Genomic DNA, 57671 nt, shown 5'->3' with positions numbered 1-57671 from the left:
GTAGTTCTGGAACACCATGCCGACATCGCGCCGCTCGATGGGCAGGCGCGTCACGTCCTGATCGTTGAACAGCACCTGACCGACATCCGGACGCTCAAGCCCGGCGATCAGCCGCAGCGTCGTGGTTTTTCCGCAGCCGGACGGGCCGAGAATCGCCAGCGTTTCGCCGGGTTCAATCGTCAGGTGCAGATCCTGTACAGCAACGGTGCCGTCGGCGAATGCCTTGCGGCAGTTCTTCAGGCGAATAGTCGTGCCGCTCATCGGCTGTCTCCTCGGGCAAGACGGGCGCTGATGGCCTGCAACGCAATCAGCAGCGGCACAATCAGCAGAAGAAAAAGAAGGGTGTAGGCGCTGGCCACTTCCAGCCGCGCCGACGCATAACTGTCGGCCAGACCGACCGGCAGGGTTTTGGTCATGGGTGTATGCAGCATCCAGGTCAGGTTGAATTCACCCAGCGACAAGGTCACGACCATCAGCACCCCGGCCAGAATTCCGGCGCGGCAATTGGGCACTACCACGCTGAAAAATCGCTTGATCGGCCCGGCGCCCAGGCTTGCCGCAGCCTCTTCCAGCATCGGCAATTGCTGGCGCTGCATCACGGCCATCACCGGACGCACCAGAAACGGCAGGGTGAAGAGCACATGGCCGACCAGAATGAACAGCCAACTGCCGCGAAAGCTGCCGAACTGCCCATAGGTCAACAGCAACGCCAAGGCACTGGCCAGCCCCGGCATGGCGACCGGCAAAACCATCAGTTCTTCGAAGGCGCGGCTGAACCGGTTGTTCATGCGCACCAGCGCATAAGCGGCCGGCACGCCGATCAGGCAGACGCACACTGCACAGGCCACGGCCAGTTGCAGCGACAGCCAGACCGTCGGTGAATAGGCCTGCCAGACCTGCACCAGCCAGTCGAAAGTCAGCCCGCTCGACAGACCTTGAAAGTAGTTGCGCGTCAGACCGGCCAATAGCGAGAGCACCACTGGCACCAGCATGAACGCGCAGACCAACAGGGTGAACAGCAACTGCGCGGCAAACAGGGGAGAACGTTTCACAGGGCGATCCCCGAGTTTTTGACCAGACGACGTGCCAGTAACAGCGCCGCCCAGGTCACCAGACCAAGGATCACCGACAACGCAGCGGCGACCGTGAAGTTGGCGTAGTTGGTGAACACGTTGTAGATCGCTACCGGCGTGACATTCAGGCGCGTGCCCAGCGTGAACGCCGTGCCGAATGCGCCCATCGAAGTGGCAAAGCAGATCGCGCCGCAGGACACCAGCGCAGGCATCAGGCCCGGCACGATCACATCGCACACTACGCGCCAGTGCCCTGCACCCAGCGAATGCGCAGCGTCCTCAAGACTTCGGTCCAGGCTTTCGCAGGCTGCCATCACCGTGAGGATCACGCGCGGAATCGAGAAGTACAGATAGCCGATGAACAGGCCGGTCAGCGAATAGGCAAAGATCCACCGCTCACCCGCCAGTTCCAGGCCGAGCGCAGCGAAGATGCCTTGCCGACCCGCCAGCAGGATCACCAGAAAACCCACCACCACGCCTGGAAACGCCAGGGGAAAGGTCAGCAGCGCGACCAGCGCCGAACGTCCGAAGAACTGATTGCGGGCAAGAAAAACCCCACTTGTCCCGCCGACCAGCAAGGCTGCCAGTGTCACCACGGCAGCCAGCACACAGGTCTGCGCCAGACTGCCCATGTATTGGGCGCTGCTCAGCACTTGCCAGTAACCGCTGCCATCCACGTCGTTGCCCTGCGCACCGAGCACGATCAGGTGCGTCAGCGGCAGCAGCCAGAACGCAACCAGCACCGCCATCGCCGGGGCAAGCGCCACGGCAGCGGTAGGGCAAAGGCGCAGCCTGGACAATCCGCTCGAGCGCACAACAATGACGTCTCCCAGCGAGGCAGACATTACTTCACCTCACGCAGGTAGCGAGCCGCGAAAGCTTCCTGCACCGCCGCCATGTGCTGGTAATCCACCACACCGGCGCGGGCATAGTCGCTGTCCGGCAGAAACTGCGCGGCCACATCGGCAGGCATGGTCGAACGCACCGGGCGCAGATAAGCCTTGGCCCACAGCGCCTGACCTTCGTCGGACAGCACGAAATCCAGCACCTTCTCGGCGTTGGCGCGATGCGGCGCCCCTGCCACCAGACTCATCACATAAGGCACGCCGATGGTGCCTTCTTTGGGAATCACGAACGCGACGTTGGCCTTGTCCTTGTAGCGAGCGCGATAGGCGTTGAAGTCGTAGTCGACCAGGATCGGCAGCTCACCGGACAGCACGCGGGCATAGGCCGTTTGCTTGGGCACGATGGGCGAGTTTTTCGCCAGCTTCTGGAAGTAGTCGATGGCCGGCGCGAAGTTGTCCAGCGTGCCGCCCATCGCCTGGTTGATCGCCACAGCGGAGACGTAACCTACGAATGCGCTGGAAGGATCGAGGTAGCCGACCATGCCCTTGTACTCAGGCTTGAGCAGGTCGGCCCAGCTCTGCGGTACAGGCAGACCACCCAGCGCATCGACGTTGACCATGATGCCCAACGTGCCGGAATGAATGGCGAACCAGTGGCCCGCAGGGTCTTTCAGGCCGGCGGGAATGTCATCCCAATGCTTGGGCTTGTAGGTATCGACCACGCCGGCCTTCTGCGCCTGCAGGCCGAAGGTCACGCCGTAATACACCACGTCGGCAACCGGTGCAGCCTGTTCAGCGACGATCTGCGCCAGCGCCTGCCCGGAGTTCTTGTTGTCGAGCGGCACCTGCACGCCGGTGCTTTCGGCAATGGCCTTGAGCTGCGAACCCCAGTCCGCCCACTCGGGCGGGCAGTTGTAGCAAATCGCGGTTTCGGCGGCCTGAGCGAGGCTGGCCGCGCCACACAACAACAGTGCCGCGAGGGTTTTACTGAAGCTGAGCATGAAACGTCTCCTGATAGGACTGGGTACTTTCGCCGGGCCGGATATGGCACGGCAGGCAATGGGAAATCGGTGCAGATCCGGCGATCTGCGCCAGTAACTGATCAATAAGGGTGTGCGCCAGCTCGGCAATGGGCTGAACGACAGTGCACAAGGTCGGGTGCATCTGCGTGCCCAGGGCAATGCCATCGAAGCCCATCACCGACACGCGGCCGGGAACCTCCAGCCCGTTGCGCCGCAACTCGGCAATCAGGCTGATGGCCAGCAGGTCGTTGGAACAGACCAGCGCTGTCGGCGCGTCCGTACCGCTTAGTAGCGGTTCGATTGCGGCGAAGTCAGCCTGAGTGTGAGCCGGCATTTCAATGACAGGCAGTTGTTGAAGCCCATGCGCGAGCATCGCTTCGCCATAACCTGCATAACGCAGACGCGCACGGTCGGACTGCATGGCCGGGCCTGCCACCATGGCGATACGCGAGTGCCCGAGTTCGATCAGATGGCGTGTGGCCAAGGCCATACCTGCGCGGTTATCCACCGACACCGCGCTGTAATCCGGGTTGCTGGTCTGGTGATAGGCGAGCACGAAGGGCGTGTCTTCATTGATCAGGCTTTGCAGGACCTGATTGTGCTCGGCGTCGGTCACCGTCAGCACCAATCCGTCGACCCGCTGGCGCAGCAGCTCTTCCACCACCTCGCTCTCGCGCTCACTGGCGTAATCGGTGGTGACCAGCAACAGGTTGTAGCCGCGACGACGGGCGGCGCTTTCCATCGCCTGAAACTGTTCGGCGAAGACCGGGTTATGAAGATTGGGAACGACCACGCCGATCAGGTTGGTGGTCTGCAGGCGCAACTGACGGCCCAGCCGGTTCGGCCGGAAGCCCAGTTCGCGTGCGGCGACGAATATTTTCTCGCGAGTGTCGGCGCGCACCACATCGGGCGTTGCAAAGGCTCGGGCAGCGGTGGCCCGGGAAACCCCGGCCAACCGTGCAACCGCTTTCAGATCCGTCATTGTCGCCCCTTGGTGAGATCGATCTCATTGGCGGCGACTCTAGTGAGTCAAGATGGCTGAACAGAGAACGGACGATGAACGTTTGGTGACAATCGAACGCTTGCGCAGATAAACAGTGAGGGCTTTGACGAACAGGGACCGGTCTGCGTTAACATCAGCGGTCCGACGCGGCAACCTGCTGCGCGCAGGAGTAGTCATGGCTCATCCGTTCGCAACACTTACTCCCGACCTCGTCCTCGATGCCGTCGAAAGCATTGGTTTCCTCAGTGATGCGCGCATCCTGGCGCTCAACAGTTATGAAAACCGGGTGTATCAGGTCGGTATCGAAGACGGCCAGCCGCTGATCGCCAAGTTCTACCGCCCGCAACGCTGGACCAACGAGGCGATCCTCGAAGAACACAGTTTTACGCAGGAGCTCACCGCGGTCGAAGTGCCGGTGGTCGCTCCCATGGTGCACAACGGTGAAACCCTGTTCGAGCACGCAGGCTTTCGCTTCACCCTGTTTCCACGTCGTGGCGGGCGCGCGCCCGAGCCGGGCAATCTCGACCAGTTGTACCGCCTGGGTCAGTTGCTGGGCCGTATCCACGCCGTCGGTGCAACCAAACCGTTCGAGCACCGCGAAGCGCTGGGCGTAAAGAATTTCGGCAATGACTCGGTCAACTACCTGCTGGAAAACGACTGCATTCCGCGCAGCCTCTTGCCCGCCTACGAGTCCGTGGCGCGCGATCTACTCAAGCGGGTCGAGGACGTTTACGCCGCAACGCCGCACACCAACATCCGCATGCACGGCGACTGCCACCCCGGCAACATGATGTGCCGCGACGAGGTGTTCCACATCGTGGACCTGGACGACTGTCGCATGGGGCCTGCGGTGCAGGATGTCTGGATGATGCTGGCCGGTGACCGCCAGGAGCGTCTCGGCCAACTGTCCGAGTTGATGGACGGCTACAACGAATTCCACGATTTCGATCCGCGCGAACTGGCCCTGATCGAGCCGTTGCGCGCACTGCGTCTGATGCACTACAGCGCCTGGCTGGCGCGTCGCTGGGATGACCCGGCGTTCCCGCACAGCTTCCCCTGGTTCGGCACCGAGCGTTATTGGGGCGACCACATTCTGGCCCTGCGCGAGCAGATGTCGGCGTTGAACGAGGAGCCGTTGAAACTGTTTTGAACACTCAATGATCGTTCCCACGCTCAGTGCAATGAACAGGTCTTGCTGGAGGAATCCAAACCCTGTGGGAGGAGGCTTGCCAGCGAGGCGACTTCTCAATTAGCCCTTCATTGCCGGGCCTGACGCTATCGCCGGCAAGTTGGCTACCACGGGATGGTTATCCAGCCAGCGCGAGCCCGAGGCACGCTCAGCAACTCATTACTAAAAACCGCAACACCTGCTTTTAAGGGACGACCCATGCAAGCTGCCAATCCGCGTCGCGGATACATTCTCGGCCTGAGCGCTTACACCATCTGGGGCCTGTTCCCCATCTACTTCAAAGCCATCGCCGCCGTACCGGCCATCGAGATCATCATTCACCGGGTGCTGTGGTCGGCGCTGTTCGGCTCGATCGTGCTGATGTTCTGGAAGCACCCCGGCTGGTGGCGCGAACTGCGGGACAACCCGAAGCGCATTGGGGTGCTGGCGCTCAGCGGTTCGCTGATCGCAGCCAACTGGATTGTGTACGTGTGGGCAGTGAACAACGGGCGAATGGTCGAAGCCAGTCTCGGGTATTACATCAATCCGCTGGTCAACGTTCTGCTTGGCATGATGCTGCTGGGCGAACGGCTAAGGCGTTTGCAATGGCTGGCGGTGGGGCTTGCGGCAGCCGGTGTGGCGCAGCAGGTCTGGCAGGTCGGCAATCTGCCGTGGGTCTCGCTGCTGCTGCCGTTGACCTTTGGCTTCTACGGGCTGATTCGCAAGAAAGCCCCGGTCGCCGCCCTGCCCGGTCTGGTCGTGGAAACCTGGATGCTGGTACCGCTGGCGCTGATCTGGCTGGCGCTCAATCCAGGCGCCCTGAGTGCGCAGGCCGAGTTCTGGACCACCTCTCAGGCCATCTGGCTGGCAGCCGCAGGCCCGGTGACGCTGATCCCGCTGGTGTGCTTCAACGCCGCAGCCCGTCACCTGCCGTACACCACGCTGGGGTTTCTCCAGTATCTGGCGCCGACGCTGGTCCTGCTGCTGGCTGTGTTGCTCTATGACGAGCACATGAACGTCAGCACCGTCGTTACCTTCGCGTGTATCTGGGCCGGTCTTGCGATTTACAGCATCGACGCCTGGCTGAGCCTGCGCCGCCGACGCTGATCAAAAAACATACAGAACCTTGCAGACCACGTCCCGCGTGGCCTGCAAGGGGTTCTCCAACGGTTATCCACAGGCAGACTCACGCTATTTGTGCACAAGCCTTTGAAACTGCTGGATTTTTGATCAAATCCCGCAAAGCCTCGCCACACATGGCGTGCAACGCGATTCCCCCAGCTTATCCACAGGCAGGTGCAGGATAAGCGTGGATAAACTTCAGCGTGATTGCTCGTCCGAGCGCAACACCAACTCCACCATCAGATCATCCGCCAGTGTTTCCAGCAGGGCCTGCAGGTCGTCCAGCGAAAGCGTCAATGGCACGCCGAGCACAGCCTCGGCGTGAAACAGCAATTCGCTGCTCATGGGTGCAGGCGAGACATCGGTGATCAGCCGCTCGACATTGACACCCTGCTCCGCCAGCACACGAGTGATATCGCGCACGATACCCGCACGATCGTTGCCAACCAGCTCCATGCTGATCGGACGGGTCTGGCCGGTGGTCTCGACCACGCTTTCGGCGAGCAGCATGCGAATGCCATGAGCCGAAAGCGCATTCAGCGCGGCGATCAGGTCATCGTATTTTTCAGGTTCCACGCCCACTTTCAGAATGCCTGCGAACTGCCCGGCCATCCGGGACATACGGCTCTCCAGCCAGTTGCCGCCCTGCTCGGCGATGCATTGGGCGATGCGCTCGACCAGTCCGGGCTTGTCGGGGGCAACCAGCGTTACGACGAGATGATCCACGGTCAATTCCTCTTGTTGTTCACAATGCAAGGGTTGGATGAGTATAGGCAAGGTTGCGCAGCGGACCTCGAAAGGCAAATCGTGTACCGTTCAGCCTCACTTGTGGAACAATCCGGGCTGTTTCAAGCACAGCGCGAGGAAATCGTGACCGAATAAGTCGATCCAGTCGTTTTAGCGACATATTCACCAGCGTTTTCACAAGGCCGCCAGTCATGTAGTATTTCGCGGCGCGCACTACATAACACCAAAATCAATAACAGAGCGCTCCTTGAGTGAGCTCGACCCTGCTGAGCAGAGTGAGGCAAGTGCAATGACCGAGTACGTTCAAGTCGGTGACCTGCGGGTCGCCAAAGCCCTGTATGACTTCGTGCAAAACGAAGCCATTCCCGGAACCGGCCTCAGTGCCGATGCATTCTGGGCTGGTGCGGACCCACTGATCCACGACCTCGCTCCGAAAAACCGCGCTCTTCTCGAAAAACGTGACGACTTGCAGGCAAAAATCGATGCCTGGCATCAGTCCCGTGCCGGACAGGCGCACGACGCCTCGTCTTACAAGGCATTCCTTCAGGAAATCGGTTACCTGCTGCCCGAAGCGGCGGACTTCCAGATCACGACCCAAAACGTCGATGAGGAAATCGCCACCATGGCCGGCCCGCAACTGGTCGTACCGGTGATGAACGCGCGCTTTGCGCTCAACGCGTCCAACGCTCGTTGGGGCTCGCTGTACGACGCGCTTTATGGCACCGATGCCATCAGCGAAGCGGGCGGCGCCGAGAAAGGTAAGGGCTACAACAAGGTACGTGGCGACAAGGTCATTGCCTTCGCCCGCGCGTTTCTCGACGAAGCCGCGCCGCTGTCAGCGGGCTCGCACGTCGAATCGACCGCCTACAGAATGATCGACGGCAAGCTGGTGGTCAGTCTCAAGGGCGGCAGCAACACCGGGCTCAGGAACGACACACAATTGATCGGCTTTCAGGGCGATGCCTCGGCACCGATTGCCGTGCTGCTCGAACACAACGGCCTGCATTTCGAAATCCAGATCGATGCGTCCAGCCCTGTGGGGAAGACCGACCCTGCAGGTGTCAAAGACATCCTCATGGAAGCCGCGCTGACCACCATCATGGACTGCGAGGACTCCATCGCCGCGGTCGATGCCGACGACAAGGTCATCGTGTACAGAAACTGGCTGGGTCTGATGAAAGGCGATCTGGCCGAGTCGGTGTCCAAGGGCGGCGAAACCTTCACCCGCACCATGAACCCGGACCGCGTCTATACCACGCCTGCGGGCGGCGAAGTCACGCTTCACGGACGCTCGCTGCTGTTCATCCGCAATGTTGGTCACCTGATGACCATCGACGCGATTCTCGACAGGCACGGCAACGAAGTGCCGGAAGGCATTCTCGACGGCCTGCTGACCAGCCTGGCGGCGATGCACAACCTCAACGGCAACACCACACGCAGCAACAGCCGTCGGGGCTCGGTGTATATCGTCAAACCGAAAATGCACGGCCCGGAAGAGGCGGCGTTCACCAACGAGCTGTTCGGTCGCGTCGAGCAGGTATTGGGGCTGCCGCGCAACACGTTGAAAGTCGGGATCATGGACGAGGAGCGCCGTACCACGGTGAACCTCAAAGCCTGTATCCAGGCTGCCAGCGAGCGCGTGGTGTTCATCAACACCGGTTTCCTGGACCGCACGGGTGACGAGATTCATACCTCGATGGAAGCTGGTCCAGTGGTGCGCAAGGCTCAAATGAAGGCCGAAAAATGGATTGCGGCTTACGAGAACTCCAACGTCGATATCGGCCTGAAATGCGGCCTGCAGGGCAAGGCGCAGATCGGCAAGGGCATGTGGGCGATGCCGGACCTGATGGCTGCCATGCTGGAGCAGAAAATCGCTCACCCGCTGGCCGGAGCCAACACCGCGTGGGTGCCTTCGCCAACTGCCGCTGCTCTGCATGCGTTGCACTATCACAAGGTCGATGTGTTCGCCCGTCAGGCCGACCTGGCCCAGCGCGAGCCAGCCTCGGTAGACGACATTCTGACCATCCCGCTCGCGCCGAATACCGACTGGACGCCGGAAGAAATCCAGAACGAACTGGACAACAACGCGCAGGGCATTCTGGGTTACGTGGTGCGCTGGATCGATCAGGGCGTAGGCTGCTCGAAGGTGCCTGACATCAACGACATCGGCCTGATGGAAGACCGCGCAACGCTGCGCATTTCAAGTCAGCACATGGCCAACTGGCTGCGTCATGGCGTGGTCACCGAAGCGCAGGTGCTGGAAAGCCTCAAGCGCATGGCGCCGGTGGTGGATCGCCAGAACGCAGGCGATGCCCTGTATCGTCCACTGGCACCGGATTTCGACAGCAATATTGCCTTTCAGGCAGCGGTTGAACTGGTGATCCAGGGCACTCGCCAACCGAACGGCTACACCGAGCCGGTGCTGCATCGTCGTCGTCGCGAGTTCAAGGCCAGGAACGCTCAGTAACGCCGCAGGCAAAGCGCGCTTCAGGGCTCAGGCCCTGAGGCGCACTCGCTCATCGTAATGTCCTGAGTAGACGTCGTTTTTGTGGGAGCGGACAGGCGGAGCGCCTGTCCGGTCTGCTGCGGTCCAGCGTTTGCCACGGGACACCACAGTCGCAGAGATATGAAGGTATCTCTGACCGCCGTGTTTTACATTCCCAATTCCCGCCTGATCAGTTTCACCAGTTGCTTGGTATTCAGTGGCTTGAGCAGAAAATCCACGACGTTCAGGTGCATCGCATCAATGGCGTCACGCACGTTGGCATCGCCTGAAACGATGATGATGGGCAATTCGGCGCGGTCGGATTCTCGCACCTGACGTATCAGGTCCAGACCATCGGACGGCGCCATGCGCAGGTCGGTGATCAGCAGTCCTATGGACTCACGCGTTCTGATCAGCTCAAGCGCGCCGTCAACATCCGCCGCCGTCATGCAACTGATGTCATTGAGGCTCAGAATCTCGGCCAGCAGCTCGCGCGCATCATTGTCGTCATCGACGATCAATACACGTTGCGGCGCATCACGGTTGGGTTCCAGCATGACCTCAGAGAGGGCATTGCGCTCTTCGTCGCTCAATATGTCGTGGTCAATCATCGCAATCTCATCATTCCCTGAACCTATCCGACAGCAGATAACGGTCAACCTGCACTGTATTTCGTCGGCTTCCCGGCCAATGATCGTTCGCGCTCCGGTGCGTTCGTTCACCATTCTCTGGCAACAGCGTGCCCCATTACGTTCAGTCCCGGCGTAAGACTTACGTCCAATGGGCACTGTGCTGCAAGCGGCCGACCATGAGCGTCAATAAAAAGAACGCGGAACAGCTCATGAGTAAAGCAGACGCTTTCACCCAGGCAGGCAAGACAGCGGTGCTGCAGAACATTCACGGCACCATGCAGTTCCTGCAACGATTCCCGCCTTTCAACCAGATGGAAAATGCCCATCTGGCGTACCTCGTCGAACAATGTCAGCTCAGGTTTTACGCTGCCGATGAGAGCATCATCAAGCCTGGCGATGGGCCAGTAGAGCACTTTTATATCGTCAAACAGGGCCGAGTGGTAGGTGAACGTCCGCATTCTGCCAAGGGCGGTACGGAAACCACCTTTGAAATCACCACTGGCGAATGCTTCCCGCTGGCGGCATTGCTGGGCGAACGGGCCACGCGTACCGAGCATCTGGCCGCCGAGGATACCTTTTGCCTGCAACTGAACAAGCAGGCCTTCATCAAGCTGTTCGCACTGTCCACGACCTTTCGCGACTTTGCCCTGCGCGGCGTCAGCAGTCTGCTGGATCAGGTCAATCAGCAGGTCCAGCAGCGTGCCGCCGAAACCCTGGGTACGCAGTATTCCCTGAACACAAGGCTGGGCGAGCTTGCCATGCGACACCCGGTCATGTGCAGCCCCGAAATGCCAATGCGTGAAGCCGTGAAGCTGATGCATGAACAGCAGGTGGGCAGCATCGTCATCGTCGATGAGCGTCAGGCGCCGTTGGGGATTTTTACCCTGCGTGACCTGCGCGAAGCGGTCGCCGATGTCACCACCGACTTCGGCGCCGAGATCCGGCACAGCATGAGCCTGGCGCCCTTCCACCTGAGCCCCGACGCAAGCGCATTCGATGCGGCCATCGCGATGACCGGACGACACATCGCCCATGTGTGTCTGGTCAGGGATGGACGCCTGTGCGGTGTTGTTTCCGAGCGGGATCTGTTCTCACTGCAACGGGTCGACCTGGTGCATCTGGCGCGGACCATTCGCAATGCGCCACGCATCGAAGCGCTGACCGGATTACGCGGCGATATCGTCCAACTGGTCGACCGCATGCTGGCCCACGGCGCGTCTTCGACCCAGATCACGCAGATCATCACGCTGCTCAACGACCATACCGTCTGCAGGGTCATCGAACTGACGCTGGAAGAAAAAGGCGATCCCGGCGTGCCGTTCAGCTGGCTGTGTTTCGGCAGCGAAGGTCGGCGCGAGCAGACGCTGCATACCGATCAGGATAACGGCATTCTGTTCGAAGCCGCCGACGCCGCAGAAGCCACTCGCATCCGCGCGCTGCTGTTACCGATTGCCGAGCGGATCAACCAGAGTCTGGCGCAGTGCGGCTTCACGCTGTGCAAAGGCAACATCATGGCCAGTAACCCGGAGCTGTGCCTGTCGCGCGCCGAATGGTCCCGACGGTTCGCGTCGTTCATTCGGGAAGCCACGCCCGAGAACCTGCTGGCCTCGAGTATCTATTTCGACCTGCGCGTGGTCTGGGGCGATGAAAGCGGCTGCGAGCAATTGCGTCGCGGCATTCTGGAGCAGGTCGCGGACAACAAACTGTTCCAGCGCATGATGGCTGAAAACGCGCTGCGCCAACGTCCGCCCGTGGGTCGCTTCAAGGATTTCGTGCTGGCGCGCAGAGGCAGCGAAAAAGACACGCTGGACCTGAAAACCGAAGGCCTGACGCCGTTCGTGGATGGTGCACGGCTGCTGGCGCTGGCCAACGGCATCGGCGCCAACAACACCCTTGAACGCCTGAGGCAACTGGTCGAACGCGAGGCCATCGACCCTCTGGACGGCGCGGCCTACGAAGAGGCCTATCACTTCATCCAGCAGACGCGCATGCAGCAACACCAGTTGCAGAGCCGCCAGAACCTTGCGTACTCCAACCGCATCGATCCGGACACTCTGAACCATCTGGACCGGCGCATCCTGCGTGAATCGTTCCGTCAGGCGCAGCGGCTGCAAACCAGCCTGACGCTGCGTTACCAACTGTGAATATCGACGCCCTATGAATCTGTTCGACTGGCTGAAGCCTCGCCCCAAGACAGCACCGATGGAAAGCCACCAGTTGCAGCGGCTCAAGGCACTGCCGAGTTGCGCGAAGTTGAGCGAAAAGCCGTTGCGCCAGCAGCGCTGGGTGGTGCTGGATCTGGAAACCAGCGGCCTTAACATGAACCGCGACCAAGTGCTGTCCATCGGCGCTGTGGTGATCGAGGACGGTGCCATCGATCTGGGTCAGCAATTCGAGCGCACGTTACTGCGCGTCGATCACAAGGTCAGCCCCGCGGTATTGATTCACGGTCTGGCACCCAGCGCGATTGCCGCGGGCAGTGAGCCGGTCGAGGCGCTGCTGGATTTCATGGAGTTTCTGGGTGACAGCCCGGTGCTGGGGTTTCATGCGCCGTTCGACCAGCACATGCTGTCGCGCGCCTTGAAAGACAGCCTGAATTACCGCCTGCAGCATCCGTTCTTCGACGTCGCGGAAATCGCCCCGATGCTCTGCGAGCAGGCCAACCTGCGCCACGCCGGTCTGGATGACTGGACCCGTTTCTTCGGCCTGCACGCCGAAGAGCGCCACAACGCCAGCGCCGATGCCCTGGTCACCGCCGAGCTGGCCCTGATCCTGTTCAGCCACGCACGCCGTCAACAGATCGACAGCTCTGTCCGTCTGGAGGAATGTCTGGGCCAGTGGCGCAGGCGCAAGCAGTCGCATTCGTTCTGATGGCGTGAATCTGATACGCCTGTACAACCCGCGGGGCTGCATTCCCATGCTGGAGCACAGGGAAGATCGGACGTCATCGTCTGCCCCAACCGACAGACGCCAATTGCCACTACCCACGCGCCCTGTCACAATCGCGAATGATTCTCTTTAGTCAGATTCTTCTCATCGAGGCCGTTCGTGTCGTCAGTCCCAAGCCCTCATAGCGAGATCGTTGGAGCCTTGTATCGCGATCACCGCAGCTGGCTGCTGGCCTGGCTTCGGCGCAACATCGCCTGCCCGCAGCGCGCTCAGGATCTGAGTCAGGACACCTTCGTGCGCTTGCTGGGGCGTGACGAACTGGAGTCGCCCAGAGAACCGCGGGCGTTTCTGGCGACCGTTGCCAAGGGCCTGATGTTCGATCATTTCCGGCGTGCGGCGCTGGAACAGGCGTATCTCTGCGAACTGATGCAAGTCCCTGAAGCCGAACAGCCCTCCCCTGAAGAGCAGTTACTGATCCTGGAGGACCTGAAAACGATTGATCGTCTGCTGTCCACCTTGTCGAGCAAGGCGCGCACGGCCTTTCTGTATAACCGTCTGGACGGCATGAGCCACGGAGAAATTGCCGAACGGCTCGGTGTCTCCGTATCGCGGGTCAGGCAGTATCTGGCTCAGGCGATGCGGCAATGCTACGTGGCACTGTATGGCACGCCGACATGAACGCCAGACCGGTATCGGCACGTGTGCTGGATGCGGCCATCGAATGGCAGCTGAATCTGGATTCGGCCAGCGGTAACGATGCCGAGCGGGCCGAGTTTGCCCGTTGGCTGGCGGCCGATGAAGAACACGCCCGTGCCTGGAGCCAACTGGGCATGCTCAATCAGCGCTTTGCCGTACCGTCAGGTCCGGCGCGTAAGGCTTTGCAGCAGGCGCCCGGCACCTTGCGACGCAGTATGCGCAAGCTCGGCGGCGGTCTGGCCGGGGTATTTCTGGCCTGCGCACTGGCGCTGTTCACCGCTGACCGTTACCTCGCACTGGATTACTGGCTCGCCGATCAGCGCACTGCGACCGGCGAGCAGCGCGACGTGCGGCTGGCCGACAACACCGTCGTTCGCCTCAACACCCACAGCGCAATCGATGTGCGCTTCGATGCGCACCAGCGCCGGGTGATCCTGCAGGACGGCGAGATACTGGTACAGACCGGCGATCATGACGATCCCCGGCCCTTCATCGTGGAAACCCCGGACGGCAAGATGCGCGCGCTCGGCACGCGTTTTCTGGTCAGGCGCGACGCCGACGGTACGCTGCTCAGCGTGCTGCAATCGGCTGTCGCCGCCAACGCCCGTGATCTTCCTCAGGAACAGATCCTGCGCGAAGGCCAGCAAGTTCGCCTGACCCGAGAAGGCCTGGGGCCGCTGCTCGCGCTGCCAATGGGGGCAGACGCCTGGACCCGCGGCATGCTGGTGGTGGACAACGCTCGCCTGCAGGACATGCTGGCGGAGCTGGGCCGTTATCGACAGGGACATCTGGGCGTCGATCCGCTGATAGCCGACCTGCGCATCACCGGCAGTTTTCCGCTGACCGATACCGACCTGGCGCTCAAGGCGTTGCTACCTGCGCTGCCTGTACGGATCGAACAGCATACGCCCTGGTGGGTCACGGTCCTGCCAAGGAATGACACCGCTGCGGCAAAATTCTGAAACACAGCGGCGAGCCCCAACCGTGCCCTGTGCTGACACTTTTCAGGTTTCATGCGGCTCAGCCTTAACGAGCCCTGCCCTTTCGCCTGTGGATACCCCATGAAAAGCCAAACCGTGCGTCGCTGGTCTGTCGTCCATACCTGGAGCAGCCTGATCTGCACACTGTTTCTGTTGATGCTGGCCATCACCGGTCTGCCGCTGATCTTTCACCACGAGATCGATCACCTGCTGGGCGATGCGCCGCATTACAGGGAAATGCCCGCCGACACGCCTCACTTGAACCTGGAGCAGTTGGCGAAGGCTGCTGAAGCGCATCGTCCCGGTGAGGTGATGCAGTATTTCGGCTGGGACGATGAAGATCCCAATGGTGTCATGGCGATTACTGCGGCAACGGCCGGAACCGAACCCAACTCGTCCCACACCTTCGCACTGGACGCGCGCACTGGCGAAGCGCTGGAAATGCCTTCGGCCAACGGCGGTTTCATGATGGTCATGCTGCGCCTGCACGTGGACATGTATGCCGAGTTGCCGGGCAAGCTGCTGCTGGCCTTCATGGGCGTGCTGTTCGTGGTGGCTATTGTGTCCGGGACGGTGCTGTACTCACCGTTCATGCGCAAGCTGGAATTCGGCACGGTGCGGGCCAGCAAATCCACCCGGACACGCTGGCTGGACCTGCATAACCTCATCGGTGTGGTGACGCTGACCTGGGCATTGGTGGTGGGCGTCACAGGCGTGATCAGTGCCTGTGCCGACCTGTTGATTGCTTCGTGGCGCAATGACGCGTTGGCAACCATGGTCGCGCCCTATCGCGACGCACCGCCGCTGACGCAACGCGCCCCGGCCACACGCTTGCTGGAAATCGCCGAATCCGCCGCGCCCGGTATGCAGGCCGATTTCATCGCCTTCCCCGGCACGCGCTTCTCCAGCGAGCATCACTACGCCGTGTTTCTGAAGGGCAACACGCACCTCACCGCGCACCTGGCGACACCGGTACTGATCGATGCCCGGACGCTGCAAGTCACCGCCGTGGTCGAACGCCCCTGGTACATGGACGCACTGGGCATGTCGCAACCCTTGCACTTCGGTGACTACGGCGGCATGCCGATGAAGATCCTCTGGGCCGCTCTGGATGTGCTGACCATCATCGTACTCGGCAGCGGTGTTTACCTGTGGTGGACAAGGCGACGCGCCACCCGAACAGTGAGCGAGCAACCGGCGCAGGTGGTGCAATGAGTGGCAAGCCGTCCCGGTTCTGGAAAACCTTCGCCAAACCCGCATGGATCGCGCTGCTGACCGGCACCGGCCTGTTTGCCGCATTACTGGGCGACGGCTGGTGGGACACGCTGGCGTGGGCCGGCATGGGGATAGCTGCCGGTCTGAGTGTCCGAGGGTTGCTGGCGCGACGCGGATAGAGCGGGCGCGGCCTTGAAATCGAACGCGCTCACGGCCAATCCATTCACCCCGATTGCAGTCCCGCCACTCGCTGACTAGTCTATGGACCTGTCTCAGTCGAGGAACACCCATGTCTGCCCCCCAGATGACGTTGTATTTCAATGCGGCCTCTCCTTTCGCCCGCAAGGTGGTGGTGCTGCTCCATGAAACCGGTCAGGTTGACCGCGTGCAGTTGCATACCACCGTGTTGACACCGGTCAATCCGTCTGAGGAACTCAACGGCGACAACCCGGCAGGCAAGCTCCCGGCCCTGCGCCTGGCCGACGGTAATGTGATCCACGACAGCCGGGTCATCCTCGATTATCTGGACCACCAGCATGTCGGCAATCCGCTGATCCCGCGCGACGGCTCGGCACGCTGGAGACGTCTGACTCTCGCGTCGCTGGCTGATGCCATACTCGATGCTGCCATCCTGATCCGTTATGAGACTGCCCTGCGCCCTGCCGAGAAGCACTGGGATCTGTGGCTGGAAAACCAGCAGGCAAAGATCGAGCGCACGCTCAGCTATCTGGAGCAGGACGCCATCACCGAACTCAGCTCATCATTCGATGTGGCGTCCATCAGCGTCGCGGCCGCGCTGGGGTATCTGGATTTCCGCCAGCCTGATCTGCACTGGCGCGGTGCCTATCCGCGCCTGGCCAACTGGTATCTGGAAGTCAGCCAGCGACCTTCGATGCTGGCAACTCAGCCACCGGCCTGAGGCTGCGTGATCGGTTGCCGTGGCCTGCACGGGATCGTGGCGGCTCCGGTAACTGACTGACGATGATGGAGATCAGGCAGCGCGCTCGTGCCTGATCCTCGCGCAAACCGAGCCACTTACTCATGACGCACCTCCAGACCGGTATCGAGCGGCCGGCCTGGGCGACTGATCGCAATGCCGTACCAGTCCAGCTTGCGGGTCAGGACCATGAACACACTCAACAGGCCGAACAGCAGCAATGCGCCCATCAGCAACGCGTAATCCTCGGCACTGAGCAGTCCGTAGAGCAACCCGTACAACGCGCTCAGACCCGCTGCAAACCCCGCCCCGTGAAGCACGCTGCGCAGCACGTGACTGACATAGAAACCGATCAGACACACACAGGCGCTCGCCGACAGCAGGTAGGCCATGGCAAACCCCAGATGCTCGGACAGCGACAGCAGCATCAGGTAGAACAACGCCAGCGCCGCACCTACCAGTGCGTATTGAACCGGGTGCACGGCCATGCTTTTCAGCACTTCGAACAGGAAAAACCCGGCGAAAGTCAGCGCGATGAACAACAGTGCGTATTTGATCGCCCGGTCACTCTTGAGGTACTGATCCACCGGATCGACAAAGCTCACGCCGAAACTGCGGCTTTTGAAGTCTTCGCAGGTCTGCGCTGTCAGGCAGCGCCTTAGCGCCTCTTCCAGATTGGTGGAAAAGAACGAGGCCTGCCACGCGGCACTGAAACCTTTATCGGTGATCTCGCGCTGGGTCGGCAGGTAATTGCCGATGAAGCTCGGGTGTGGCCAGTCGGCACTCAACTGCACACGACTGGACTTGCCCACCGGCACGACCTCGTACTGGCCGGTGCCCTGCAGACGCAGGTCGAACGCGAAATCCAGCGTGACCTGCTCGCGACCTTCCAGCATCGGCAAGTTGGCGCTGACGCCTTCGCCCAGCCACTCGACTCGCGATCCCGGCAACAAGTCCAGCGTCTGTCCGTTCATCTGCAGTCCGGGAGAACTTTCAATACCCCGAATATCGCTGATACCCAGCGCCAGATAAGGCTTCTCGAAGGTGTAGTCGGCAAAGTCATCCGTGACACCTAACTGCTCGGGCAATACGAACTGGCCGCTGATGTGATTATCGGCATGATAAAGCCGTGCCTCGTAGATGCCTCGCGAACGCAGTTCGGTCTGTACCTGGCCATCCAGTTCGAAACGCTCCGGCAGAAAGTACAGATAGCCGCGCTGAGAGGCGGTCTCAAGGTAACGCTCTTCGGTCTGCGCGTTGGTCTTCCAGAGGCGTACGTTCTTGCGATACGGCACGACGAGCAGCGGACCGGTCAGACGCTGACTGAAGCTGGAACTGCGCGCGATGTCCTCAAGCACCCCGTCGCGCTGCAACTGCCGATCCGTGATCAGACTGCCGATCATCAGCAATGGAATCAGCAACAGGATGATCAGCAACGCAATGGTGCCCAGTTTTACAGCCAGATTTCGGTTCATGGGGCTCTCCCTGTTTTTCGATGGGGAGAGTCTGGAATGGGCGTGTGGAGGCAGGATGGGGGTTGTGTGGAGATTGTGTGGTGACGGGGCAAACGGTCTGCCCGGATGTCGCGCGGTCCACGAAGCCAGGTTTCTTCAGTCGGTTGACTGAATGTCACCCGGCAGCGACAGCCTCACCTCGACCCCGCCCTCGACATTCCCGATGCGCATTTCCCCTGCATGCAACTGCACGACTTCTTCAACGAAATTCAGCCCGAGCCCGGTGCTTTTCCGACCGTTGTGAGGACGTGGCAAGGAGTAGAAGCGCTCGCAAAGACGCGGCAAGGCGTAGTCGGGAATCGGGGAGGCATCGTTATAGAGCGTGAAGCGGATCCGCTCACCCTCAGGCTTGGCGGTCAGGCTCAGCCTTCCATTGACAGGGATGAAGTCCAGAGCGTTATCGATCAGGTTGGCCAGTGCCTGACTCAGCAGAAAGCGCTCACCCAGCAGTCGCAGACCTGGGTCGATCTGAATGTCGATGCGTAAACCTTGCCGCTCGATCCGGGTGCTTCTGGTCACCAGCAGTTCGTCGATCAGTTCCGCCAGGGCAATTGGAAGCCGTTCTTCCAGGCCCTGTCGCTGTTCGACCATCGCCAGGTTCAGCAAGCGCTCGATCAGTTGCTGCAAACGGGCGCTCTCGCCCTCAATGTTGCTGACGAAACGTTGTCGCTGTTCGCGTGGCATTTCATCCTGCAACAGCTCGGCAGCGCCGCGAATGGCCGCCAGCGGGCTTTTCAGTTCGTGGGTCAGCGTATACACGTAGCGCTCGACGTAGGCTTTGCCTTCCAGTTGCGTGCGCATATGTTCGACCGCCGCAGACAGCTGTTCAAGCTCGCCTCCACGGTAATGCGGCAGTTCGACACGGCGCCCTTCGCTGACCGCCTGGGCATAGCCGGTCAGACGCCGCAAGGCCGACCCCAGCCACCAGGAAAACAGCCCGCCCAGCAACAGCCCCAATACCATCAGGCCAGCGCCATACCAGAGCAATCGCCGCTCGGCGCGGTCGACATAGGGTTGCAAGGAGCTGTTGGGCTTGGCGACCGTGACCACACCAATGATCCGGCCGTTGTCTCGAATCGGCGCGCCAACGTGCATGACGGACGAATTTGGATCGTCAGGATCGCTGCGGGTCGAACGCGCGCCATACTCGCCGCGCAGGGTCAGATACACGTCGTTCCAGCGTGAATAGTCCTGCCCCACTGCCTGCCCGCTGGAATCGAGCAGAACGATACCGTTGGCGTCGGTCACGTAAATACGGTTGTTGACCTGATTTTTCGGCAAACCCCAGATGGTCGCCGCGGGCTGACGCAGACCATAGGCCTTGAGCGCGCCAGGCAGATGACTTTGGTCCAAGGTGCCGTTTCTCACATCGTCGTGAATGATCTCGGCCAGCAGATTGGCGGTGTCGACCAGGGTTTCTTCGGTGGATTGACGCACGCCGGGGCGGACTTCCTTCATCACCGTGCTGAGCACGAAATAGCCGGTCAGGGCGATGAATACCGCGTAGACCAGAAAGATCCGGATGCTCAACGGCATCAGCTGTGGCCCGGGCTGAAACTGTAACCCAGCCCGCGATGGGTCTGGATCGGCTCTGCATCCGCCGCCACAATCCGCAGCTTGGCGCGTACGCTCTTGATGTGGCTGTCGATACTGCGCTCGTACCCGGCATCTGCCGACACGCCCATCGCATCGAGCAACTGCTCACGACTGAACACGCGCTCGGGCTGAGCCAACAGGCATTGCAGCAGGCGGAATTCGTGACGGGTCAGGCTCAAGGGCTGGGCACGGTAGCTGATCTGAAAACGCTCAAGATCAACCGTGAACGGCTGGTTGTCTGAAACAGGTGCAGCACGCGGCTGCATACGCTTGAGAATGGCCCGGACCCGCGCCGCCACCTCCCGCGGGCTGAACGGTTTGACAACATAGTCATCGGCCCCGATCTCCAGCCCCACAACCCGGTCGATTTCCCCATCACGCGCACTCAGGAACATGACAGGCACTTCGCTGAAGCGCCGCAGCTGCTTGCACGTCTCGAAACCGGTGATGTCCGGCAGGCCGATATCCAGAATGATCAGGTCGGCGGGCGATGCGCGCTGATGATGGATAGCGTCCTGCCCCAGGCTGAGCCATGACGTGGTAAAGCCCTCGCTTTGCAGCGCATAGACCAGCGTATCGGCAATTGCGGCTTCGTCTTCGACAATCAATATGTGCGGCATGGCATCCGAGCGCTGGGAGAGAGGGCGAAACGTTGCGCGATTTCAGCCCTCTGCGTCAATCAGCAATCGGGCTTGTCGGCGGTATAGCGGCGTGCCGGATTGACGGCTGCGTCGAACTCGCGAAGCGCCTTGGCACCGATCAGCAGCGGGTAGTTGAAGTGACTGCGGTCCACCAGATTGACTTCGACGGTACGCTTCTTGTTGCCCAGGCAAAGCTCCATGTCCACGACCGGACGCTTGGTCGGGTCGATGACTTCATCGTCTTCGTCATCGCCTTCGGAGCGGCCCTTGATCTTGCTGATTCGCGAAACCTTGTGCTCGTAGACCTTGCTGTCGGCATCTTTGGTCGCCAGACGGAAACGCACCCAGTCATCGCCATCACGCTTGAACAGCTCGATGTCTTTGGCCGACAGCGAAGCGGTCAACGCACCGGTGTCCATCTTGGCCTTGAAGGTCTGGCCGACGTCCACCACCTTGATGTTCTCGTAACGACCATAGAGCGTAGGTTCGGCTGCCATGACAGGCAGAGCGAGCAGGGACAACAGCGCCAGAATCGGTTTCACGTGCAAGGTTCCTCACAATGGACAACGCCTGATTGGCGCCCGGTTTTAGACACCTAACCTGCCGTTGGTTCGGCAGCTCGGGGGTTTGTGAGCATAATCCCCCGCACATGAAACATTTGTAAGTACCTGTGTAATTGGCGGCAAACGTGATGATCTTTATCATTGGCGCCCCAGAACGCTCAAGAGTCTCTTATGCGCCGTGTGCTTACCGGCTGTTCAGTCGCCACGCTCCTGCTGATCAACACACTCATATTGATTGGCCCATTGCTGGTTTTTGCTCTGCTCAAACTACTGTTCAGAGGCCGAATGCGTGATCACTGCTCGCATGCGGTCATGTGGATTGCCGAAACCTGGGCCGAGATCGACAAGCTCATCTTCGCGGCCTGCATTCCCACGCAGTGGGATATCCGTGGCGACGAAGGCTTGCGCGATGACACTTCGTATCTGGTGATCAGCAACCATCAATCCTGGGTCGATATCCCGGCGCTGATTCAGGCGCTCAATCGGCGCACCCCGTTTTTCAAGTTCTTTCTGAAAAAAGAACTGATCTGGGTGCCGCTTCTTGGCCTGGCTTGGTGGGGGCTGGATTATCCGTTCATGAAACGCTACACCAAGGCGTTTCTGGCAAAGAACCCGGAACTCAAGGGCAAGGATCTGGAAATCACCAAGGCAGCCTGTGAGTTGTTCAAGCGCCAACCGGTGACCATCGTCAACTATCTGGAAGGCACGCGCTTCACGCCCGCAAAACATACGGCTCAATCCTCACCCTATACCAGCCTGCTCAAGCCCAAGGCAGGTGGTGTGGCGTTCGTGCTGGCGGCGATGGGTGAACAACTGGATGCGATTCTGGACGTCACGGTCGTGTATCCCGGCTCCGGCATTCCAGGCTTCTGGGACATGCTGTGCGGGCGCGTGCCGAAAGTGATCGTTGATATCAAGACCCGCGAGCTGGAGCCCTGGCTGTGGCAGGGAGACTACGAGAACGACCCGGTGTTTCGCGAGAAGGTGCAGGGCTGGGTCAATCAGCTCTGGATCGAGAAAGACGCGCGCATCACCGCGTTGCGCCCGAAGGCACAGCAACACTAACGGTTTTGACAGGTAGACGGCATGGCGCTGGCTGACGAATGCTGACCTCGAATCCCTCAAGAGGTCATGCCCATGCCAACGCTCGCCGCTAAGCTGCTTGGCTCCTATCGCTACGATGCCTTGAATCGCCTGGCAAACTGCAGGCCAGCGGGCAAAGACGCTGTCAGACGCTTCTACCTGAAGGACCGTATCTGCAGCGAACTTCAAGGAACGTCAGGACGTAGCATTGCGCAGGCAGAGCATTGGTTACTTGCGGTCAGCGCCACCGATGCCGCAGGCAACCAAAACGCTCTGCTGGCCACCGATCAGTCACATTCTGTGCTGCACAGCCTCAACGATCAGCAACGCCATACGTGCGCCTACCCGCCCTACGGCACGTCAGCAAAAACAGCCCCGCCCGTGTTGACAGGCTATACCGGCCAGATACCTGATCCGGTGACCGGGCATCTCCTGCTGGGCAATGGCTACCGGGCCTTCAATCCTGTTTTGATGAGGTTCAACAGTCCTGACGCGGCAAGCCCGTTCGATGAGGGCGGGCTCAACGCCTATGCCTATTGCCAGGGCGACCCCGTTAACCACACAGACCCCAGCGGGCGCTTTCCGATAGGTGCTTTGGGAATGATAACCGTGGAGTTGAGAAAGGTCATTCCGTCGGTGGCGAAGGGGATCAGCCTGACCAACGGAGACGACATTTTTCAAACTGTGCTCCACGCGTTGGAGAGAAATGTAGCCGCACCAGCACCGATAACGCCCACCAGAGAATTTCTTCAAAACGCCATGGAGGGACTGGATAAAAAATCGCCCTTTATCCAGAGGCTTAAAGCAGTCAACGAAAACTTCGCCAGTCACGGCAACACCGACCTGACCCAACAGCAGGCCATGAATTACGCCGCTTTGGCAGAACGAGTGAGCACAGGCAAGATGAGCAACTCAGGTGCTCACGCATATGCGGCGGCTATGTGGGCGCACAAGCTGCGCACCGGGGATGACATCAAGACCCCTATAGTGGCTATTGCGTTCAACGCCGCGGGGGCCATGACGTCAGGCGTGCATGATCATGCACTACTTAAAACCGGTGCTTTATTACGTAGAGGATCATGACAAAGACTTGCCAGTCAGCTACCGGCCCCCCACAGCCCGCTCAGGCTCTGCAGCGCGGAGCCACTGGCGCCTTGTTGCCCCAGGTATTGCAGGATGACAGGGACAAACTGGCTGACCATGCTGCTGTCCATGCCCAGTGCCTTGAAGGCATTGTTCACATCGCCCATGCTCTGCACGTTGCCCAAGGCACTGTTGAGCATCGAATTGTCGCCTGCCTTGCTCCCGCCCAACAGCTTGCCCAGGCCGTTGGCACCGCCCAGGCTGTCGAGTGCCGAAGTACCGGAGAGTTGCTCCAGACCAGGAACCGATTTAGCCAGTTGCGAGTAGTCATTGCCGGCCAGTTTGTTCTTCGCCAACCCCAGCAATGCACCTGTCCCGCCAACCGCCTGTTCCGGGGTCACGTTGAGCTGAGAGCCCAGCGCGTTGAGCAGGCCTGCGGCTTCAGGCGCAGCGGTGGCTTTCTGATTCCCGCCGGTGGCGTTGGAAACCGCATTCGCCGCGTCATTCAGGTTGAAGGCAAACACCGGGCTTGCCGCCAGGCCCATCAACGTTGCCAGTGCCATCACACGTGCAGTCTTCATTCGGTCAACCTCATCAAACCTGAACCGCCCGTGAGTGGGCGGTAAAACAGACTTTTGACTGAATGAGCCAAGGCTTGTTCCCGAAGCCTCACAGGAGAGAGCGGCTATTTCCGATTGCGACGTTTGAGCGTGACGTCCAGACGGGCATTACCTGACAGTCCTGATAGCTAGGCTGCGATCAACGTCATGCGCACACTGAACCTCAATGGTCCGTGCCACCGAGGAAAGCCTGATGACTTCCATCGATTCTACCCTGCTGTGCCGTTACCGCTACGACCCTGTCGATCGTCTGGCAAGTACTTCGCGTACAGATCAGGACACTGCGCAGCATTTCTATATAAAGAACCATTCGACTATGCAGATTCAAGGTCAACATCGAAATAGACAGCTACACGTGGATGGGTACTTATTGGCGCAACAGAATCAGCAGGATCATCAAGCCAGAGTTACGCTGCTTGCCAGCGACCAACAGCGTTCGATCATTACGATACCTGGGGCCAGGGTTTCGTATACGCCGTATGGCAACAGTAACTCATCGACTATCCCTCCAGATCTACCGAGTTTCACAGGGCAGCATGCAGACCTCGTGACCGGACATTATCTGTTGGGTAATGGCTATAGGGCATTTAATCCGGTGCTGATGAGATTTAACAGCCCTGACAGTTTGAGCCCGCTTGGTGAAGGTGGATTTAACGCGTATGTTTATTGTTTCGGGGATCCGGTCAACTGCGTGGATGAGGACGGACATCTAAAAACCAGAGTGTTAGCCAGCATTTTCAAAGGATTAAGACCCTCACCGACGATTAGAAACAAACTCAGCATAACTCGACATGCTTCTGTATTACCGCCGAAATCAGATTTGGATGTTAAAACGCTTGCTGGAATGATACAGGGTAATGTAACCAACAACGTCTCAGAAAGAGTGCGTAAGGTAAAGTCTCGCGTCAGAGTCGTTAGTACAAAGGACGGGCGACTTATCATGAAGAAACCTAAGCACTACATAAGGCGTTTGAAGCAGGCTGGTACGTTCAGCGAACCAGAGCAGAGGGCCATACAGCTGCAGATGCGCCCCCTTCCTCCCGCTCCCGATGGCCGATGGCTCGGCCCCCGTCCGAGCCTCAAGAGAACAAACGAAACGCACGCGTATGAACAGGACTCATCCGAATATCTCCAGGATGCAACCGAGGTCATGAGCAGCGCCATGCCCCCAAAAAAGCGAAAAGACATCCTTTATATCGAGATCGAGAACGAAACCGCAAGGATTCGAGGCTCGAACCAAGCCGTGACACCTGGTGATTCTAATAGCTAGGCTGCGAACCGGATTTCGAGCAGGCTCAAACCTGAGTGATTCACGTCAGAGAAGGTAAGCTCCATGAGCTCGATTGCACAGGCACAGCTTTGCCGTTATCACTATGACGCGGTGGATCGCTTGGCACGCAGCGAACTTCAAGGTCAAATCAGCCTGAAGCTTTTCTATAAAAAGAACCGTCTGACTACGCACATTCAGGGACACACACAGCGCACTCTGCTGCACGCCGATGAACAATTGTTGGCGCTTCGGGTTGGGCAGAACCAGACGATAACGCATGTATTGCTCGCGACCGACCAGCAGGCATCGGTCATTGCGACACCTAGGGAGAGGGCTTACTTTACGCCGTATGGTCATCGGCATCCGCAAGCCAATTCCATGAGCCTACCCGGCTTCAATGGCCAACAGGCAGATCGGGTAACCGGGCACTATCTTCTGGGCAACGGTTACAGAGCGCTCAATCCGGTATTGATGAGGTTCAACAGCCCGGACCGTTTGAGCCCGTTTGGCGAGGGAGGATTGAATGCGTATGCCTATTGCAAGGGGGACCCGGTTAATCAGGTTGATCCGACAGGGCTCATACCTGCGTTCATGAAACCTTTTCGCAAATGGCTGGCGCGCATAAATACACCGCCTCCGGAGGCTAAAGACGCCTTTGTGCGCCTGGAACTGAGCAATAAACGAACGGTGAAGGAAGAGATTAATATCTACGATCACGATATCGGGTCAGGACAAAAACAGCTGGTCGTCAACGCACATGGCGCACTCCCCGGTACTGCCAGTAACAGCACGCTGTTTGCCCAGCAAAAATACGTAGGTGCAGAGCATCTGATCGCTGAACTAAAAGAACAAGGCACCGTGTTCGAAAACTACGAAAGTGCGCACATCATCGCGTGTTACTCTGCTGACACCCTTATGCCGTTCGCAAAACAATTCTCACGTCAAACCGGCCTCCCCACGTTGGGCTACCGGAAAACTGTAACTGCTGAAGAAAAGCTGAGTGGAAATGCCATCAGAATCGAAATCATGCGTAAAAACCTGTTCGAGCTCTCTTCTTCCAAAAAACACAAAGCGCGTGGCAAAAGCTTTAGCTACGCCCCCTACTGGTTTGGGAGAAGCAACTCCTCCACTTCCGTCTGATCTGGAGCGGGCAACCTGAGCTGCCCGCTCCAGACCACGTCACGCTGCACAACGTGTGCGAATCAATCACAAACGTCTTCGGCACACCCGCATCGAACTCGCCATAGCCATGCAGCACATCAGCGATTTTGATCGTTACACCACGTCTGACCACTGTATCTAATGACCATGGCGATACTCACAAAAGATCTGTTTACAACGCTGTCAGCGTTTTAATAACGGTGCTTATTCAGCAACACGATTCTGCCTTACTACACTGAGCACACTTACACCTGACGATTCTGATAGCTAGGCTGCGAACCGGATTTCGAGCAGGCTCAAACCTGAGTGATTCACGTCAGAGAAGGTAAGCCCCATGAGCTTGATCGCACAGGCACAGCTTTGCCGTTATCACTATGACGCGATGGATCGCTTGGCACGCAGCGAACTTCAAGGTCAAATCAGCCTGAAGCTTTTCTATAAAAAGAACCGTCTGACTACGCACCTTCAGGGACACACACAGCACACACTGCTGCACGCCGATGAACAACTGTTGGCGCTTCGGGTGGGGCAGAACCAGACGACAACGCATGCATTGCTCGCGATCGACCAGCAGGCATCGGTCATTGCGACACCCGGGGAGAGGGCTTCCTTTACGCCGTATGGTCATCGGCATCCGCAAGCCAATTCCATGAGCCTACCCGGCTTCAATGGCCAACAGGCAGATCGGGTAACCGGGCACTATCTTCTGGGCAACGGTTACAGAGCGTTCAATCCGGTATTGATGAGGTTCAACAGCCCGGACAGTTTGAGTCCGTTTGGCGAGGGCGGATTGAATGCGTATGCGTATTGCATGGGCGATCCGGTCAATCGAGACGATTCCACAGGGCACACGCCTGCCTTCATCAAAAGGGCTTTTAGGTTCATGGGGCTCATTAAAAAATCCCCTCGTGCAACCAATCCAAAGATGAAGAATTTCATCCCTCTGAGTGAAGATGCTTATACCTTCGAGGATGTGATCGAAGGACAGAAGAGGCTGAATATTTCAGCGCATGGAGGAAGGTCTGAAGGGTCTCCCGCTTGGAAAATGGTTATGAATAAGATGGTCTTCTCAGCAAAACAAATCCACAGTTTTCTCCAACAAAAGGGCTATGACTTGGAGAAGTATAAACAGATACGTTTGATCTTCTGCTATTCGGCAGATGGAGGCCAGACCTCATTTGCTGCTGAGTTTGCAGATCTCACCCAAAAGCCCGTCACCGGTTTCAAGGGTAAAGTTGCAGATAACCGGAGTGTGCAAGGCGTTGCCAGGACCGTCGCTGATATTCGAAAACAATACCCGAAACAGTCAGATAGCGCTGTGGCCGAGTACTACTCAAAGAGGAAACATAAGATTCTCCTCCCAACAGATCAAGACGAGATTGTCGATTTCCTTCCGAAGACGAGTCGTTGATCAATGGCCCATCAGCGGGTGATGTAACTGCGACCGGACTTGGGAAACACCCACCTTTCTCAAGCCCGGACACAACACATCCATCGCTCTCATGCAGCCGTCAACATCACGCCGCGCTGAACAACCTGTGCGGATCAATCACAAACTTCTTCGGCACACCCGCATCGAACTCGCCATAACCACGCGGCGCATCATCAAGGCTGATGACCTCGACCCCCACTACGTCAGCGATCTTGATGCGATCCCACATGATGGCTTGCATGAGTTGGCGGTTGTACTTCATGACCGGCGTCTGGCCGGTGTGGAAGCTGTGAGACTTGGCCCAACCCAGGCCAAAGCGGATACTCAGGCTGCCCATTTTCGCAGCGGCATCCACGGCTCCTGGATCTTCAGTGACGTACAGCCCGGGAATGCCGATCTTGCCCGCGACGCGCACCACGCCCATCAATGAGTTGAGCACCGTGGCCGGCGCTTCTGCCTGCGCACCGGCATGGCCATGCCCGCGCGCCTCGAAGCCCACCGCATCGATTGCGCAATCCACTTCAGGCTCGCCCAGCAGCGCAGCGATCTGTTCATGCAAGGGCGTGTCCTGCGACAGGTCGGCAATCTCGAAACCCTGAGCCTTGGCGTGAATCAGACGGGTCGGATTGACGTCCCCTACGATCACCACCGCAGCGCCCAGCAAACGCGCCGAAGCCGCCGCTGCCAGACCCACCGGCCCGGCACCGGCCACGTACACAGTGCTACCCGGCCCGACACCTGCGGTCACTGCGCCGTGGTAGCCGGTGGGCAGAATGTCTGAGAGGCAGGTCAGGTCGCGGATCTTTTCCATCGCAGCATCGCGATCCGGCAGTTTGAGCAGGTTGAAGTCGGCGTAAGGCACCAGCACATACTCCGCCTGACCGCCGACCCAGTCGCCCATGTCGACATAACCGTAGGCCCCACCCGCACGAGCGGGGTTCACGGTCAGGCAGACGCCCGTGTGCTGTTCCTTGCAACTGCGGCAGCGGCCGCATGCCACGTTGAACGGCACGGACACAAGATCGCCGACTTTCAGATGTTCCACATCACGACCGGCTTCAAGCACTTCACCGGTGATTTCATGGCCGAGCACAAGCCCGGTCTGGGCAGTGGTGCGGCCGCGAACCATGTGCTGGTCCGAGCCGCAGATGTTGGTGGACACCACGCGCAGAATCACACCGTGTTCGATACGCTTGCCGCGTGGGTCTTCCATTTTGGGGAAAGGAATGCTTTGCACTTCGACCTTGCCAGCGCCGAGATACACTACACCGCGATTACCAGACATGCTTTCACCTCGCTTTTATTGTGTTGTAGCGGAGAAATGCGCTGCTTTTATTGATGTTGCAGCAACGCACCGATTGCTCTGGGTTGCTTGTGTTGTAACTTGCAGGGAAACCATGACGGTGGGAGGGGCTTGCCCGCGATGCGTGTTTTCAGGCGACTTGCGGATAGCCGGTCTGACACCATCACCGGCAAGCCGCCTCCCACAGTCCTGTGACTCCTGTGATCCCTGTGATTGTGTTGTGAAACCCTACAACACCACCGTCCTGTTGGCGTTGAGAAACACCCGCCGTTCAATGTGATAGCCCACGGCGCGAGCCAGTGTCAGCCCTTCAATGTCACGGCCCTTGGCAATCAGGTCCTCGGGATAGTGACTGTGATCGACCACCTCCACGCCCTGCGCGATGATCGGGCCTTCGTCCAGGTCGTTGTTGATGTAGTGCGCCGTTGCACCCACCAGCTTCACGCCCTTGTTGTAGGCCTGATGATAAGGCTTCGCCCCTTTGAAACCGGGCAGCAATGAATGGTGAATGTTGATCGCCTTGCCATCGAGCTTGCGGCACAGATCCGGTGACAGCACTTGCATGTAGCGGGCAAGGATCACCAGTTCGGCACCGGACTCTTCGATGACCTTCCAGACCTTGGCCTCTTGCGCAGGTTTGTCGTTGGGGTCGAGGGGGAAATGGTAGTACGCAATTCCGTGCCACGCTGCCAGTGGCTCAAGATCGGGGTGATTTGACACCACCGCGACCACGTCCATGGACAGCTGATTGATGCGCTGGCGGTATAGCAGGTCATTCAGGCAATGATCCGCCTTTGACACCATGATCACGACTTTCGGCCGGTAGTTGGGCGCAGTCAGTTCGAATATCATGCCGAACGCGCTGCCCCGCTCGGCCAGACCTGCGCGAAAACCCTCTTCGTCGAAGCCGTCGGGCTGGCGAAATTCGACACGAATGAAAAAGCGTCCCGACAGGCGATCATCGAACGAGTGGTGCTCGGTCACGTAGCAACCCTGCTCGAACAGAAAGCGGGTCACGGCATCGACCGTACCCAGGACGCTGGGGCAGTCGGCAGTCAAAATCCATGTATCGGGGGCACGACTCATTAAGCGAATACTCCTGAATCCTTATCGCCTGTCAGGTCTTCGCGAAGACGCTGGATCAGACACCATTCACTTCAAGCCTGAACACTCAAACCATACTCGGCCGACGCATCCTGCAGCCACAGCCACCAGTAATCGGCGAAGCTGCGACGAATCAGCAGTTCCCAGGTTTCTTCGCCTGTACGACGGATCACCAGTTGCGACTTGGCGAACACCGTGCCGACGGCCTTGCCCACTGGAAAGTTGTCCGGGTGAACATCGTAGCTGGTGGATTTCATCAGGACCTGACGAACCCTGGGACCGGTCAACTCGAGAATCGACTGGCCACCGCTGACGTTGACGATTGCGATGTGCAAGCCCGCCAATGCTTCACGCAGTTGTTGCTCCGCAGCGAGTTCTTCGCCGCTCGGCACGATCAGCAGCCACTCGTCCGGGCCCATCCACTGCAGCGAACGTTCACCACTGATAACCAGCATCAGTGCTGCGGGCAACTCCATGCCAAGCGCCTTGTGCACGCCAGCAGCAAACGCCGGATCGTGGGCATCACCACGAAGAGTCAGGTGGCCCAGCAGCTTCTTCTCGCGCAAGAACACGCCCGGACTGGCGCGGCCTTTGCCGACAAGGCTTTCCAGACTCGCGTGAAACAACGGCGACTCGGCTTTCACGTCGGTGGTCGGGCGTTGTGGGTAAACATTGACTGTGGTCATGGATCACCTGTTTTGAATTCTGTTGTAAGGCACGGCGTACATGATCGTTCCTGCGTCGGACACGGAGCGTCCAGAGAGGCATTCCCCACGCCGGAGCGTGGGAACGATCCGATCACGCATTTACTCCACGTTCTGCTGCTCGCCCTTCGGATCGAAGAACACCGAGGAAACGATCTCGGCCTCAATCACGCTGCCATCGGCCAACGGTGCAAACACGCGCTCGCCCATGCGGTTCAAGCCACCCTTGACCACACCCATTGCAAATGAATAACCCAGCGAATTGTGCGCGTAGCTGGAGGTCACGTGACCAACCATGCTCATCGGAATCGCCTGCTTTGTGTCGAACACCAGTTGCGCACCTTCCGGCAGCCATTGGTTCGGATCAACCGGCTTGAGGCCGACCAGTTGCTTGCGCTGTTCACGCACGCAATCTTCGCGGTTCATGCCGCGCCAGCCGATCCACGAAAACGGTTTGGTACGACCGACGCACCAGCCCATGTTCAGGTCGTCCGGGGTCATCGAGCCGTCTGTGTCCTGACCGACGATGATGAAACCTTTCTCGGCTCGCAGAACGTGCATGGTTTCGGTGCCGTAGGGCGTCAGGTTGTACTGCTTGCCCGCTTCGACGATCTTCTCCAGCACGCCCATCGCGTAGTCGGCCTGAATGTTGACCTCGTAGGAAAGTTCGCCAGTGAAGGAGATACGGAACACCCGGGCCGGTACGCCAGCCACCAGACCTTCTTTCCAGGTCATGAACGGGAAGGCTTCGCGGCCAAGATCGATGTCGGTGACTTCGCTGAGCAGCTTGCGGCTGTTGGGGCCGGACAGCGTCAGGGTCGCCCAGTGATCGGTCACAGAGGTGAAGTAGACCTTCAGGTCCGGCCACTCGGTCTGCTGATAGATTTCCAGCCATTGCAGAACGCGTGCAGCGCCGCCGGTAGTGGTGGTCATCAGGAAATGGTTGTCGGCGATGCAGGCAGTCACACCGTCATCGAAGACCATGCCGTCTTCCTTGCACATCAGGCCATAACGCGCCTTGCCCACGTCCAGTTTGGTCCAGGCGTTGGTGTAGATGCGGTTCAGGAATTCACGGGCGTCTGGCCCTTGAATGTCGATCTTGCCCAGTGTCGAGGCGTCCAGCAGCCCCACGCTGGCGCGCACGGCCTTGCATTCGCGGGCGACAGCGGCGTGCATGTCTTCGCCGTTTTTCGGGAAGTACCACGGACGTTTCCACTGACCGACGTCTTCGAATTCCGCACCGTTTCGCACATGCCACGCGTGCAGAGCGGTAAACCGCACCGGCTCGAAAACATGGCCGCAATGCCGACCGGCAATCGCGCCGAAGGTCACCGGCGTGTAGTTGGGGCGGAACATGGTAGTGCCCATTTCCGGGATCGACACGTTCAGCGAACGCGCCGCGATGGCCAGACCGTTGACGTTGCCCAGCTTGCCCTGATCGGTGCCGAAGCCCAGCGCGGTGTAGCGCTTGACGTGCTCGACCGACTCGAAGCCCTCACGGGTCGCCAGCTCGATAGCCGCAGCGGTGACATCGTTCTGCAGGTCCACGAATTGCTTCGGCGCACGAGCAGTGCCTTTTTCGTGCGGCACCTGGAACAGCGCCAGGGTCGGCTCTTCAGCGCGGCTGAGGGCTTTAGGCATGACGCCTTCGACCACCTTGAAGCCCGCTTCGCTGGCAGCGCGCACGCCACCTTCAAAACCATCGGCCAGGCTGTCCGCCAGGCTGTAAACACCGTTCACGCCGCCGACACAAACGCGTTTCTGCGGTGCTTCGCCCGGCACGAAACCGAGAATATCTTCGCGCCAGACCGGCTTGCCGCCCAAATGCGACGCCAAGTGAACAATCGGGCTGTAACCGCCGGAGCTGGCAACCAGATCGCACTCCAGCCACTCTCCGGGGCTGGTCACGCTGTGTGACTTGACGTCGATCGCGGCGACACGTGCAGCCGTCACGCGCTTAGTGCCACGGGCTTCGATCACAGCGCTGCCGGTCAGGATACGGATGCCTTTGGCACGCGCCTCTTCCACCAGCGGACCGCGCGGGTTGTGGCGCGCATCGGCGATCGCCACCACTGGCAGACTGGCATCCAGCCAATCCAGCGCAACGCGATAGGCATGATCGTTGTTGGTGGACAGCAAAAGCTTCTTGCCCGGCGCCACACCGTAGCGACGTACATAGGTAGAGACGGCACCGGCCAGCATGTTACCCGGCACATCGTTGTTGCCGTAGACCAATGGACGCTCGTGAGTACCGGTCGCCAGCACCACCCGTTTGGCGCGCACACGGTGCATACGCTGACGCACCATGCCGATGGGCGCTCGGTCGCCGAGGTGATCGGTCAGGCGCTCATGAATCGTCAGGAAGTTGTGATCGTGATAGCCGTTGACCGTGGCGCGAGGCAACAGGGTCACGTTGCGCAGACTTTTCAGCTCGTCAATGACAGTAGCCACCCATTCGATGGCCGGCTTGCCATCCAGGCTTTCGCGACTGTCGAGCAGACTGCCGCCGAACTCTTCCTGCTCGTCGGCCAGAATCACGCGGGCACCACTGCGCGCCGCGGCCAGAGCCGCCGCGAGCCCCGCAGGACCAGCGCCGACAATCAGCACGTCGCAGTGCTGGTTCATTGCATCGTAGCTGTCCGGGTCGTTCTCGGTCGGCGAGCGCCCCAGACCTGCCGCCTTGCGGATGTACTTTTCGTACGTCATCCAGAAGGACTGCGGGTACATGAACGTCTTGTAATAGAAGCCCGGCGGCATCAACTTGCCGCCGACCTTGCCGAGGATGCCCATCACGTCGTTGTTCACGCTCGGCCAGCCGTTGGTGCTGGTCGCGACCAGTCCCGAATACAGGGCTTGCTGAGTGGCACGTACGTTGGGGATCTGCGTGGCTTCGGTCGCACCGATCTGCAATACGGCGTTCGGTTCTTCGGAGCCTGCCGCAAAAATGCCGCGTGGACGCGAGTACTTGAAGCTTCGGCCGATGATGTCGACGCCATTGGCCAGCAATGCGGACGCCAGCGAGTCGCCTTCAAAGCCTTGATAGGTCTGACCGTTGAAGGTGAAATTCAGCACCTTGCTACGGTTGATACGGCCGCCGTTGGGCAGTCGATTGCTCTGGCTCATACCTTGTCTCCCTTGTCCGTGAACTGCGGCTTCGCGCCAATCGGATAGGTTTCGAGAATTTCATAGGTCACGGTGTTGCGCGTGGCATTGAAGTACTGACGGCAACCGGCTGCGTGAATCCACAGCTCGTGGTGCAGGCCGCGCGGGTTGTCGCGGAAGAACATGTAATCGCCCCACTGCTCGTCGGTGCAGGCACCCGGATCGAGCGGGCGCGGAATGTGCGCCTGGCCCGATGCGTGGAATTCCTCTTCGGAGCGCAGTTCGCCACAGTGAGGACAGAAGATATGCAACATAGGTGTTTCTCCTGTTTAGTGGGCGACTGCCGCTGCGCCGTGTTCGTCAATGAGTGCGCCGTTGTGGAAACGGTCGATGGAAAACGGCTTGGCCAACGGATGCATTTCACCTTTGGCCAGGCTTGCGGCAAACACGTTGCCCGAGCCGGGTGTGGCCTTGAAGCCGCCCGTGCCCCAACCGCAGTTGAAGAACATGTTCGGGACTGGCGTCTTGGAGATGATCGGGCAGGCGTCCGGCGTGGTGTCGACGATGCCGCCCCACTGACGGTTCATGCGTACGCGGGACAACACCGGAAACATCTCGACGATGGCCTGGATGGTGTGTTCGATGACCGGGTACGAACCACGCTGGCCGTAGCCGACCCAGCTGTCGATACCGGCACCGATCACCAGGTCGCCCTTGTCGGACTGGCTGATGTAGCCGTGAACGGCGTTGGACATGATCACGCTGTCGATGATGGGTTTGATCGGCTCGGACACGAGCGCTTGCAGCGGATGGGACTCGATCGGCAGACGAAAGCCCGCCAGTTTGGCCATGTGGCCGGAGTTGCCTGCGGTCACAACGCCGACGCGCTTGGCGCCGATGAAACCTTTATTGGTTTCGACACCGATGCACACACCGTTTTCCTTGCGGAAACCGATGACTTCGGTCTGCTGGATCAGGTCCACGCCCAGTGCATCGGCAGCACGGGCGAAGCCCCAGGCCACGGCATCGTGACGGGCAACGCCACCGCGGCGCTGAACCGTCGCGCCGATGATCGGGTAACGGGTGTTCTTCGAGCAGTCCAGATAAGGAATTTCTTCCGCCACCTGCTTGCCGTTGAGCAACTCGCCATCCACGCCATTGAGACGGTTGGCGCTGACACGACGCTCAGAATCACGCATGTCCTGCAAGGTATGGCAAAGGTTATAGACGCCACGCTGGGAGAACATGACGTTGTAGTTCAGATCCTGTGACAGCCCTTCCCACAATTTCATCGCGTGCTCATACAAGTGAGCCGATTCGTCCCAAAGGTAGTTGGAACGCACGATGGTGGTGTTACGAGCCGTGTTGCCACCGCCCAGCCAGCCCTTTTCGACCACGGCCACATTAGTGATGCCGTGCTCTTTGGCCAGATAGTAGGCAGTCGCCAGTCCATGCCCGCCGCCGCCGACGATGACCACGTCGTAGACCTTTTTAGGGGTTGGCGTGCGCCACATGCGCTGCCAGTTCTCGTGGTGGCTGAGGGAGTGCTTGAGAAGGCCGAAGCCTGAGTAATGCTGCATGTAGGGCTACTCCTGACTCAGCGATAAACCGGGAAATCGGAACACAGTGCGGCGACCTGACTCGCAACGTTGGCCTCGACATCGGCGTCACCGAGATTGTCGAGGATGTCGCAGATCCAGCCTGCCAGCTCGACGCACTGAGTCACCTTGAAGCCGCGACTGGTCACAGCCGGGGTGCCGATGCGCAGACCGGACGTCACGAAAGGCGATTGCGGATCGTTGGGCACCGAGTTCTTGTTGACGGTGATGTGCGCACGACCCAGTGCCGCGTCGGCGTCCTTGCCGGTCAGGCCCTGACGAATCAGGCTGACCAGAAACAGGTGGTTGTCGGTGCCGCCGGAAACGACATCGAAGCCGCGATCAATGAACACCTGTGCCATGGCCTGGGCGTTATCGATCACTTGTTGTTGATAGGCTTTGAAATCTGGCTCCATGGCTTCTTTGAAGCACACAGCCTTGGCGGCGATGACGTGCATCAGCGGGCCGCCCTGACCGCCGGGGAACACGGCGGAGTTGAGTTTCTTTTCCAGCTCCTCGTTGGCCCTGGCCAGAATCAGCCCGCCACGTGGACCGCGCAGAGTCTTGTGGGTCGTGGTGGTGACCACGTCGGCGTACGGCAGAGGGTTCGGGTACAGACCTGCGGCAACCAGACCGGCTACGTGGGCCATGTCGACGAACAGGTAGGCACCGACCTTGTCGGCAATTTCGCGGAAACGCGGAAAATCCAGCGTCTTGGAGTAGGCCGAGAAACCGGCAATGATCATCTTCGGTTTGCTTTCCAGCGCGATACGCTCGACTTCGTCGTAGTCGATCAGGCCGGTGTTGGTGTCGATGCCGTACTGCACGGCGTTGTACAACTTGCCAGAAAAGCTGACCTTCGCACCGTGGGTCAGGTGGCCGCCATGGGCCAGGCTCATGCCCAGCACCGTGTCGCCTGCCTGCAGCAGTGCCAGATAGACAGCTGCGTTGGCTTGACTGCCGGAGTGTGGCTGGACGTTGGCGTAACCGGCACCGAACAGCTGTTTGGCGCGCTCGATGGCCAGTTGCTCGACCTTGTCGACATGCTCGCAACCGCCGTAATAGCGCTTGCCGGGATAGCCTTCGGCGTACTTGTTGGTCAGGCCGCTGCCCTGGGCCTGCATGACGCGCTTGCTGGTGTAGTTCTCCGAGGCGATCAGCTCGATATGGTCTTCCTGACGCTGCTCCTCGGCATTCATCGCTGCCAACAGTGCGTCGTCATAACCCTGGATCTGGTCTTGCTTGCTGAACATCGCGGTTCTCCCAGCGGCGGCGCTGCGCCTGTCTTATAGGTCGGGCATGAGGATTGCCCCTTGCAAGCGATGGTATGGCCGACGCTGCCCGCCCAGATGCCTACGGACGCCACACAAAGGTGCGTTTACGACATTGCCCAAATCGGCCCCACTGATCGTTCCTCATGCGCCGCGCTCCGACGCGAGCACGATTCGAGACCGAGGGCGCGGACTTGTCCGCAAAAAGCCCGGTGCATCCGAGGAAAACGTAGCGCATGAGCGCAACAAAGGCAGAGCACCTGCCAGTTCTGACAGTAGACGGGGGCAGACGCAGAAACCTAATCTGGCGATGTAAAGCGGTCGATGGCGCTGGACAACAGGGACCGTAACAACAGGGTCAGTAACAACGCGGACAGCTCACTCTTTTTATTCAACGGACTGGATTTCGCCGACACCAGGAAGGAGACCATGATGGACCTGATCGCAAGAACGCATACCCTGACGCCAGCACTATGGAAAGCGCTGAGCGCTCAAAAAAGCCACCAGGTGCCCGCTCTCGAACCGCTGCTCTTCCTTTCTCAGGGCGTGCTTCATGATTCGAATCTGCTAGGCCAGGTCAAGCTGAGGACTATTCAGGAATTGCCAACTCTCGAGGCGCTGGTAACGGTCTACATCGAGGGCATGGAGACGACGCTTACCACCACAACGTCGATAACCGACGCCAGGCTTTACGCGACCACTCAAGACATCATTCATCAGAACGATGCCTTCAACTCCGTTATCTTCAAGGTCATTTCCTATTCAGATGGCACCGTCATGGCCGACATCTACCTGTGGGAAATACCCGCGCCCGTCGCACCCGACGCCATCGAATCGGACATACCTCTTTATCTACCCAAAGGTTCGATGTTTTACGTGAGTGACTCCGAGCAGGATATTGTGATGGACAGAACCATCAGAATGTCTGAAGACCGCCGGGCCTCGGTCAATATTCGTACTGTTGAAGGAGCAAGCTACTCAACAACCGTAACGGAGGCTGAAGCGGTCCGATGTGCAGTGCCGGGCGACTATTATGTGGAAAGCGGTTCGGCAGAACTGTCTGTCGTGTACGGCGTTACCACGCTCTCTGAAACGCCGTTCACTCCGCTCATCAAGCACACGCCGTTGCCAGCGGGGCCGGCCCCGACCCCGAATTCACCGACGCAAGCGTAAGAAACGCCAAGTGTCGTCGCAACCCTGGCGTATGAGCAATGGCGGTCAGCTTTTCGGCGCAACCAGTGCATCCGCACGGAACATGCCGCGAATCCCGCGCACCGCCTGACGAATCCGGTCCTGATTCTCGATCAGCGCGAAACGCACGTGATCGTCGCCGTACTCACCGAACCCGACACCGGGCGAGACGCACACCTTGGCTTCGAGCAGCAGCTTCTTGGCGAACTCCAGCGAGCCCAGATGTGCGTAGGCTTCAGGGATCTTCGCCCAGACGTACATCGACGCCTTGGGGTTTTCGACCATCCAGCCCAGTTCATGCAAGCCTTTGACGAGCACATTACGACGCTGGCGATACTGCTCGGCGATGTCGAGCACGCACTGCTGATCCCCTTCCAGCGCAGCAATAGCGGCCACTTGCAGCGGCGTAAAGGTGCCGTAGTCGTGGTAGCTCTTGATCCGCGCCAGCGCATTCACCAGCTCGGGATTGCCGACCATGAAACCGATGCGCCAACCCGCCATGTTGTAACTCTTGGACAGGGTGAAGAACTCAACCGCAATGTCCTTGGCACCGGGCACCTGCATGATCGACGGCGCTTTCCAGCCGTCATAGACGATGTCGGCGTAGGCCAGGTCATGAACCACCAGCACGTCATACTGTTTGGCCAACGCCACGACGCGCTCGAAGAAGTCCAGTTCTACGCACTGTGCGGTAGGGTTGGACGGAAAGCCCAGGATCATCATCTTCGGCTTGGGAATCGAGCCGCGAATGGCTTTTTCCAACTCGGCGAAGAAATCCACACCCGGCACCAACGGCACCGAGCGCACCTGGGCGCCGGCAATCACCGCACCATAGATGTGGATCGGGTAGCTGGGGTTGGGCACCAGCACAGTGTCGCCTTGATCCAGCGTGGCGAGCATCAGGTGCGCCAGGCCCTCTTTGGAGCCGATGGTGACGATGGCTTCGCTCTCGGGATCGATATCGACCTCATAGCGCTTTTTGTACCAGTTGGAAATCGCCCGACGCAGACGCGGAATGCCACGCGAAGTCGAGTAGCCGTGCGTGTCTTCACGTTGGGCGACAGTGACCAGTTTTTCGACGATGTGCGGCGGCGTGGCCCCGTCGGGGTTACCCATGCTCAGGTCGATGATGTCCTCACCTCGACGGCGGGCAGCCATCTTCAGCTCGGCGGTGATGTTAAACACGTAAGGGGGGAGTCGATCGATGCGCGCAAAGCGGCGCGGCGAACCTTGGTCGGCCATGAGAATCTCGCAGACGTAAGCGCCCGGAACCGTCCGAGCGACGTTGGCCACATGAGGCGGCCTGCTGCGGAAGATAAATGCAGTGCTGGCATTTTGTCTAGCAACAATCACCGTGCCTTATCTCGTCAGCTGCTTGCGTTGAGCCTGAGTCTCTCTGAACGAATGCGAATAGATGGGAGGCGTTTGCTGCAAGAAAGCACTGTGTCAGGGACGAACAGCAATTCCGAATGTTCAGACCACCCTCAGCAGTTCCCGCAACCCCAGCAGTACCAGAAAATGCAACGGGTAGATCGCATACGCCCAGCGCCGCATCGGCACGACCCTGAATCGCGGTTTGGCACGAAGCAACGCCAGACCCAGCACCGGCGCGAGCAGACAGGCAATCAGCGACCCGATGGAAATCGGATCGCCCCACGCTGCACCCGCAAACATCTCGGGCCAGGCATTGCCCGCTATGCAGAACACTGCCGGAAAAACCGCATAACCGAGCGATCTGTTCAGCACCAGAAGAAACACCAGCGGCAATAACACACCTGCAAACCCGAACATCAGGTATTTCTGAAACATCACCCCCAGCAGCAATGCGACAAGCGCCATCACTCTCGTTACGGGTGTTTGATGCTGCCAACCCTGCGCAATCAGCAAACCGAGCAGCAAGGTCGGCATCACATTGAGCACCGTCGCATCAGCCATGAACAGCCTATAGGGAATCTCAGACAGCGCGGCGAATGCCAGCAGCCACAAGAGATATCGCCATTGCACACGCGGCGCGATCACCGCTGCGCTGCGCCGTGAAAGATTCACCGCGATGGCCAGACAGAAAAAGGGAAAGGCAAAACGGCCCGGCACGTACAGCTCGTTGACCGACCAGCCCACGTAGCGCAGATGATCAAGCACCATGCTCAGCATCGCCAGCCACTTGAGCAGGTCCAGCGCCTTGTTGCGTCCCGGCAGAAAAGGCGGGTTGGAAAGATCCATATCGCTCCTGACGTTATCAGCGTGTCACGTCGTCGAGACATGACCGCAACCCTCATTATTCGGTACAGTGCGCACCATAAGCCCATAAGGAATCGGCCATGACAGACCAAAGCCAACAGTTCGCCAGTGACAACTATTCCGGTATCTGCCCCGAAGCCTGGGCAGCCATGGAACAGGCGAACAAGGGTCATCAACGGGCCTACGGCGACGATCAATGGACTGCGCGGGCGTCGGATGATTTCCGCCGTTTGTTCGAAACCGACTGCGAGGTGTTCTTCGCTTTCAACGGAACAGCCGCCAACTCGCTGGCGCTCTCATCGTTGTGCCAGAGTTACCACAGTGTCATCTGTTCGGAAACGGCTCACGTCGAAACCGACGAATGCGGTGCGCCGGAATTTTTCTCCAACGGTTCCAAGCTGCTGACCGCCCGCAGCGCAGGCGGCAAACTGACCCCTGAGTCGATCCGTGAAGTAGCCCTCAAGCGTCAGGACATTCACTACCCCAAGCCTCGGGTTGTGACCATCACCCAGGCAACTGAAGTCGGCGGCGTCTATCAACCCGAAGAACTCAAGGCAATCAGCGCAACCTGCAAGGAACTGGGCCTGCATCTGCATATGGACGGCGCGCGCTTCTCCAACGCCTGCGCATTTCTGGACTGCTCTCCGGCCGAACTGACCTGGAAGTCGGGCGTTGACGTGCTGTGTTTCGGCGGCACCAAAAACGGCATGGCGGTGGGTGAAGCAATCCTGTTCTTCAACCATGACCTGGCTGAGGACTTCGATTACCGCTGCAAGCAGGCCGGACAACTGGCGTCGAAGATGCGTTTTCTGTCAGCGCCCTGGGTCGGTCTGCTGGAGAACGACGCGTGGCTCAAACACGCCCGTCACGCCAACCGTTGCGCACAGCTGCTGGCGGATCTGGTCAAGGATATTCCAGGCGTGGAACTGATGTTCCCGGTAGAGGCCAACGGCGTCTTCCTGCAATTGTCCGAACCCGCGATTGCGGCACTGACGGCCAGGGGCTGGCGTTTCTACACCTTCATCGGCAACGGCGGCGCACGTTTCATGTGCTCGTGGGACACCGAAGAAGAGCGCGTCCGCGAGCTGGCAGCCGACATCCGACAGGTGATGCAGGGCTGACCTGCCTCACCTGAGCAGACCTCAATACTCGATCCGCACGTCCCCTTTCGGCACGCTGCAGCAAGAGAGAATGTAGCCTTCTGCGACGTCCTCGTCGGTGATGCCGCCGTTGTGCTCCATCTCCACTTCGCCGCTGACTTTCATCACCTTACAGGTGCCGCAGATCCCCATGCCACAGGCTTTGGGGATCATCAGGCCCAGCTTGGCGGCAGCGGCATGGACGGTTTCACCAGGCCCCACCCGAATGCTCTTGCCGGTGTCAGTAAATTCGACCTGATGCAGATCGGCAATATCGATGTCCGGTGCATCGGCAGCGATTTCCGCCTGCTCGACTGCATCGGCGCGTGCCTCAGGTGGAGTCGCACCAAAGGATTCCTCATGGTACTGCGCCATGTTGAAGCCGTTTTCCTGCAGCAGACGCTTGACCGCCGACATGTAGGGCGTGGGTCCGCAGCAGAACACTTCGCGGTCCATGAAGTCCGGAGCCATCAACTCAAGCATCTTCTGATTCAGATAACCGCGATAACCGGCCCACGGCTCACCCAGACCGTGTTTTTCACAGACCAGGTGCAAGCTGAAGTTGTCGATCCGCGACGCCATGTGTTCCAGCTCGCGGTGATAGATGATGTCCTTGGGCGAGCGGGCGCTGTGCACGAACACCATGTCGACGTTGGCGTTGGTGTCATAGAACCAGCGCGCCATGGACATCACCGGCGTGATGCCGACACCGCCGCTGAGGTAGAGAATCTTCGGGCTGGGAAAATCGATGGCGTTGAACAGACCGACCGGCCCGTGCACGGCCAGCTCCTGGCCTTCGTGCAATGTGTCGTGCAGGTAGTTGGAGACCTTGCCGCCCGGCACACGCTTGACGGTGATCGAGAAACTGTAGGGCACCGACGGCGAACTGGAGATGGTGTAGGAGCGCATGATAGGCACGCCGTCGATTTCCAACTCAAGGGTCACGAACTGGCCGGGCTTGAAAAAGAACAGGATCGGCTGGTCGGCCATGAAGCAGAAAGTGCGTACATCCCAGGTTTCCTGGATGACTTTGACGACACGTACCAGGTGGCGCCCGTTGGCCCATGTCTGGGTTGTGACCGGGCTGAGGAAACTTTGGGACATACAGTATCTCCACGGCCGACTGTCGGCCTCTTATGGTGCGGATTCTGCTTAACCGAAGACGTCGTCACTTATCCATCAACGACATTCACGTACTTACGGCGACCAGCCCCCAAAGACAAGGTGTTTCGCGTCGGGAACGGATTCGGCCATGTCGCGCATGGATAAGGTTCACCGCGCGCCCGCCCCCACACTCGCCACCAAGGGCAATCCAAGCAAGGACGACTGATCCGTCGCCCTGCGTGCAGCGCTACAACAACCGTATCAGCCACATTCGCAGGCCGCCTTCAGACGCGGTCATGAGGGATTTAACGATGGACGTCAACGCAACCCTGAGCCTGGGCGACTTGCTGGAACCTGCACGCAAGGCCACTGCCGAGATGCTGCAGAATCGTGAACGCACGTATTCGTTGCCGCAGCCTTTCTACAGTGATGAGCGGCTGTTTGAAATCGACATGCAGGAGATTTTCCAGAAGGAGTGGCTCATTGCGGGGATGACCTGTGAAATCCCGGCCAAGGGCAATTACCTGACACTGCAGATCGGCAAGAATCCGATTCTGGTCGTGCGCGGCCCGGACGGAGCGGTCAACGCGTTCCATAACGTCTGCCGTCACCGGGGCTCGCGTCTGTGCACCGCCGAGAAAGGCAAGGTGGCCAAGCTGGTCTGCCACTATCACCAGTGGACCTACGAACTGGATGGCCGCCTGTTGTATGCCGGCAGCGAGATGGGTGCCGACTTCGACATGACACAGTTCGGCCTGAAGCCGGTGAACGTGAAAACCGCAGGCGGTTACATTTTCATCAGCCTGGCGGAAAACCCGCCGGCCATCGACGAGTTCCTGTCGACCCTGCGCCATTACATGGAACCCTACGACATGGAGAACACCAAGGTGGCGGTGCAGACCACCTTGATGGAAAAGGCCAACTGGAAGCTGGTGCTCGAAAACAACCGCGAGTGCTACCACTGCAACGCTTCCCACCCCGAACTGCTCAAGACCCTGCTGGAGTGGGACGACGTAACCGACCCGCGTGCCGATCAGGCCTTCAAGGACCACGTGGCCGCCTCCGCCGCCGCCTGGGAGGCCGAGAAGATTCCCTACGCCCACGCCAGCTTCGGCCTGCGCAACCGCATCGTGCGTATGCCACTGCTCAAAGGCACCGTGTCGATGACCCTGGACGGCAAGGTCGGCTGCAAGAAACTGATGGGCCGCATCCAGAACCCGGACCTGGGCTCGATGCGCATCCTGCACCTGCCGCACTCTTGGAACCACTGCATGGGCGATCACATCATTGTGTTTACCGTCTGGCCGATCAGCGCTCAGGAAACCATGGTCACCACCAAGTGGATCGTCCACAAGGACGCGGTCGAAGGTGTGGATTACGACGTTGAGCGCATGCGTCAGGTCTGGGACGCCACTAACGATCAGGACCGTCGTCTGGCCGAAGAAAACCAGCGTGGCATCAACTCCACAGCCTACCAGCCAGGTCCTTATTCAAAGACCTATGAGTTTGGGGTGGTCAACTTCGTCGACTGGTACAGCTCGCGCATGCTGGAAAACCTGGGGGCCGAACCTGCGCCGTATCTGAAAGGTGTGGCGGTCAATCACGAATAAAGGCTCAGCACATAGACCCACGAAGTTCAGATCATACCTGAACTTCGTACTCACGACTGTCTACCACCTGTCTTGTATCCTTTAAATATGCACCGCCCCGCTAATGACCGGCGTTGCACAGCTTTTTCTCCGACTAAACTTGTTTGACGTTCCAACGGAATGGAAACGTACGACGCACCTCATGCGTACGTTATTTAGTGCACGGAGAAAAACATGTTCACTCGCTACTTATTCAAAAAATACATAAACCGCTATATCTCGCACTTCAAAAAGCGTAAAGCCGATGCGGCCTCCGACATGCCGGATATGTCCCAAAAAAATATCCTCATGGGTTTTTGGCACAACTGGGGGCCAGAACCTGGCCAGGGTTATCAGCAGGGCATGTTCAAGGAAATGTCCCTGAGTGAGGTTCCAGAAGCCTACAACGTGGTGGCAGTGGCCTTCATGAAAGGCAACGGCATCCCGACCTTCAAACCTTACAAAGGGACCGATTCAGAGTTTCGTGCCGAGGTCGCCAAGCTGAACGCACAAGGCAGAGCGGTGCTGATTTCTCTGGGTGGCGCCGATGCCCACATTGAATTGCATGCGGGCCAGGAGGCCGCGCTGGCCGCTGAAATCTGCCGGCTGGTCGAGGTCTACGGCTTTGACGGTCTGGACATCGATCTTGAACAGACCGCAATCACCTTCGCCGATAACGCTACGGTATTACCTGCTGCACTGAAACTGGTGCGCGACCACTACAAAACCGAAGGCAAGCATTTCATTATCAGCATGGCGCCAGAGTTTCCTTATCTCCGGGAATCCGGGCCTTACCTTGCCTACATTTCAGCCCTTGAAAACTACTATGACTTCATTGCACCGCAGTATTACAACCAAGGCGGTGATGGCATATGGGTTGATGAACTGAATGCCTGGATCACTCAAAACAACGATGACCAGAAAAAGGAATTTCTTTATTACCTTACCGACAGCCTGATCAATGGCACACGGGGGTTCTCATCTATTCCAGCCGACCGTCTCGCCATCGGCTTGCCGAGCAACAATGACGGGGCAGCTACCGGCTATGTGATTGACCCTCAGGATATAAAAGACGCGATGGCAGATCTGGAAAGCGACGGCAATCCGATTCGCGGCCTGATGACGTGGTCTATCAATTGGGATGACGGCAAAGACAAGGATGGCAAGCCCTATGACTGGGAGTTCGTTACTCGTTATGGCTATCTGACTGAAGGCGAACAACCAGGACCGGACAAACCGCCAGCGCCCACACACTTCAGGTCAACGACACAAACCACCGACTCCATCACGTTGCTATGGGATCTCGTGGAGTGGAATAAGCCAGTCCTGAGATATGACGTGTATCGTAACGGCGTTCACCTGCCTGAAACGACACATCCTCCGTTCGTAGACACAGGTCTTGAACCGGGCAAAGCCTACGATTATCAGATCACAGCAACTGACACGGATCACGTCACCTCAGATAAATCTGCCGTCATCAGTGTCAGTACCAAGGTAGAAGGTGGAGGCGAGCGGCCGACCGCTCCGACCGATCTGCACACGACAGAGATAACGACAACAAGCATTTCGCTGCTGTGGAACCCATCGTCCGTCGGCCTGTACCCGCTGATGGAATACGATTTGATTCGAAATGGAGACCAGATTGCCGAGATCGAAGCGCCCGCTACCAGCTTCACAGACAGCGGGCTGACCGCCAACACCCAATATGAGTATGTGGTCTTCGCAAGGGACACCGGCAACGTGTTTTCCGGCCCCAGCAATATATTGAAAACTGCCACCAAAGGTGAGGACGGCGGTGATGTGCACGAATGGGTGTTGGACCACAGCTACAAAGTGGACGATCTGGTGAGTTATGAGGGCATTGTGTACATCTGCATCGTGGCTCACGTTTCAAACTCAGGCTGGACGCCCCCGGAAGCCTTCACGCTTTGGGTGCCTTATGCACTGAGAGCCAAACGGCGCTAGTCCCTGACGCGCTATGCCAGTAGAACTCACTTGGAGCAGGCGTTACACGGCAAGATTAAAATGACTTACCCACAGGACCCGTTCGAGAACTCTGGGTAAGTCGTTTTCAAGCCAGACATACTGAAACCTGAAGAGCTGAAAGAGAGCCGCCTCAAGAGCTGTCTATTTTTTGACCAAATCGCTACAGTCCCCGTCAGTCAAGGGACGCAGCCGATCGCGAACATGTTATCCACAGAAGCACCAACAGACTTTGGGTACAACTTGGCGTTGCGTGACGCAGATTGTGGAAAACCTGCTAAAAATCAAGATTTGCAACGTAAATCGAGCAAAGCAGCGCTGGCATGCGTCAATTGACTATTTTTTGTACAAACCCTTGAAAGCCTTATAAAACGGGGCTTTCGGCGAATCACGAACAACTTGCCCACAGGGACGCCAACAGAGATTGTGGGTAGTTATTAGAACAGGCAATGGCCGGTGGACTGTTTACCAACATTGAAAAGTCTTGGAAAAACCGTGACTTAAGCTGATCAATATTTAACCACACCTGTCTAAGCCACAGTTTATAAGGCGTTCAGCAAAGCGCGAACACGTTATCCACAGGCGAACGCACAGGGATTGTGTGTAAGTTGACGTCCTGGCTTAGCGCACGACGCCCTCTTCCACCAACAGTTTCAGAATCGCGGCTGCGCCCTCCTCCGGGCTCAGCCCTTTGAGCACTTGCCCACCGCCACCACTGGCCTTGGCTGTCGCAGCTTTCATTCGATCAGCACCACTCTTGGCCTTGATCACTTTCAGGCGCTTGGGTCTCGGCTTGGCGGGCTGCAGCGCCTGCCCTGTGAGTAACTCATCGGTCACCACCTCAACCTCATCAACGCCCAGTACCCCGCGTTGCGCCGGGCCATAAGCGCTCTGGCGCGGTTTGGGTGCCGCGTTATCCACAGTCGCGAGAAAGGGCAGACGTACCTTGAGACGGCGACGCTGCCCACGAGGCAGCGCCTGCAGAATCAGCGCAATACCGCTATCCAGCGACTCGACCTCGGCAAGCCCGGTCACCAGTGGCCAGCCGAGCTTTTCGGCCAGCAGGAACGGCAACATGCCTGACCCCTCGCCGGTTTCTGCCTGACTGCCGGTCAGCACAACTTGCGCGGCTGAATCTCGAATGTAGTCAGTCAACGCCGCCAGCGCGTCGGCACCTTGTGGCTGTTCCAGCACATGCAGTTCGCTCAATCCCATGCCCAGATAAGCGCGCAATGCAGGCTCCTGTGCATCACCCGCATGCAGCACCTGCAAGTTATCCCCAACCAGTTGCAACCCGAGTTCAACCGCGCGTGCATCCTGTTCAGCACGGCGCGCACGGCCTGAGGTCGGGTGAGCTCCGACGGACACAAGGCTGATGATCTGCACCTCAGACTTATCCACTGCCGCTTTATTCTGTTCAGGCCGCATCTCGTTTCTCCCCATTGCGCCAGGCCTCAACCGCCGCTATCAGCGCGTCGAGAATGGCCGCGCTCTCACCAATCACCGAGAGATCGGCGCGCTTGACCATGTCGCAGCCTGCATCGAGGTTGATGGCAACGACTTTGTCGCAAGCGCCAATACCCTGCAAATGCTGGATGGCACCAGAAATACCCACAGCCACGTAAACCCGCGCAGTGACCCAGGTGCCGCTGGCACCGACCTGGCGCTCTCGGCCCATGAATCCGTCATCGACTGCAACGCGCGACGCTCCTTCGGTCGCGCCCAAGGCCATCGCTGTACGGTGGAACAACGCCCAGTCCTTGACCCCGTTACCGCCGGACAGAATGAACTCGGCTTCCGCCATGGGGATAACTGCGGGATCGACGGTTACTGCCCCCAGATCTTCAATGCGAGACAAGCTGCGTGCCACCGTTGTGGATAACTCCACGGCAGAAGCTTCATGTCGCGTCTCGCTCACGGGTTCTGCACATTCCGCCGCCGCCAGGATGAGCCTTGCGACGGGCCGGATCAGATCTTCCCGTCCCGCCCCGGCCCTGCCGATGCACTGCTCATCCTTGACCTGCCAGACACGGGTCGCTGGGCGCTCGCCGATACTGGCCGCAAACCGACGTCCGAGTTCGCCACCACCGGTGCGGCTGTCGGGCAGCAACCAGTGGCGAGGGTTGAACTGGTTATCCACAGCACGCAACCCCTGCACGCGCTGTTCGGGTGAGTAACCATTGAACTGACTGCCGTCCAGGATCAGCAAGCGGTCAACGCCCGCTGTCTCGAACGTGGTTTCCTTGTGTTCGCCGAACACCACGGCCAGAACAGCGCCTTGCGTGCCTGCCAATTGACGAGCGAGGCCCAGCAGGTCACGGTCGTGGCTACTCAGGCGGCCACCCACCATGTCCGGCACGACGCTGATGTAAAACGCCGGGTCGAGAACCTGATGCAACGGCAACAGTACTTCAGAAGCAGCCGAGCGCTTGACTGCGCCGCCCTGTTGCGCACCGCTGCGGTCAATGCGCTTGATGCCGTTAGGTCCGATAAAGCCCGCGCCATGCACGTTCTTGCGCATCAGGCCGTTAGGCCCCATCCAGCTGGTTTGTGGAGGCTGCATAGCCGCATGCAGCGGGTGCAGCCGGTTACGGGCGATCCACTCGGCACGTGGGTCTCGGCGGATAATGTCGCTCATCAGTGCGCCTCCGCAGGTTCACGTTTTGCCGGGACAGGCTTGCTGGGAATAACGTCGTCTTCCAGCAGTGCATCGGCCACCAGTTCGGCAATGTCCTTGATCAGCGGCCGAGGCTCGACCACGCCTTCGAGCATCGCCGTGCACTGTGGACAACCCACCGCCACCAGCTCGGCACCTGTCTCGCGAATATCATCCATGCGCATGTCAGGAATACGCTGCTTGCCGGGAATATCAGTGATCGGCGCACCGCCACCGCCGCCGCAGCAACGCGAGCGGAAGCCCGAGCGCTGCATTTCCTTTATCTCGATACCCAGCGCACGCAGCACGTCGCGGGGTGCTTCGTATTCGCCGTTGTAGCGGCCCAGGTAGCACGGATCGTGATACGTCACGCTGGTGCCTTTGTGCTGCCCCAATCTCACGGATCCGTTCTGAATCAGCTCGGCCATATACGTGCTGTGATGCTGCACCTGATAGTCGCCACCGAACGCGCCGTATTCGTTTTTGAGTACGTGAAAGCTGTGCGGATCGCAGGTCACGATGCGCTTGAAGCTGTACTTGGCCAAGGTCTGGATATTGCGTCGGGCCAGCATCTGGAAAGTCGCCTCATCACCCAGACGACGCGCCACATCACCACTGTCGCGTTCTTCCAGCCCCAGCACAGCGAAGTCGACGCCGGCGGCTTTGAGGACTTTGACGAAGGCACGTAACGTGCGCTGGTTGCGCATGTCGAACGCGCCGTCACCGACCCAGAACACTACGTCCACGGCCTTTTTCTCACTGAGCAGGCTCAGATTCAGATCCGCCGCCCAGTTCATGCGTCCGCCCGGTGCAAAACCGCCGGGGTTGTCGGTGGCGATCAGGTTGTCCAGCACTTCGGCGCCCTTGTTCGGTGTCGCGCCTTTTTCCAGGGTCAGGTGACGGCGCATGTCGACGATGGCGTCGACGTGCTCGATCATCATCGGGCATTCCTCGACGCACGCCCGGCAAGTGGTGCACGACCACAGTGTTTCGGCGTCCACCAGACCGTTGACGATCGGCTGATGCGGGTTGCCGCCGTGCTCGCCGATCGGCTTGCCCTTACCATCCAGCGACGGATACGGACTGCCCGCAAAATTGGCATCGGTGCCACCTGCCAGACCCACGACCATGTCCTGAATGAGCTTTTTCGGGTTGAGCGGCTGGCCTGCCGCGAACGCCGGGCATGCCGCTTCGCACTTGCCGCACTGGACGCAGGCGTCAAAACCCAGCAATTGATTCCAGGTGAAATCCGCAGGCTTTTCCACACCCAGCGGCGCGCTCGTATCCTTGAGGTCCAGTGGTTTGAGACCGGTGGAACGACCACCGCCGAAGCGCTCGGCGCGACGGTGCCAGGCCAGGTGCAGCGCACCGGCGAAAGCGTGCTTCATCGGCCCGCCCCAGGTCATGCCGAAGAACAGTTCGCTCACACCCCACAGCACACCCAACCCCAGGATCACGACCAGCACCCAACCGCCGAAGTGTTCGGGCAAGATGCCCGCCACCGGCAGCGTGACCAGGAAGAAGCTTGCGGAAAACGCCATCAGGCTTTTCGGCAGGCGCATCCATGGCCCTTTGGACAGGCGTGCAGGCGGGTTCAGGCGACGTCGATAAACAAAGATCGCCCCCACGAACATGACGGCTGTCATCAACAGCAAGGCGTAGCCGAGCAGGCGGTTATGCAGACCGAAACCATGCACCAGAATCGCCAGAATGATGGACGCTACCGCACCGCCTGCCGTGGCGACGTGGGTGTTGGCGATGTATTTGTCACGGGCGACCACATGGTGCAGATCGACCATGTAACGCTTGGGCATGGCCAGCAGCCCGCCGAGCCAGTCAACGTCGGAGGCCCGCCCATTGCGCCACATTTTTACCCGCCGCATCGCGCCCAGCACCGCAAGGGCCAGGGCGCAGAACAGCAGGATGGGAAGAAGAGTGTCTAGCATCTGAAGCTCCCGAAAGCCAGGCGGTCTTGCAGGCCAAATCGTCTGATTGCCGCAACGTACTGAATGAAAGCTATGCCTTGTGGGAGGGGGCTTGCCCACGATGAACGATTACGAGGCACTCCTGATGCATCGCGTCGACTGCATCGCCGGCAAGCCGCCTCCCACAGCCCAGTGCTTACTGCGCGACAGCGCTGTGTCATGGACATAGCGATAGCTCCCACAAGACTGTGACACCTCAAAAAAACCTTCAGAAATCCTTACAAAGGCGCAAGCCGTCGTAGATCGCTGCGTGAGTGTTGCGTTGCGCCACGCAATCGCCGATGCGGAACAGCAGGTAACCGTCACCCGGCTCACTCAACGAAGGCTGCGGCTGAATGGCGAATAACGCATCAATGTCGATCTGGCCCTTGTTGCGCGAACCTTCCTTGAGCGCGTAGTAAATCGCCTCGTCCGGACGCACACCGTTCTCCACCACCACCTGATCCACGACCCGCTCTTCCTTGGCCCCGGTGTATTCGTTCTCCAGCACAGCCACCAGCTTGTCGCCCTCGCGATAGACCTTTTCCAGCATCATGTCGCCGGTCATGATCACTTCCTTGGGGTACATGCTGCGGTAGTAGGTCGGGAACGACGTACCACCAATCGCCACGCCAGGTTTGATGTCATCGGTGACGATCTCGACCTGGCTACCCTTGTCGGCCAGAAAGTCGGCCACGGACATGCCGGTGAATTCGCAGATGGTGTCGTAGACCAGCACGTTCTTGCCCGGTGCAACCTTGCCATCGAGCACATCCCAGCTGCTGACCACCAGTCCTTCGGCAGCGCCCCAGTGCTCGTTCTGCTCCAGAAATGGGTGACCGCCCACCGCCAGCACCACGATATCGGGACGCAGGTCGAGGATGGTGGCCGCGTCGGCAGCGGTACCCAGACGCAGGTCGACTTTCAGGCGCGCCAGTTCCAGCTGGAACCAGCGGGTAATACCGGCAATCTGGTCACGTTGCGGCGCTTTCGAAGCCGTGGTGATCTGCCCGCCGATGAACTCTTTTTTCTCGAACAACGTCACATCGTGCCCACGCTCGGCAGACACCCGCGCCGCCTCCATTCCGGCAGGCCCGGCACCCACCACCACGACCTTGCGTTTCGGCCCGGTGGATTTTTCGATGATATGTGGCACGCCCATGTATTCACGCGACGTGGCGGCGTTCTGGATGCACAGCACGTCCAGCCCTTGGTACTGGCGGTCGATGCAATAGTTGGCACCCACGCACTGTTTGATCTGGTCGATCTGGCCCATTTTTATCTTGGCGATCAGGTGCGGATCGGCGATGTGCGCACGCGTCATGCCGACCATGTCGACATAGCCGCCTTCCAGAATCCGCGTGGCCTGATTCGGATCCTTGATGTTCTGCGCATGCAGCACAGGTGCCTTGACCACTTCCTTGATACCGGCCGCAAGATGCAGAAACGGCTCCGGTGGATAACTCATGTTGGGGATCACGTTGGCCAGCGTGTTGTGGGTATCACAACCGGAACCCACGACACCGATGAAATCGATCATGCCGGTATCATCGTAATACTTGGCGATCTGTTTCATGTCCTCGTGACTGAGGCCGTCAGGGTGAAACTCGTCGCCACAGATACGCAGCCCCACACAGAAGTCAGGACCTACTTCCTTGCGCACGGCTTTGATCACTTCCAGGCCGAAGCGCATGCGGTTTTCGAAACTGCCGCCCCATTCATCCGTGCGCTTGTTGACGCGCGGGCTCCAGAACTGGTCGATCATGTGCTGGTGCACGGCCGACAGCTCCACACCGTCCAGGCCACCGGCCTTGGCTCGTGCTGCGGCGCTGGCGTAGTTGCCGATCACGCGCCAGATTTCCTCGGGTTCAATGGTCTTGCAAGTGGCGCGGTGCACCGGCTCACGAATGCCCGAGGGCGACATCAGGGTCGGCCAGTGATCGCCGTCCCAGCGAGAGCGGCGCCCCATGTGGGTAATCTGGATCATGATCTTGGCGCCGTGCTTGTGCATGGCGTCGGCCAGATTCTGGAAATGCGGGATGATCCGGTCAGTGGCCAGGTTGACCGACTTCCACCAGCCTTGCGGGCTGTCGATCGCAACACTGGACGAGCCGCCGCAGATGGCCAGACCGATACCGCCCTTGGCCTTTTCTTCGTAATACTTCACGTAACGGTCGGTGGTCATGCCGCCATCAGTGGCATAAACCTCGGCATGCGCAGTGCTCAGCACGCGGTTGCGGATGGTGAGCTTGCCGATCTGGATCGGCTGGAACATCGCTTCAAAAGCCATAACGCGATCCTCGATTTACAGCGGCTTGACGACAAAGAGTCCGTCGTCATGACCTTCTTCCGAACCACCGTAGACCTGCTCGGCCACCGTGCGGATCGAGCTGCCGCTGGCGGCCAGGATCTGATCCATGGCACCCGCGAACCAGCCGGTGAACATGTAGTCGACCTTGCGACCGACCTTGCCATAAACATAGACAAAACAGGAGTGCTCGAGCTTGACGCTGGCCGTACCCTTTTCGAGGTCGATGTCCTGAATCTTGAACAGCCCCCAACCGCGCTGCGAGAGGCGTTTCATGTAATGTTCGAACACGGCGACACCTTCAATGCCGTGGCATTCAGCCTCTTTCTCGCACCAGTGCCAGGCCGACTTGTAGCCCGCCTTGTAGAGAATCTCGGCGTAAGCGTCGGCGCCCAGTACTTCTTCGATGCCCATGTGGTTATTGACGAAAAAGTGGCGAGGCACGTAGAGCATCGGCAGTGCATCAGAGGTCCAGACACCGGTTTCGCTGTCGACTTCGATGGGCAGTTGCGGGGCGATTTTGGCCATGGGGAACAAACTCCAGATGATTCGGGTTACACCCACCGCAATCAGGGCCGTGGGCGTGTAATGGATTCAGGTGTAACAGGCGGTTTATTCGCCCCAGACGTCGGCGAGAACGTTTACCCAGTTCTCGCCCATGATCTTGCGCACTACGCGCTCTGGATGGCCGCGTTTGAGCAGCGTTTCGGTGAGGTTGGGAAACTCACCCACGGTACGGATGCCCAGCGGGTTGATGATCTTGCCGAAGTTGGTCAGGCGGCGGGCGTAGCCCTTGTCGTGGGTCAGGTACTCGAAGAAGTCCTGGCCGTGCCCTTGAGTAAAATCGGTGCCGATGCCGATGGCGTCCTCGCCGACGATATTCATCACGTATTCAATGGCTTCGGCGTAATCGTCGATGGTCGACTCGATGCCCTTGGCCAGAAACGGCGCGAACATGGTTACGCCCACGAAGCCGCCATGATCGGCAATGAACTTCAGTTCGGCATCGGACTTGTTGCGCGGGTGTTCTTTAAGACCGGACGGCAGGCAGTGGGAGTAGCAGACCGGCTTTTTCGATTCGAGAATGACTTCTTCGGAGGTCTTGGAGCCCACGTGGGACAGGTCGCACATCACGCCGACGCGATTCATCTCGGCCACGATTTCGCGACCAAAGCCCGACAGCCCGCCGTCACGCTCATAGCAGCCGGTGCCCACCAGATTCTGGGTGTTGTAGCACATCTGCACGATGCCGACGCCGAGCTTCTTGAAGATCTCGACGTAGCCGATCTGGTCTTCATAGGCATGGGCGTTCTGGAAGCCAAAGAGGATGCCGGTCTTGCCCAACTCCTTGGCCTTGCGGATATCGGCGGTGGTGTGGACCGGCATCACCAGGTCGCTGTTTTCCCGCATCAGCTTCAGGCTGGTGCAGATGCTGTCGATGGTGGCCTGAAAGCCTTCCCATACCGACACGGTGCAGTTGGCCATGGTCAGGCCGCCCTTGCGCATGTCTTCAAACAGTTCACGGTTCCACTTGGCGATGATCAGCCCGTCAATAACGATGCTGTCGGCGTGCAGTTCGGCTGGGCTCATCAGGCTGTCCCCATTCAGGTTCTTGCGCACCGAATCGGCTGTCGGCGCTATTGGGGTCAGCATATGCCGGAGGGTTGGCCGAGCCGGGTGCAAAAACGACAAGGGGCTTGCCGAAAGCGTCAAGAAACGACAAAGGGTGACAGCACTTCGTCACACCCTGCCGTAAACCTGTTCATTGTCACGCGGTTAGGACAGAATTCGTTACATCAATGGATCGGAGCGACTCAATGAGAACGATTTTCCTGACCATGGCCTTGATGGCCACGGCCGTGACAGGCGCACACGCTGCTCAGAATCCGGACAGCACGCCTTGCGATGGAGTCGACGCTGACAATCAGACGCTGGAGTGCTCGGCCTACAGCCGACACACTGCAGAAGAACTGCTCAAGGAAAATTTCCAGAACCTGCTTCAGCGGGTCCAGTCGCAGTTCGTCGCCAACAAGACTCAATTCAACGACTTCACCAGCAAGCTCAAGACTGCTCAGGCAGCCTGGGAAAAACTGCGTGATGCTGATTGCGCGGTCGAGGTGTTTCCATCGGCAGCAGGCAGCAAGGCGTTCACCATCAGTGAAAACGACTGCGTGGCACGCATGAGTGATGAACGGTCGGAGTATCTGGAGTCGATTGCACAGGAATAACGCCAGCGATGAGATAACCTGTTTCTTTTATGAACCACTTCATCAGGTTTTCTCATGATTATTTGCGGTGTAGAAATCAAAGGCAGTGAAGCCATCTTTGCTCTGGCCACACGTCAGCAAGGCGGCATCGCACATCTGTCACTGGCGACGAAAAAAATTGCGCTGGAAGATGACGACGAGTGTGCCAACGTCAAAGCCTTCGCCACTCGGATCGCCAGCTTTGTTCGCGAGAACGGCATCAGCCATGTCGCGATCAAGAAGCGCAGCAAGAAAGGCGAGTTCGCCGGCGGCCCGACCACGTTCAAGATCGAAACGGTATTCCAGTTGCTGGCCGATTGCGACGTGACGCTCGTTTCCCCGCAAACCATCAATGCCCAGAACAAGAAACACGCCTTCGCCCTGCCCGACACGCTGAACAAGTATCAGCATGAGGCTTACAAAACGGCGTGTGCGGGGTTGATGAAGTCGGTTTAGGGAACGCCGTGGGCTGGACGCAGGGCGTCATGAGAGGCGTTACCACGCTGGAGCGCGGGCATAAGCCCGTGACGTTCTGCATCACATTCCAGCAGCACCATAGGTTTCTGACAGACACAAAAAAACCCGCATCGCTGCGGGTTTTTTCAATGCTCGATCAACTCAGTTGATCTTGGCATCCAGCTCGCCACGGGCGTAGCGTTCGAACATGGCGTCCAGGGAGATCGGTTTGATCTTCGAGGCGTTGCCAGCGGTGCCGAAGGCTTCGTAGCGGGCGATGCAGACGTCACGCATGGCGACGACGGTCTTGGCCAGGTACTTGCGTGGGTCGAACTCGCTGCGGTTCTTGGCCATGAATTCGCGGATGGCACCGGTGGACGCCAGACGCAGGTCAGTGTCGATGTTGACCTTGCGCACGCCGTGCTTGATGCCTTCAACGATTTCTTCCACCGGCACACCGTAAGTCTCTTTGATGTCGCCGCCGTATTCGTTGATGATTTTCAGCCATTCCTGAGGAACGGACGAAGAACCGTGCATCACCAGGTGGGTATTGGGAATACGCTTGTGAATCTCTTTGATGCGCTCGATCGCCAGGATGTCGCCGGTAGGCGGCTTGGTGAACTTGTACGCGCCATGGCTGGTGCCGATAGCGATGGCCAGGGCATCGACCTGAGTCTTCTTGACGAAGTCGGCCGCTTCTTCCGGGTCGGTCAGCATCTGGCTGTGATCCAGGACACCTTCAGCGCCGACGCCATCTTCTTCACCGGCCATACCGGTTTCCAACGAACCCAGAACACCCAGCTCGCCTTCCACCGACACGCCACAGGCGTGAGCAAAGGCAACCACGCGACGGGTCACGTCAACGTTGTATTCGTAATCGGCCGGAGACTTGCCGTCTTCCTTCAGCGAGCCGTCCATCATGACCGAGCTGAAACCCAGCTGGATCGAACGTTGGCAGATGTCAGGGCTGGTGCCGTGGTCCTGGTGCATGACCACTGGAATGTGCGGGAACTCTTCGATTGCCGCGAGAATCAGGTGACGCAGGAACGGGGCACCAGCGTATTTACGGGCGCCGGCCGAAGCCTGAACGATCACCGGGGAGTCGGTCTTGTCGGCCGCTTCCATAATGGCGCGCATTTGTTCCAGGTTGTTTACGTTGAAAGCTGGAACGCCGTAGCCGAACTCGGCTGCGTGGTCCAACATCTGGCGCATGCTGATAAGTGCCATTGTCTGTGTCTCTCCCGGTAGGGTCGTTAATCGTGCAAGCCTGCCGTAGTGGCGGCTGCTATTCAAGTTATACGCATAGGCCGCGAGCCCTGCGAATGGTGCACCGGCGACGACTTATCTGGCTTTGCAGCCGCGACCGATCAAATCATTGGTGGCATCCCAATACACAAGGCCTTCGCTGCCCTTGTTGTCGAACGCCAGCACATTATTACTGTAAAGCGTGCCACTGGAAGCTCCCGGTTCGGCCTTTAGCCTGAAAACCTGGTCGCTCTGATTCAGGCGCGCATCCACTTCTTTTTTAGCTGAATCGATATAGCGCCAATGAATCTCGGCACCGCTGTCGCAGACCCAGTGATTCCACGGGTCATTCTGTTGTGGCTTGCTCATCATCGAGCAACCGCCCAGCACCGCCAATGTTCCGAGGGCAATCAAGCCTTTCATGACTTCTCCTGGCCTGCCCTGCAAAACCCGGCGTGTGCCTGTGGCTCCGTTATGTCAGGGGCAGTTCTGTTCCTGTTTACCGTCATCGGCCGGCTCACCCGTGGCGCGCGCCTCGACCCGCTGACTGTTCTCGGTTGTCGGCACATCCACAGAGGCCGGGCTGAATACTTTGCAGGCATGTGAGCCCGAACCGGCACAACCGGCCAATACAACACAACTCACAAGCGCCAG

General features: G+C 59.0%; 52 protein-coding genes (2 of these 52 running past the window's edge). 21 read left to right on the top strand and 31 right to left on the bottom strand.

The window, feature by feature from the left end; translation table 11 throughout:
• The 5 genes in view from KDX39_RS22260 to KDX39_RS22240 are tightly spaced (each overlapping or abutting the next) and all read right to left on the bottom strand, a layout consistent with a single transcriptional unit that may run on beyond the window.
• Positions 1–261: the 5' end (the start) of an ABC transporter ATP-binding protein gene (locus tag KDX39_RS22260; RefSeq protein WP_231661828.1), read on the bottom strand. It extends 771 nt beyond the left edge of the window; the window shows 261 of its 1032 coding nt (coding positions 1–261); the start codon lies at positions 259–261; its stop codon lies beyond the left edge, outside the window.
• On the bottom strand, positions 258–1052 hold the full coding sequence (locus tag KDX39_RS22255; RefSeq protein ID WP_231661827.1) for an ABC transporter permease: 795 nt from the start codon (positions 1050–1052) through the stop codon (positions 258–260). The genes KDX39_RS22260 and KDX39_RS22255 overlap by 4 nt, the downstream gene beginning before the upstream one ends.
• Positions 1049–1918: an ABC transporter permease gene (locus tag KDX39_RS22250; protein ID WP_231661826.1), complete on the bottom strand. Its 870-nt coding sequence runs from the start codon at positions 1916–1918 to the stop codon at positions 1049–1051. Before KDX39_RS22250 ends, KDX39_RS22255 begins: the two co-directional genes overlap by 4 nt.
• Positions 1918–2919 carry an ABC transporter substrate-binding protein gene (locus KDX39_RS22245; protein WP_231661825.1) on the bottom strand — a complete coding sequence of 334 codons (1002 nt, stop codon included), beginning with the start codon at positions 2917–2919 and terminating at the stop codon, positions 1918–1920. Before KDX39_RS22245 ends, KDX39_RS22250 begins: the two co-directional genes overlap by 1 nt.
• Entirely contained in the window at positions 2903–3922 is a 1020-nt protein-coding gene (locus KDX39_RS22240) for a substrate-binding domain-containing protein (RefSeq protein ID WP_099228655.1), read from the bottom strand. Before KDX39_RS22240 ends, KDX39_RS22245 begins: the two co-directional genes overlap by 17 nt.
• A gap of 196 nt (positions 3923–4118) precedes the next feature.
• On the opposite strand from KDX39_RS22240, the gene KDX39_RS22235 reads away from it, so the two are divergent.
• Positions 4119–5093 carry a serine/threonine protein kinase gene (locus tag KDX39_RS22235; protein ID WP_231661824.1) on the top strand — a complete coding sequence of 325 codons (975 nt, stop codon included), beginning with the start codon at positions 4119–4121 and terminating at the stop codon, positions 5091–5093.
• A 237-nt stretch (positions 5094–5330) separates the two neighbouring features.
• Positions 5331–6218 (top strand): EamA family transporter RarD, encoded by an 888-nt coding sequence (rarD, locus tag KDX39_RS22230; RefSeq protein WP_231661823.1) that lies wholly within the window; start codon positions 5331–5333, stop codon positions 6216–6218.
• A 213-nt stretch (positions 6219–6431) separates the two neighbouring features.
• On the opposite strand, the gene KDX39_RS22225 is transcribed toward rarD, so the two are convergent.
• Positions 6432–6959 carry a glycine cleavage system protein R gene (locus tag KDX39_RS22225; protein ID WP_231661822.1) on the bottom strand — a complete coding sequence of 176 codons (528 nt, stop codon included), beginning with the start codon at positions 6957–6959 and terminating at the stop codon, positions 6432–6434.
• A 310-nt stretch (positions 6960–7269) separates the two neighbouring features.
• Here KDX39_RS22225 and KDX39_RS22220 point away from each other — a divergent pair, with 310 nt between their 5' ends.
• Positions 7270–9447 (top strand): malate synthase G, encoded by a 2178-nt coding sequence (locus KDX39_RS22220; protein WP_231661821.1) that lies wholly within the window; start codon positions 7270–7272, stop codon positions 9445–9447.
• A 185-nt stretch (positions 9448–9632) separates the two neighbouring features.
• Here KDX39_RS22220 and KDX39_RS22215 read toward each other — a convergent pair whose 3' ends face one another.
• Positions 9633–10076 (bottom strand): response regulator, encoded by a 444-nt coding sequence (locus KDX39_RS22215; protein ID WP_231661820.1) that lies wholly within the window; start codon positions 10074–10076, stop codon positions 9633–9635.
• 230 nt (positions 10077–10306) lie between these two features.
• Between KDX39_RS22215 and KDX39_RS22210 the strand changes: the two genes are divergently transcribed.
• The 7 genes from KDX39_RS22210 to KDX39_RS22180 all read left to right on the top strand — a co-directional run bounded on the left by KDX39_RS22210 (position 10307) and on the right by KDX39_RS22180 (position 16796).
• Entirely contained in the window at positions 10307–12241 is a 1935-nt protein-coding gene (locus KDX39_RS22210) for a DUF294 nucleotidyltransferase-like domain-containing protein (RefSeq protein WP_231661819.1), read from the top strand.
• A gap of 13 nt (positions 12242–12254) precedes the next feature.
• A complete protein-coding gene (locus KDX39_RS22205) occupies positions 12255–12968 on the top strand; it encodes a 3'-5' exonuclease (RefSeq protein WP_231661818.1) in 714 nt (237 codons plus the stop codon).
• A gap of 177 nt (positions 12969–13145) precedes the next feature.
• Positions 13146–13664 carry an RNA polymerase sigma factor gene (locus KDX39_RS22200; RefSeq protein ID WP_231661817.1) on the top strand — a complete coding sequence of 173 codons (519 nt, stop codon included), beginning with the start codon at positions 13146–13148 and terminating at the stop codon, positions 13662–13664.
• Entirely contained in the window at positions 13661–14644 is a 984-nt protein-coding gene (locus KDX39_RS22195) for a FecR domain-containing protein (protein WP_231661871.1), read from the top strand. Before KDX39_RS22200 ends, KDX39_RS22195 begins: the two co-directional genes overlap by 4 nt.
• 99 nt (positions 14645–14743) lie before the next feature.
• Positions 14744–15877: a PepSY-associated TM helix domain-containing protein gene (locus KDX39_RS22190; protein ID WP_099228663.1), complete on the top strand. Its 1134-nt coding sequence runs from the start codon at positions 14744–14746 to the stop codon at positions 15875–15877.
• Complete coding sequence (locus KDX39_RS22185) at positions 15874–16056, top strand: hypothetical protein (RefSeq protein WP_231661816.1); 183 nt, start codon at positions 15874–15876, stop codon at positions 16054–16056. The genes KDX39_RS22190 and KDX39_RS22185 overlap by 4 nt, the downstream gene beginning before the upstream one ends.
• 110 nt (positions 16057–16166) lie before the next feature.
• Positions 16167–16796: a glutathione S-transferase family protein gene (locus KDX39_RS22180; RefSeq protein ID WP_180274342.1), complete on the top strand. Its 630-nt coding sequence runs from the start codon at positions 16167–16169 to the stop codon at positions 16794–16796.
• A gap of 116 nt (positions 16797–16912) precedes the next feature.
• On the opposite strand, the gene creD is transcribed toward KDX39_RS22180, so the two are convergent.
• The 4 genes from creD to rloA2 form a co-directional block, all read right to left on the bottom strand.
• Entirely contained in the window at positions 16913–18289 is a 1377-nt protein-coding gene (gene creD, locus KDX39_RS22175; RefSeq protein WP_231661815.1) for a cell envelope integrity protein CreD, read from the bottom strand.
• A 135-nt stretch (positions 18290–18424) separates the two neighbouring features.
• Positions 18425–19864, bottom strand: a complete 1440-nt coding sequence (gene creC / locus KDX39_RS22170) for a two-component system sensor histidine kinase CreC (RefSeq protein WP_231661814.1) — start codon at positions 19862–19864, stop codon at positions 18425–18427.
• Positions 19864–20544 (bottom strand): two-component system response regulator CreB, encoded by a 681-nt coding sequence (gene creB, locus KDX39_RS22165; protein ID WP_231661813.1) that lies wholly within the window; start codon positions 20542–20544, stop codon positions 19864–19866. The genes creC and creB overlap by 1 nt, the downstream gene beginning before the upstream one ends.
• A 59-nt stretch (positions 20545–20603) precedes the next feature.
• Entirely contained in the window at positions 20604–21107 is a 504-nt protein-coding gene (rloA2, locus tag KDX39_RS22160; protein ID WP_025993288.1) for a retropepsin-like aspartic peptidase RloA2, read from the bottom strand.
• 192 nt (positions 21108–21299) lie between these two features.
• On the opposite strand from rloA2, the gene KDX39_RS22155 reads away from it, so the two are divergent.
• Complete coding sequence (locus KDX39_RS22155; protein WP_231661812.1) at positions 21300–22193, top strand: acyltransferase; 894 nt, start codon at positions 21300–21302, stop codon at positions 22191–22193.
• 72 nt (positions 22194–22265) lie between these two features.
• Positions 22266–23294 (top strand): RHS repeat-associated core domain-containing protein, encoded by a 1029-nt coding sequence (locus KDX39_RS22150; protein WP_231661811.1) that lies wholly within the window; start codon positions 22266–22268, stop codon positions 23292–23294.
• A gap of 14 nt (positions 23295–23308) precedes the next feature.
• Here KDX39_RS22150 and KDX39_RS22145 read toward each other — a convergent pair whose 3' ends face one another.
• Entirely contained in the window at positions 23309–23875 is a 567-nt protein-coding gene (locus tag KDX39_RS22145) for a DUF2780 domain-containing protein (RefSeq protein WP_231661810.1), read from the bottom strand.
• Positions 23876–24107: 232 nt separating this feature from the next.
• On the opposite strand from KDX39_RS22145, the gene KDX39_RS22140 reads away from it, so the two are divergent.
• The 3 genes from KDX39_RS22140 (at position 24108) to KDX39_RS22130 (ending at position 27756) form a co-directional block, all read left to right on the top strand.
• Positions 24108–25184 (top strand): RHS repeat-associated core domain-containing protein, encoded by a 1077-nt coding sequence (locus tag KDX39_RS22140; protein ID WP_231661809.1) that lies wholly within the window; start codon positions 24108–24110, stop codon positions 25182–25184.
• Positions 25185–25247: 63 nt separating this feature from the next.
• A complete protein-coding gene (locus tag KDX39_RS22135) occupies positions 25248–26324 on the top strand; it encodes an RHS repeat-associated core domain-containing protein (protein ID WP_231661808.1) in 1077 nt (358 codons plus the stop codon).
• 355 nt (positions 26325–26679) lie between these two features.
• Complete coding sequence (locus KDX39_RS22130) at positions 26680–27756, top strand: RHS repeat-associated core domain-containing protein (RefSeq protein ID WP_231661807.1); 1077 nt, start codon at positions 26680–26682, stop codon at positions 27754–27756.
• A gap of 106 nt (positions 27757–27862) precedes the next feature.
• On the opposite strand, the gene fdhA is transcribed toward KDX39_RS22130, so the two are convergent.
• From fdhA to glyA, 7 genes are all read right to left on the bottom strand, one after another.
• Positions 27863–29062 (bottom strand): formaldehyde dehydrogenase, glutathione-independent, encoded by a 1200-nt coding sequence (fdhA, locus tag KDX39_RS22125; RefSeq protein WP_231661806.1) that lies wholly within the window; start codon positions 29060–29062, stop codon positions 27863–27865.
• A gap of 246 nt (positions 29063–29308) precedes the next feature.
• Complete coding sequence (gene purU / locus KDX39_RS22120; RefSeq protein WP_043305535.1) at positions 29309–30166, bottom strand: formyltetrahydrofolate deformylase; 858 nt, start codon at positions 30164–30166, stop codon at positions 29309–29311.
• Positions 30167–30237: 71 nt separating this feature from the next.
• Entirely contained in the window at positions 30238–30870 is a 633-nt protein-coding gene (locus tag KDX39_RS22115; RefSeq protein WP_099228676.1) for a sarcosine oxidase subunit gamma, read from the bottom strand.
• Positions 30871–30990: 120 nt separating this feature from the next.
• Complete coding sequence (locus KDX39_RS22110) at positions 30991–34011, bottom strand: sarcosine oxidase subunit alpha (protein ID WP_231661805.1); 3021 nt, start codon at positions 34009–34011, stop codon at positions 30991–30993.
• Positions 34008–34304, bottom strand: coding sequence for a sarcosine oxidase subunit delta (locus KDX39_RS22105; RefSeq protein WP_024685489.1), 297 nt, complete (start codon positions 34302–34304; stop codon positions 34008–34010). Before KDX39_RS22105 ends, KDX39_RS22110 begins: the two co-directional genes overlap by 4 nt.
• Positions 34305–34319: 15 nt before the next feature.
• Positions 34320–35570 (bottom strand): sarcosine oxidase subunit beta family protein, encoded by a 1251-nt coding sequence (locus KDX39_RS22100; RefSeq protein WP_002555602.1) that lies wholly within the window; start codon positions 35568–35570, stop codon positions 34320–34322.
• Positions 35571–35587: 17 nt separating this feature from the next.
• Positions 35588–36841, bottom strand: coding sequence for a serine hydroxymethyltransferase (glyA, locus tag KDX39_RS22095; protein WP_099228679.1), 1254 nt, complete (start codon positions 36839–36841; stop codon positions 35588–35590).
• A gap of 447 nt (positions 36842–37288) precedes the next feature.
• Here glyA and KDX39_RS22090 point away from each other — a divergent pair, with 447 nt between their 5' ends.
• On the top strand, positions 37289–38032 hold the full coding sequence (locus KDX39_RS22090; RefSeq protein WP_231661804.1) for a hypothetical protein: 744 nt from the start codon (positions 37289–37291) through the stop codon (positions 38030–38032).
• A 45-nt stretch (positions 38033–38077) separates the two neighbouring features.
• Here the strand turns inward: KDX39_RS22090 and alaC are convergent, their stop codons facing one another.
• Together alaC and KDX39_RS22080 are read right to left on the bottom strand one after the other, a co-directional pair.
• The gene (alaC, locus tag KDX39_RS22085; RefSeq protein WP_029244127.1) at positions 38078–39292 is read right to left on the bottom strand and encodes an alanine transaminase; all 1215 of its coding nucleotides are present in this window, start codon (positions 39290–39292) and stop codon (positions 38078–38080) included.
• A 231-nt stretch (positions 39293–39523) separates the two neighbouring features.
• Positions 39524–40270: a TraX family protein gene (locus tag KDX39_RS22080; protein WP_231661803.1), complete on the bottom strand. Its 747-nt coding sequence runs from the start codon at positions 40268–40270 to the stop codon at positions 39524–39526.
• Between the two features lie 98 nt (positions 40271–40368).
• Here KDX39_RS22080 and KDX39_RS22075 point away from each other — a divergent pair, with 98 nt between their 5' ends.
• Positions 40369–41409: a threonine aldolase family protein gene (locus KDX39_RS22075; protein ID WP_210071489.1), complete on the top strand. Its 1041-nt coding sequence runs from the start codon at positions 40369–40371 to the stop codon at positions 41407–41409.
• Between the two features lie 21 nt (positions 41410–41430).
• Here KDX39_RS22075 and gbcB read toward each other — a convergent pair whose 3' ends face one another.
• On the bottom strand, positions 41431–42531 hold the full coding sequence (gene gbcB, locus KDX39_RS22070; RefSeq protein ID WP_231661802.1) for a glycine-betaine demethylase subunit GbcB: 1101 nt from the start codon (positions 42529–42531) through the stop codon (positions 41431–41433).
• Positions 42532–42842: 311 nt separating this feature from the next.
• Here gbcB and gbcA point away from each other — a divergent pair, with 311 nt between their 5' ends.
• On the top strand, positions 42843–44141 hold the full coding sequence (gbcA, locus tag KDX39_RS22065; RefSeq protein WP_231661801.1) for a glycine-betaine demethylase subunit GbcA: 1299 nt from the start codon (positions 42843–42845) through the stop codon (positions 44139–44141).
• A gap of 213 nt (positions 44142–44354) precedes the next feature.
• Positions 44355–46124 carry a fibronectin type III domain-containing protein gene (locus KDX39_RS22060; protein WP_231661800.1) on the top strand — a complete coding sequence of 590 codons (1770 nt, stop codon included), beginning with the start codon at positions 44355–44357 and terminating at the stop codon, positions 46122–46124.
• Positions 46125–46763: 639 nt separating this feature from the next.
• On the opposite strand, the gene etfB is transcribed toward KDX39_RS22060, so the two are convergent.
• From etfB to KDX39_RS22030, 6 genes are all read right to left on the bottom strand, one after another.
• Positions 46764–47570 carry an electron transfer flavoprotein subunit beta gene (gene etfB / locus KDX39_RS22055; protein ID WP_231661799.1) on the bottom strand — a complete coding sequence of 269 codons (807 nt, stop codon included), beginning with the start codon at positions 47568–47570 and terminating at the stop codon, positions 46764–46766.
• Positions 47560–48780 (bottom strand): electron transfer flavoprotein subunit alpha, encoded by a 1221-nt coding sequence (gene etfA, locus KDX39_RS22050; RefSeq protein ID WP_231661798.1) that lies wholly within the window; start codon positions 48778–48780, stop codon positions 47560–47562. Before etfA ends, etfB begins: the two co-directional genes overlap by 11 nt.
• A complete protein-coding gene (gene dgcB, locus KDX39_RS22045; RefSeq protein WP_231661797.1) occupies positions 48780–50744 on the bottom strand; it encodes a dimethylglycine demethylation protein DgcB in 1965 nt (654 codons plus the stop codon). Before dgcB ends, etfA begins: the two co-directional genes overlap by 1 nt.
• 247 nt (positions 50745–50991) lie before the next feature.
• Positions 50992–53052: a dimethylglycine demethylation protein DgcA gene (gene dgcA, locus KDX39_RS22040; RefSeq protein WP_231661796.1), complete on the bottom strand. Its 2061-nt coding sequence runs from the start codon at positions 53050–53052 to the stop codon at positions 50992–50994.
• Between the two features lie 15 nt (positions 53053–53067).
• A complete protein-coding gene (locus KDX39_RS22035; RefSeq protein ID WP_004880220.1) occupies positions 53068–53598 on the bottom strand; it encodes a DUF5943 domain-containing protein in 531 nt (176 codons plus the stop codon).
• Positions 53599–53682: 84 nt separating this feature from the next.
• Positions 53683–54660 carry a dipeptidase gene (locus KDX39_RS22030; protein WP_025993273.1) on the bottom strand — a complete coding sequence of 326 codons (978 nt, stop codon included), beginning with the start codon at positions 54658–54660 and terminating at the stop codon, positions 53683–53685.
• Positions 54661–54887: 227 nt separating this feature from the next.
• On the opposite strand from KDX39_RS22030, the gene KDX39_RS22025 reads away from it, so the two are divergent.
• Both KDX39_RS22025 and KDX39_RS22020 read left to right on the top strand, forming a co-directional pair.
• The gene (locus KDX39_RS22025) at positions 54888–55298 is read left to right on the top strand and encodes a lysozyme inhibitor LprI family protein (protein WP_099228690.1); all 411 of its coding nucleotides are present in this window, start codon (positions 54888–54890) and stop codon (positions 55296–55298) included.
• Positions 55299–55352: 54 nt separating this feature from the next.
• Positions 55353–55772 carry a DUF3010 family protein gene (locus KDX39_RS22020; RefSeq protein WP_231661795.1) on the top strand — a complete coding sequence of 140 codons (420 nt, stop codon included), beginning with the start codon at positions 55353–55355 and terminating at the stop codon, positions 55770–55772.
• Positions 55773–55934: 162 nt separating this feature from the next.
• Here the strand turns inward: KDX39_RS22020 and fba are convergent, their stop codons facing one another.
• The 3 genes from fba to KDX39_RS22005 form a co-directional block, all read right to left on the bottom strand.
• On the bottom strand, positions 55935–56999 hold the full coding sequence (gene fba, locus KDX39_RS22015) for a class II fructose-bisphosphate aldolase (protein ID WP_099228692.1): 1065 nt from the start codon (positions 56997–56999) through the stop codon (positions 55935–55937).
• A gap of 114 nt (positions 57000–57113) precedes the next feature.
• Positions 57114–57440: an MliC family protein gene (locus tag KDX39_RS22010; protein WP_004880229.1), complete on the bottom strand. Its 327-nt coding sequence runs from the start codon at positions 57438–57440 to the stop codon at positions 57114–57116.
• Positions 57441–57494: 54 nt separating this feature from the next.
• Positions 57495–57671: the 3' portion of a hypothetical protein gene (locus KDX39_RS22005; RefSeq protein ID WP_004880231.1), read on the bottom strand. It continues 15 nt past the right edge of the window; the window shows 177 of its 192 coding nt (coding positions 16–192); its start codon lies beyond the right edge, outside the window; it ends in the stop codon at positions 57495–57497.

The sequence above is a fragment of the Pseudomonas sp. CDFA 610 genome, assembly GCF_021147865.1.
Classification (GTDB): Bacteria; Pseudomonadota; Gammaproteobacteria; order Pseudomonadales; family Pseudomonadaceae; genus Aquipseudomonas; species Aquipseudomonas alliivorans.
This window is presented reverse-complemented; position numbering and strand designations above follow the sequence as displayed.

Bases quoted from the DNA above. Each gene is read 5' to 3' on its own strand.
- creC (WP_231661814.1), bottom strand. From the start codon at position 19,864: ATGCCGTTGAGCATCCGGATCTTTCTGGTCTACGCGGTATTCATCGCC.
- KDX39_RS22245 (WP_231661825.1), bottom strand. From the start codon at position 2,919: ATGCTCAGCTTCAGTAAAACCCTCGCGGCACTGTTGTTGTGTGGCGCG.
- KDX39_RS22220 (WP_231661821.1), top strand. From the start codon at position 7,270: ATGACCGAGTACGTTCAAGTCGGTGACCTGCGGGTCGCCAAAGCCCTG.
- creD (WP_231661815.1), bottom strand. From the start codon at position 18,289: ATGAACCGAAATCTGGCTGTAAAACTGGGCACCATTGCGTTGCTGATC.
- KDX39_RS22205 (WP_231661818.1), top strand. From the start codon at position 12,255: ATGAATCTGTTCGACTGGCTGAAGCCTCGCCCCAAGACAGCACCGATG.
- KDX39_RS22180 (WP_180274342.1), top strand. From the start codon at position 16,167: ATGTCTGCCCCCCAGATGACGTTGTATTTCAATGCGGCCTCTCCTTTC.
- KDX39_RS22215 (WP_231661820.1), bottom strand. From the start codon at position 10,076: ATGATTGACCACGACATATTGAGCGACGAAGAGCGCAATGCCCTCTCT.
- rarD (WP_231661823.1), top strand. From the start codon at position 5,331: ATGCAAGCTGCCAATCCGCGTCGCGGATACATTCTCGGCCTGAGCGCT.
- KDX39_RS22190 (WP_099228663.1), top strand. From the start codon at position 14,744: ATGAAAAGCCAAACCGTGCGTCGCTGGTCTGTCGTCCATACCTGGAGC.
- KDX39_RS22110 (WP_231661805.1), bottom strand. From the start codon at position 34,011: ATGAGCCAGAGCAATCGACTGCCCAACGGCGGCCGTATCAACCGTAGC.
- gbcB (WP_231661802.1), bottom strand. From the start codon at position 42,531: ATGTCCCAAAGTTTCCTCAGCCCGGTCACAACCCAGACATGGGCCAAC.
- KDX39_RS22235 (WP_231661824.1), top strand. From the start codon at position 4,119: ATGGCTCATCCGTTCGCAACACTTACTCCCGACCTCGTCCTCGATGCC.
- KDX39_RS22090 (WP_231661804.1), top strand. From the start codon at position 37,289: ATGATGGACCTGATCGCAAGAACGCATACCCTGACGCCAGCACTATGG.
- KDX39_RS22100 (WP_002555602.1), bottom strand. From the start codon at position 35,570: ATGCAGCATTACTCAGGCTTCGGCCTTCTCAAGCACTCCCTCAGCCAC.
- fba (WP_099228692.1), bottom strand. From the start codon at position 56,999: ATGGCACTTATCAGCATGCGCCAGATGTTGGACCACGCAGCCGAGTTC.
- KDX39_RS22075 (WP_210071489.1), top strand. From the start codon at position 40,369: ATGACAGACCAAAGCCAACAGTTCGCCAGTGACAACTATTCCGGTATC.
- KDX39_RS22010 (WP_004880229.1), bottom strand. From the start codon at position 57,440: ATGAAAGGCTTGATTGCCCTCGGAACATTGGCGGTGCTGGGCGGTTGC.
- KDX39_RS22155 (WP_231661812.1), top strand. From the start codon at position 21,300: ATGCGCCGTGTGCTTACCGGCTGTTCAGTCGCCACGCTCCTGCTGATC.
- dgcB (WP_231661797.1), bottom strand. From the start codon at position 50,744: ATGCTAGACACTCTTCTTCCCATCCTGCTGTTCTGCGCCCTGGCCCTT.
- KDX39_RS22135 (WP_231661808.1), top strand. From the start codon at position 25,248: ATGAGCTCGATTGCACAGGCACAGCTTTGCCGTTATCACTATGACGCG.
- glyA (WP_099228679.1), bottom strand. From the start codon at position 36,841: ATGTTCAGCAAGCAAGACCAGATCCAGGGTTATGACGACGCACTGTTG.
- KDX39_RS22060 (WP_231661800.1), top strand. From the start codon at position 44,355: ATGTTCACTCGCTACTTATTCAAAAAATACATAAACCGCTATATCTCG.
- KDX39_RS22240 (WP_099228655.1), bottom strand. From the start codon at position 3,922: ATGACGGATCTGAAAGCGGTTGCACGGTTGGCCGGGGTTTCCCGGGCC.
- KDX39_RS22145 (WP_231661810.1), bottom strand. From the start codon at position 23,875: ATGAAGACTGCACGTGTGATGGCACTGGCAACGTTGATGGGCCTGGCG.
- KDX39_RS22020 (WP_231661795.1), top strand. From the start codon at position 55,353: ATGATTATTTGCGGTGTAGAAATCAAAGGCAGTGAAGCCATCTTTGCT.
- gbcA (WP_231661801.1), top strand. From the start codon at position 42,843: ATGGACGTCAACGCAACCCTGAGCCTGGGCGACTTGCTGGAACCTGCA.
- KDX39_RS22080 (WP_231661803.1), bottom strand. From the start codon at position 40,270: ATGGATCTTTCCAACCCGCCTTTTCTGCCGGGACGCAACAAGGCGCTG.
- KDX39_RS22250 (WP_231661826.1), bottom strand. From the start codon at position 1,918: ATGTCTGCCTCGCTGGGAGACGTCATTGTTGTGCGCTCGAGCGGATTG.
- KDX39_RS22025 (WP_099228690.1), top strand. From the start codon at position 54,888: ATGAGAACGATTTTCCTGACCATGGCCTTGATGGCCACGGCCGTGACA.
- etfA (WP_231661798.1), bottom strand. From the start codon at position 48,780: ATGAGCGACATTATCCGCCGAGACCCACGTGCCGAGTGGATCGCCCGT.
- KDX39_RS22130 (WP_231661807.1), top strand. From the start codon at position 26,680: ATGAGCTTGATCGCACAGGCACAGCTTTGCCGTTATCACTATGACGCG.
- dgcA (WP_231661796.1), bottom strand. From the start codon at position 53,052: ATGGCTTTTGAAGCGATGTTCCAGCCGATCCAGATCGGCAAGCTCACC.
- KDX39_RS22210 (WP_231661819.1), top strand. From the start codon at position 10,307: ATGAGTAAAGCAGACGCTTTCACCCAGGCAGGCAAGACAGCGGTGCTG.
- KDX39_RS22030 (WP_025993273.1), bottom strand. From the start codon at position 54,660: ATGAGCCCAGCCGAACTGCACGCCGACAGCATCGTTATTGACGGGCTG.
- KDX39_RS22140 (WP_231661809.1), top strand. From the start codon at position 24,108: ATGACTTCCATCGATTCTACCCTGCTGTGCCGTTACCGCTACGACCCT.
- KDX39_RS22195 (WP_231661871.1), top strand. From the start codon at position 13,661: ATGAACGCCAGACCGGTATCGGCACGTGTGCTGGATGCGGCCATCGAA.
- KDX39_RS22105 (WP_024685489.1), bottom strand. From the start codon at position 34,304: ATGTTGCATATCTTCTGTCCTCACTGTGGCGAACTGCGCTCCGAAGAG.
- alaC (WP_029244127.1), bottom strand. From the start codon at position 39,292: ATGGCCGACCAAGGTTCGCCGCGCCGCTTTGCGCGCATCGATCGACTC.
- fdhA (WP_231661806.1), bottom strand. From the start codon at position 29,062: ATGTCTGGTAATCGCGGTGTAGTGTATCTCGGCGCTGGCAAGGTCGAA.
- KDX39_RS22035 (WP_004880220.1), bottom strand. From the start codon at position 53,598: ATGGCCAAAATCGCCCCGCAACTGCCCATCGAAGTCGACAGCGAAACC.
- purU (WP_043305535.1), bottom strand. From the start codon at position 30,166: ATGAGTCGTGCCCCCGATACATGGATTTTGACTGCCGACTGCCCCAGC.
- etfB (WP_231661799.1), bottom strand. From the start codon at position 47,570: ATGCGGCCTGAACAGAATAAAGCGGCAGTGGATAAGTCTGAGGTGCAG.
- creB (WP_231661813.1), bottom strand. From the start codon at position 20,544: ATGCCGCACATATTGATTGTCGAAGACGAAGCCGCAATTGCCGATACG.
- KDX39_RS22150 (WP_231661811.1), top strand. From the start codon at position 22,266: ATGCCAACGCTCGCCGCTAAGCTGCTTGGCTCCTATCGCTACGATGCC.
- KDX39_RS22115 (WP_099228676.1), bottom strand. From the start codon at position 30,870: ATGACCACAGTCAATGTTTACCCACAACGCCCGACCACCGACGTGAAA.
- KDX39_RS22185 (WP_231661816.1), top strand. From the start codon at position 15,874: ATGAGTGGCAAGCCGTCCCGGTTCTGGAAAACCTTCGCCAAACCCGCA.